Origin of the sequence: Dyella flagellata, from assembly GCF_030160275.1 — a bacterium.
Classification (GTDB): Bacteria; Pseudomonadota; Gammaproteobacteria; order Xanthomonadales; family Rhodanobacteraceae; genus Dyella_B; species Dyella_B flagellata.
Map to the genome: position 1 here is coordinate 1 of NZ_BSOA01000043.1, position 57,671 is coordinate 57,671.

48 protein-coding genes (1 of these 48 running past the window's edge) are annotated in these 57,671 nt (G+C 59.2%); 26 read left to right on the plus strand and 22 right to left on the minus strand.

The genetic code is table 11. The features are described 5' to 3' along the window. The first annotated feature begins 190 nt into the window (after nt 1–190). The 6 genes from QQJ96_RS16840 to QQJ96_RS16865 all read left to right on the plus strand — a co-directional run bounded on the left by QQJ96_RS16840 (nt 191) and on the right by QQJ96_RS16865 (nt 13,424). Nucleotides 191–373, plus strand: coding sequence for a hypothetical protein (locus QQJ96_RS16840; protein WP_284333181.1), 183 nt, complete (start codon nt 191–193; stop codon nt 371–373). A gap of 553 nt (nt 374–926) precedes the next feature. Next, nucleotides 927–4,019 carry a TonB-dependent receptor gene (locus QQJ96_RS16845; RefSeq protein ID WP_284333182.1) on the plus strand — a complete coding sequence of 1,031 codons (3,093 nt, stop codon included), beginning with the start codon at nt 927–929 and terminating at the stop codon, nt 4,017–4,019. Between the two features lie 132 nt (nt 4,020–4,151). After that, nucleotides 4,152–5,690 (plus strand): tetratricopeptide repeat-containing sulfotransferase family protein, encoded by a 1,539-nt coding sequence (locus QQJ96_RS16850; protein ID WP_284333183.1) that lies wholly within the window; start codon nt 4,152–4,154, stop codon nt 5,688–5,690. A gap of 160 nt (nt 5,691–5,850) precedes the next feature. After that, nucleotides 5,851–7,833 (plus strand): hypothetical protein, encoded by a 1,983-nt coding sequence (locus QQJ96_RS16855; RefSeq protein WP_284333184.1) that lies wholly within the window; start codon nt 5,851–5,853, stop codon nt 7,831–7,833. 447 nt (nt 7,834–8,280) lie between these two features. Then, entirely contained in the window at nt 8,281–10,518 is a 2,238-nt protein-coding gene (locus QQJ96_RS16860) for a S53 family peptidase (protein ID WP_284333185.1), read from the plus strand. Between the two features lie 641 nt (nt 10,519–11,159). Continuing rightward, a complete protein-coding gene (locus QQJ96_RS16865) occupies nt 11,160–13,424 on the plus strand; it encodes a hybrid sensor histidine kinase/response regulator (RefSeq protein WP_284333186.1) in 2,265 nt (754 codons plus the stop codon). Here QQJ96_RS16865 and QQJ96_RS16870 read toward each other — a convergent pair. The 4 genes from QQJ96_RS16870 to QQJ96_RS16885 form a co-directional block, all read right to left on the minus strand. After that, nucleotides 13,408–13,641, minus strand: coding sequence for a hypothetical protein (locus QQJ96_RS16870; RefSeq protein ID WP_284333187.1), 234 nt, complete (start codon nt 13,639–13,641; stop codon nt 13,408–13,410). The genes QQJ96_RS16865 and QQJ96_RS16870 overlap by 17 nt on opposite strands. A 91-nt stretch (nt 13,642–13,732) precedes the next feature. Beyond that, nucleotides 13,733–13,993 carry a hypothetical protein gene (locus QQJ96_RS16875; RefSeq protein ID WP_284333188.1) on the minus strand — a complete coding sequence of 87 codons (261 nt, stop codon included), beginning with the start codon at nt 13,991–13,993 and terminating at the stop codon, nt 13,733–13,735. After that, entirely contained in the window at nt 13,990–14,193 is a 204-nt protein-coding gene (locus QQJ96_RS16880; RefSeq protein ID WP_284333189.1) for a hypothetical protein, read from the minus strand. The genes QQJ96_RS16875 and QQJ96_RS16880 overlap by 4 nt, the downstream gene beginning before the upstream one ends. Next, on the minus strand, nt 14,190–14,453 hold the full coding sequence (locus tag QQJ96_RS16885; protein ID WP_284333190.1) for a hypothetical protein: 264 nt from the start codon (nt 14,451–14,453) through the stop codon (nt 14,190–14,192). The genes QQJ96_RS16880 and QQJ96_RS16885 overlap by 4 nt, the downstream gene beginning before the upstream one ends. Nucleotides 14,454–14,547: 94 nt before the next feature. Between QQJ96_RS16885 and QQJ96_RS16890 the strand changes: the two genes are divergently transcribed. Then, on the plus strand, nt 14,548–15,495 hold the full coding sequence (locus QQJ96_RS16890) for a response regulator (protein WP_284333191.1): 948 nt from the start codon (nt 14,548–14,550) through the stop codon (nt 15,493–15,495). Here the strand turns inward: QQJ96_RS16890 and QQJ96_RS23625 are convergent. Continuing rightward, complete coding sequence (locus QQJ96_RS23625; RefSeq protein WP_404649049.1) at nt 15,483–16,031, minus strand: winged helix-turn-helix domain-containing protein; 549 nt, start codon at nt 16,029–16,031, stop codon at nt 15,483–15,485. The genes QQJ96_RS16890 and QQJ96_RS23625 overlap by 13 nt on opposite strands. Nucleotides 16,032–16,173: 142 nt before the next feature. On the opposite strand from QQJ96_RS23625, the gene QQJ96_RS16895 reads away from it, so the two are divergent. From QQJ96_RS16895 to QQJ96_RS16915, 5 genes are all read left to right on the plus strand, one after another. Beyond that, the gene (locus QQJ96_RS16895; RefSeq protein ID WP_284333192.1) at nt 16,174–17,436 is read left to right on the plus strand and encodes an HlyD family secretion protein; all 1,263 of its coding nucleotides are present in this window, start codon (nt 16,174–16,176) and stop codon (nt 17,434–17,436) included. Between the two features lie 65 nt (nt 17,437–17,501). Further along, nucleotides 17,502–19,652, plus strand: coding sequence for a peptidase domain-containing ABC transporter (locus tag QQJ96_RS16900; RefSeq protein ID WP_284333193.1), 2,151 nt, complete (start codon nt 17,502–17,504; stop codon nt 19,650–19,652). Nucleotides 19,653–20,104: 452 nt separating this feature from the next. Further along, complete coding sequence (locus QQJ96_RS16905) at nt 20,105–20,446, plus strand: hypothetical protein (RefSeq protein WP_284333194.1); 342 nt, start codon at nt 20,105–20,107, stop codon at nt 20,444–20,446. Nucleotides 20,447–20,606: 160 nt separating this feature from the next. Then, the gene (locus QQJ96_RS16910; protein WP_284333195.1) at nt 20,607–21,074 is read left to right on the plus strand and encodes a hypothetical protein; all 468 of its coding nucleotides are present in this window, start codon (nt 20,607–20,609) and stop codon (nt 21,072–21,074) included. Between the two features lie 765 nt (nt 21,075–21,839). Beyond that, nucleotides 21,840–26,276 (plus strand): autotransporter domain-containing protein, encoded by a 4,437-nt coding sequence (locus QQJ96_RS16915; RefSeq protein WP_284333196.1) that lies wholly within the window; start codon nt 21,840–21,842, stop codon nt 26,274–26,276. A gap of 154 nt (nt 26,277–26,430) precedes the next feature. Here QQJ96_RS16915 and QQJ96_RS16920 read toward each other — a convergent pair whose 3' ends face one another. Continuing rightward, nucleotides 26,431–27,522 (minus strand): hypothetical protein, encoded by a 1,092-nt coding sequence (locus QQJ96_RS16920; protein ID WP_284333197.1) that lies wholly within the window; start codon nt 27,520–27,522, stop codon nt 26,431–26,433. Between the two features lie 24 nt (nt 27,523–27,546). On the opposite strand from QQJ96_RS16920, the gene QQJ96_RS16925 reads away from it, so the two are divergent. Then, nucleotides 27,547–27,786: a hypothetical protein gene (locus QQJ96_RS16925; RefSeq protein WP_284333198.1), complete on the plus strand. Its 240-nt coding sequence runs from the start codon at nt 27,547–27,549 to the stop codon at nt 27,784–27,786. 192 nt (nt 27,787–27,978) lie between these two features. Here QQJ96_RS16925 and QQJ96_RS16930 read toward each other — a convergent pair whose 3' ends face one another. Both QQJ96_RS16930 and QQJ96_RS16935 read right to left on the minus strand, forming a co-directional pair. Further along, the gene (locus tag QQJ96_RS16930) at nt 27,979–28,806 is read right to left on the minus strand and encodes an SDR family oxidoreductase (protein ID WP_284333199.1); all 828 of its coding nucleotides are present in this window, start codon (nt 28,804–28,806) and stop codon (nt 27,979–27,981) included. A 48-nt stretch (nt 28,807–28,854) separates the two neighbouring features. Then, nucleotides 28,855–29,436 (minus strand): TetR/AcrR family transcriptional regulator, encoded by a 582-nt coding sequence (locus QQJ96_RS16935; RefSeq protein WP_284333200.1) that lies wholly within the window; start codon nt 29,434–29,436, stop codon nt 28,855–28,857. Nucleotides 29,437–29,537: 101 nt separating this feature from the next. Between QQJ96_RS16935 and QQJ96_RS16940 the strand changes: the two genes are divergently transcribed. The 4 genes from QQJ96_RS16940 (at nt 29,538) to QQJ96_RS16955 (ending at nt 34,901) form a co-directional block, all read left to right on the plus strand. Then, nucleotides 29,538–30,161, plus strand: a complete 624-nt coding sequence (locus QQJ96_RS16940) for a TetR/AcrR family transcriptional regulator (protein WP_284333201.1) — start codon at nt 29,538–29,540, stop codon at nt 30,159–30,161. A gap of 25 nt (nt 30,162–30,186) precedes the next feature. Next, nucleotides 30,187–30,864, plus strand: a complete 678-nt coding sequence (locus QQJ96_RS16945) for a type 1 glutamine amidotransferase domain-containing protein (protein WP_284333202.1) — start codon at nt 30,187–30,189, stop codon at nt 30,862–30,864. A gap of 77 nt (nt 30,865–30,941) precedes the next feature. Further along, on the plus strand, nt 30,942–31,919 hold the full coding sequence (locus QQJ96_RS16950) for a zinc-binding dehydrogenase (RefSeq protein ID WP_284333203.1): 978 nt from the start codon (nt 30,942–30,944) through the stop codon (nt 31,917–31,919). A gap of 690 nt (nt 31,920–32,609) precedes the next feature. Further along, nucleotides 32,610–34,901 carry a S53 family peptidase gene (locus QQJ96_RS16955; protein ID WP_284333204.1) on the plus strand — a complete coding sequence of 764 codons (2,292 nt, stop codon included), beginning with the start codon at nt 32,610–32,612 and terminating at the stop codon, nt 34,899–34,901. A gap of 77 nt (nt 34,902–34,978) precedes the next feature. Here the strand turns inward: QQJ96_RS16955 and QQJ96_RS16960 are convergent, their stop codons facing one another. Together QQJ96_RS16960 and QQJ96_RS16965 are read right to left on the minus strand one after the other, a co-directional pair. Continuing rightward, the gene (locus tag QQJ96_RS16960; RefSeq protein WP_284333205.1) at nt 34,979–36,094 is read right to left on the minus strand and encodes a hypothetical protein; all 1,116 of its coding nucleotides are present in this window, start codon (nt 36,092–36,094) and stop codon (nt 34,979–34,981) included. Nucleotides 36,095–36,262: 168 nt separating this feature from the next. Beyond that, nucleotides 36,263–37,081, minus strand: a complete 819-nt coding sequence (locus QQJ96_RS16965) for an AraC family transcriptional regulator (RefSeq protein ID WP_284333206.1) — start codon at nt 37,079–37,081, stop codon at nt 36,263–36,265. 780 nt (nt 37,082–37,861) lie between these two features. On the opposite strand from QQJ96_RS16965, the gene QQJ96_RS16970 reads away from it, so the two are divergent. The 3 genes from QQJ96_RS16970 (at nt 37,862) to QQJ96_RS16980 (ending at nt 41,562) form a co-directional block, all read left to right on the plus strand. After that, nucleotides 37,862–38,737 carry a hypothetical protein gene (locus QQJ96_RS16970; protein ID WP_284333207.1) on the plus strand — a complete coding sequence of 292 codons (876 nt, stop codon included), beginning with the start codon at nt 37,862–37,864 and terminating at the stop codon, nt 38,735–38,737. A gap of 348 nt (nt 38,738–39,085) precedes the next feature. Then, nucleotides 39,086–40,063: a zinc-binding dehydrogenase gene (locus QQJ96_RS16975; protein WP_284333208.1), complete on the plus strand. Its 978-nt coding sequence runs from the start codon at nt 39,086–39,088 to the stop codon at nt 40,061–40,063. 101 nt (nt 40,064–40,164) lie between these two features. Further along, on the plus strand, nt 40,165–41,562 hold the full coding sequence (locus QQJ96_RS16980) for a serine hydrolase domain-containing protein (RefSeq protein ID WP_284333209.1): 1,398 nt from the start codon (nt 40,165–40,167) through the stop codon (nt 41,560–41,562). Here the strand turns inward: QQJ96_RS16980 and QQJ96_RS16985 are convergent. Continuing rightward, the gene (locus QQJ96_RS16985) at nt 41,555–42,688 is read right to left on the minus strand and encodes a helix-turn-helix domain-containing protein (protein WP_284333210.1); all 1,134 of its coding nucleotides are present in this window, start codon (nt 42,686–42,688) and stop codon (nt 41,555–41,557) included. The genes QQJ96_RS16980 and QQJ96_RS16985 overlap by 8 nt on opposite strands. Nucleotides 42,689–42,793: 105 nt before the next feature. On the opposite strand from QQJ96_RS16985, the gene QQJ96_RS16990 reads away from it, so the two are divergent. Next, entirely contained in the window at nt 42,794–43,360 is a 567-nt protein-coding gene (locus QQJ96_RS16990) for a hypothetical protein (protein ID WP_284333211.1), read from the plus strand. A gap of 71 nt (nt 43,361–43,431) precedes the next feature. Here the strand turns inward: QQJ96_RS16990 and QQJ96_RS16995 are convergent, their stop codons facing one another. The 3 genes from QQJ96_RS16995 to galA form a co-directional block, all read right to left on the minus strand. Next, nucleotides 43,432–44,211: an alpha/beta hydrolase gene (locus QQJ96_RS16995; RefSeq protein ID WP_284333212.1), complete on the minus strand. Its 780-nt coding sequence runs from the start codon at nt 44,209–44,211 to the stop codon at nt 43,432–43,434. A 111-nt stretch (nt 44,212–44,322) separates the two neighbouring features. Further along, complete coding sequence (locus tag QQJ96_RS17000; RefSeq protein WP_284333213.1) at nt 44,323–45,327, minus strand: hypothetical protein; 1,005 nt, start codon at nt 45,325–45,327, stop codon at nt 44,323–44,325. 90 nt (nt 45,328–45,417) lie between these two features. Further along, entirely contained in the window at nt 45,418–47,931 is a 2,514-nt protein-coding gene (galA, locus tag QQJ96_RS17005; protein ID WP_284333214.1) for a beta-galactosidase GalA, read from the minus strand. A gap of 266 nt (nt 47,932–48,197) precedes the next feature. On the opposite strand from galA, the gene QQJ96_RS17010 reads away from it, so the two are divergent. Beyond that, a complete protein-coding gene (locus QQJ96_RS17010) occupies nt 48,198–48,413 on the plus strand; it encodes a hypervirulence associated TUDOR domain-containing protein (protein WP_284333215.1) in 216 nt (71 codons plus the stop codon). Nucleotides 48,414–48,439: 26 nt separating this feature from the next. On the opposite strand, the gene QQJ96_RS17015 is transcribed toward QQJ96_RS17010, so the two are convergent. From QQJ96_RS17015 to QQJ96_RS17030, 4 genes are read right to left on the minus strand one after another with little or no spacing between them, the layout of a single operon-like run. Then, a complete protein-coding gene (locus QQJ96_RS17015; protein WP_284333216.1) occupies nt 48,440–49,222 on the minus strand; it encodes an alpha/beta fold hydrolase in 783 nt (260 codons plus the stop codon). A gap of 43 nt (nt 49,223–49,265) precedes the next feature. Further along, entirely contained in the window at nt 49,266–49,670 is a 405-nt protein-coding gene (locus QQJ96_RS17020; protein ID WP_284333217.1) for a cupin domain-containing protein, read from the minus strand. Nucleotides 49,671–49,684: 14 nt separating this feature from the next. After that, nucleotides 49,685–50,692 (minus strand): alpha/beta fold hydrolase, encoded by a 1,008-nt coding sequence (locus tag QQJ96_RS17025; RefSeq protein ID WP_284333218.1) that lies wholly within the window; start codon nt 50,690–50,692, stop codon nt 49,685–49,687. Between the two features lie 48 nt (nt 50,693–50,740). Then, on the minus strand, nt 50,741–51,148 hold the full coding sequence (locus QQJ96_RS17030; RefSeq protein ID WP_284333219.1) for an organic hydroperoxide resistance protein: 408 nt from the start codon (nt 51,146–51,148) through the stop codon (nt 50,741–50,743). A 315-nt stretch (nt 51,149–51,463) separates the two neighbouring features. On the opposite strand from QQJ96_RS17030, the gene QQJ96_RS17035 reads away from it, so the two are divergent. From QQJ96_RS17035 to QQJ96_RS17045, 3 genes are read left to right on the plus strand one after another with little or no spacing between them, the layout of a single operon-like run. Continuing rightward, nucleotides 51,464–52,015, plus strand: a complete 552-nt coding sequence (locus tag QQJ96_RS17035; RefSeq protein WP_284333220.1) for a redoxin domain-containing protein — start codon at nt 51,464–51,466, stop codon at nt 52,013–52,015. A 29-nt stretch (nt 52,016–52,044) separates the two neighbouring features. Next, nucleotides 52,045–52,785 (plus strand): response regulator, encoded by a 741-nt coding sequence (locus QQJ96_RS17040; protein WP_284333221.1) that lies wholly within the window; start codon nt 52,045–52,047, stop codon nt 52,783–52,785. 5 nt (nt 52,786–52,790) lie between these two features. Beyond that, nucleotides 52,791–54,104: a sensor histidine kinase gene (locus QQJ96_RS17045; protein WP_284333222.1), complete on the plus strand. Its 1,314-nt coding sequence runs from the start codon at nt 52,791–52,793 to the stop codon at nt 54,102–54,104. A gap of 116 nt (nt 54,105–54,220) precedes the next feature. On the opposite strand, the gene QQJ96_RS17050 is transcribed toward QQJ96_RS17045, so the two are convergent. After that, nucleotides 54,221–54,769, minus strand: a complete 549-nt coding sequence (locus QQJ96_RS17050; RefSeq protein WP_284333223.1) for a hypothetical protein — start codon at nt 54,767–54,769, stop codon at nt 54,221–54,223. A 92-nt stretch (nt 54,770–54,861) separates the two neighbouring features. Then, nucleotides 54,862–55,695: a helix-turn-helix transcriptional regulator gene (locus QQJ96_RS17055; protein ID WP_284333224.1), complete on the minus strand. Its 834-nt coding sequence runs from the start codon at nt 55,693–55,695 to the stop codon at nt 54,862–54,864. A 93-nt stretch (nt 55,696–55,788) separates the two neighbouring features. Here QQJ96_RS17055 and QQJ96_RS17060 point away from each other — a divergent pair, with 93 nt between their 5' ends. Further along, the gene (locus QQJ96_RS17060; RefSeq protein ID WP_284333225.1) at nt 55,789–56,685 is read left to right on the plus strand and encodes an SDR family oxidoreductase; all 897 of its coding nucleotides are present in this window, start codon (nt 55,789–55,791) and stop codon (nt 56,683–56,685) included. Nucleotides 56,686–56,704: 19 nt separating this feature from the next. On the opposite strand, the gene QQJ96_RS17065 is transcribed toward QQJ96_RS17060, so the two are convergent. Together QQJ96_RS17065 and QQJ96_RS17070 are read right to left on the minus strand one after the other, a co-directional pair. Next, a complete protein-coding gene (locus QQJ96_RS17065) occupies nt 56,705–57,253 on the minus strand; it encodes a hypothetical protein (protein ID WP_284333226.1) in 549 nt (182 codons plus the stop codon). A gap of 48 nt (nt 57,254–57,301) precedes the next feature. After that, nucleotides 57,302–57,671 carry the final stretch of a hybrid sensor histidine kinase/response regulator gene (locus tag QQJ96_RS17070; protein ID WP_284333227.1) on the minus strand. The gene runs 3,167 nt beyond the window's last position, so 370 of the gene's 3,537 nt are visible here — the last part of the coding sequence; the start codon falls outside the window, past its right edge — the gene reads right to left on this strand; it ends in the stop codon at nt 57,302–57,304.

Here is a 57,671-nt window from a genome sequence, read left to right on the forward strand (position 1 = left end):
AGCGACCCAGCGTCTAGACAGACGGCCAGTCTGCCTTCGCCACTGGGTCGCTGCCAGGCGCGCATACAGTGCGGTGACGGGTACGCGGAATAGATCAGAGCATCCCTAGGGTAGGCATTTCCATTTCGCAGCCGTCAAACGTATAGGCAATAGAGAAACGCAAGCGGCTCTGGCGATCGGAAACCACCGCGTGACCAAGAAGAAAACCAGAATGCTATGGCTGGTCCTGGCTTGCCTGTTGGCGCTGTACAAGTACGTGCACGCCTCCTATACGCCACTGAATATCCTTCACGGGCCACAAGCAGGTGGCGCCTTGATCCATCCATGGGATGGTGGGCTTGATGTCAGTGGTATCGCCCCTGTGAGTGGCTAGCTTGATCAGAGCCCCTGGCAGCAAGGCTCGCGAATCTACATATAAACGAACAATTTATCGGTGAATGAATTTGCATGCCCGATTCGACTGTCGGATGGCGTGTCATCGACGATGCCTTGTCGACGGAGTCTAAAAACACCTTTGCGGTGCAGCACCGCGTAATTCACGGAAAACTTGGATCGATCCAAGCATGTTTGTTGTCATGCAATATCTTCCTTGCCGATGAATCACTTAATCGTATTTGAATCGATACAAATTCCTATTGACATCGGCTTTTTGCTGACCTAATGATTGGCCCGCCGTGACATCCGGTACAACGTTGTCACGGGAGCTTGGATCGATTGAAAGTTAGCAGTCGGGAGGACCCCGGGGGCCGCGTGGCCAGGCAATGATTCTGCCGTCGACGCTCACCGGTGATTGGGTCGTTTGTGCATTGACAGCAGTGACCGAGGGCCATGGCAAGCGCCATGGCTCAGAGGTGGGTTTGTGCCCTCAAAAACATCACGCATGCGGGCACTGAAACAGACAAGCCGAAAGAGTAGGGGAGGAAGGAATGAGCAAGGCGCAATTTCGTTTGAGCAACAGCTTGCGTGCCAGCATACGCATGGGTCTATGGGCTGCCGCCCTGACCAGCGGTTCACTGTATGCACAGGCTATTACCGGCGGCGTCTACGGCAATTTGCCTGCGGGCAAAGACGTCGCTGCGGAAGTCTCCAACCCGGCGACGGGTTATGACAACACCGTGAAAGCCGATTCCAACGGCCATTTCACCGTTACCGGACTGATGCCTGGCAATTACGTCGTCAAATTGTTGCGCGGCGGCCAGGTTGTCGATCAACGCAGCGTGGTCGTACAGGCCGGTTCCAACAGTGCCGCGATCTTCAGCGCAGCGGCGGCAGCCGCTAATGTGAAAGAGCTGAACTCGGTCACCGTTACCGCCACGCAGCCGACGGTCAACGCGATCGACGTTACGACGAGCCAGCAGATCCAGACCTGGAGTTCGAAAGACATCAACCGTCTGCCGTTGATCAATCCGGATCTGCTCACGGTCGCATCGATGCAGTCGAACGTGGTGGCCATCACCAGCTCGCATGGCAATGCGCCGCAGTTCAACGGCGCGTCGGGTACTGAGAACCGCTACTTCCTCAACGAATTCAACGTCACCGATATGCAGCAGGGCGCGGTGCCGGACAAGATCCCGAACGAAGCCCTTGCCACCGTCTCCACCGTCGACGGCGGCATGGATGCCAAGTATGGCAGCGCCATGGGCGGTGTCGTTGCCGGCACCATCAAGCAAGGCTCGAATGACTTCAAGGCCGGTGTGGATTTGGCGTTTACGCCTGCCACGGGCGTGCTCAACGAAAACCCCAGGAACACCTACAACTACAATGGTCAGCTGACGAATGCCAATCAGTTGAACCATTGGTCACCGAGCCTGCTGCAGGACTACTGGGCATCCGGCTCGATCATCAAGGACAAACTGTTCTACTACGTGCTCGCCGAAATCGAGCCGAACAACTATGGCCAGGGCGTGCAAGGCGTCAACCCGACCACAACCTACAATGCCAGCACCAAGACCCTGAACGAAAACCGCAACAAGCAGTTCCTCGGCAACTTCACCTGGAACATCGCTCCCGGCCACACGCTGAACGTCTTCATCGACCGTCAGAGCAATCTCCAGACGCAATCGCAATATGCGCTGTCGACGCCATATGACACTTCCAGCGCGGCCCCCGCACTGAACAACTGGAGTGGCAACGCTTGGCACGACACCATGGTGGTGGCCAACTACCACGGCCAGATTACCGATACGCTGTCCGTCTCGGCGATGGCGGGCACCTCGCAGCAGTACTTCAGCTCATACAACCAGTTCGGCATCGACGTGCCGTACCTCCAGTACTACAACCCGGATACGAAGCAGACGTCGCAGGCGCCAGGCAACGGTACCAGCAGCTTGTACTACATGAAGTACCGCATGATGGGTTCGCGCGTCGATTTCACCTGGGACCCGACCGAAAACCACGAAGTGACCTTCGGCGGTGAGCGTTACAGCCCGACCATGGCGCAGGCCAATATCCCGAACCCGAACTCGTGGACCTTCAGCTATTGCAGCACGGCCCTGGGGCCGGCCGAGCCTTGCACCATCAATGGCCAGGCCGTCGCGCCGGGAACGAAGTACGTCACCTTGGCCTATGCGCCGCGCATTTACTACAACAGCTCGCCCACCTACGGTTTCTATCTGGGCGACAGCTGGCATTTCGCGCAGAACTGGACGGCATATGTTGGCGGGCGTTACGACAATTACGCCATGACCGACAACATCAACGCCAAGATGTACAGCAAGGGCAACTTCCTGCCACGCGTTGGTGTGGCTTGGGACGTGCATGGCGATTCGACGCTGAAGATCGGCGCTACGGCGGGTGAGTACTCCGAAGGCATTCCGCTTTACTTCAATGCCTATGGCGGCACGCCTGGTCAGGGCTACATTCACACCAATACCACCTACACCTATACCGGCGTGGGAGCCAATGGCGTTCCGGCCGGCCTGACGCAAGTGGGTCCCGTGCAAGGCAGTGCCGGCAGCGGCCTGCACTACCTGACGGCCGGACAGTTCATTTCGAGCACGACACAAAACGCCAAGCTGAAGCAGTTCTCGATCTACGCGCAGCAAAAGCTCGGTGATAGCTGGACCGCCGGTGCCACGTTCTTTACCAGCGAGCTGACGGGGCTGCCGAACATCTACAACAACATTGACCAGCTGAGGGCGTACCTGACCAACAAGGGTTACCCGAACGCGGTGTTTCTTGGCCAATACCTGATTACGCCGGGCAAAGACATCAACATTCCGGTGCAATTGAACGGCGCTAACAGTCCGCTCACGATGGTGAATTTCCCGAACAGCTACATCGGTTTTTCGTCACTGCGGCGCAAGATCTACCAGCTCAGCCTGACCATGGATCACGCCTACTCCGACGAAGAGCCGTACTACCTTAGCGCGTCCTATACGTGGCGCCATGAGTTCGGCAACACCGACGGCACCACCAGCTATGCCGGTGGCCGCGACAATACCGGCGCGACCGGCTATGACAGCGGATTGAATGCCCCGGGCTTCCTGCAGGGCGCCTCGGGCAATCTGGCCGACGATATCCCGTCCACGGTGAAGGTGTTCGGTTACTACAAATTTGCCCATCAGGACAACTTGTTGAAGGGGCTGCGTGTGGGTGGTGCGCTCACGTTCTACGAGGGTGGTCCGGTTGATTGCCAATCCCAATACCCGAACAACGGAAACCTGGCGATCGGCAGCAATCAACTTGGCAACAACAACGCGTACTACTGCAACACGTTGTCAAACGTCCTGGCCGGCCAATCTCCGATATCCAACAGCATCATCTACACACGGGGAAGCTACGGCCGCCTTCCGTCGTACAAGCAGGTGGACCTGGATGTTGGCTACGACTGGGCCTACGGCAAGAACGCCTTCTCGCTGGATTTGAAGGTGCTCAATCTGTTCAACAGCAACACCGTTACCTCATACATCACCAACATGAGCAACGGCAACGGGCAGTTCAATCCCAACTTCATGCAGCCCAATACTTTCCAGCAGCCGCGTACCGGCGAGCTGCTATTCCGCTGGCAGTACAACTGATAACCGGTAGTCGTACTTGCATTGACATCGGTGCCTCCCTGTCCATCCAGGCATGGAGGCATCCTTGTCCACCTTTCGGAGGCGAATTTGAATCCGCTATTGCAAGGCCTGGATCCTGTCGCGGCGAATCGAGTGATCGCCGCGGAGCAGGCACTGGCGATGAATCGACCTGATCATGCTGCCGGCCGCTTGGGGCCGGTGCTGGCTAGTCATCCGGATCATCCAGAGGTCTTGCGCCTGCATGCGAGTTTGCTGAGCCTTCGAGGAGACCACCGATCGGCATTGCGCGAAATGCAGCGCGCACTGGAGCAACGTCCGCAGGAGGCATTTTACCACAATGCTTTTGCGCTCCTTCTCGCGGAGGTCGGGGAACTAGATCGGGCGATCGAATTTCTTCTCCGGGCCTGCGAGCTGCAACCCCATTTTGTCCTGGCCTGGTATAACCTAGGCCTGTTTCTGACCCGTAGTGCGCGCTTTGACGAAGCGCGGGACGCGCTGCGGCATGCGGTCGCGCTAGCACCCGACTACACCGCGGCGCGAGCGCAACTGGCGGATCTGTTGCGGATGGACAATTTCCGCGAAGAAGCCACGGCCGAATATCGAAGGCTACTTGCCGAACAGCCCTGGGCTGGGATGGCCTGGTGGGGCTTGGCGGAAATCAAGACTTTGCGACTGGGCACGGCCGATAGTGATGCCATCCGTCGCGCGCTTACGCATCCGCGTGCCACCGATGGCGACCGCATCGCCATGGGCTTCGCCCTGGCCAAAGCGCTGGACGATCAGGGCCGTTACGCCGAGTCCATGCAGGCCTTGGCTGCGGCGAACGACATCGCCCGCAGGCACCGGACATGGAGTGCAGCGGCGTTTGCCGCGACGGTCGAGTCGATCAACGCCGCGACATGTACAGCCGGCGCAGGGCAGGATCTCGGCTCGGAAGTGATTTTCATCGTAGGTATGCCGCGCTCGGGATCGACCCTGATTGAACAAATCCTCGCGTCGCATTCCAACGTCGAAGGTACGGCCGAACTGACCGATCTGCCCGTGCTTATCGGTGAAGAGTCGGCCAGACGAAGAAAGCCTTATCCAAAATGGCTGCCGGAAATGGGCGCGGAGGATTGGCTAAGGTTGGGGCGGCGCTATTTGGAACGAACCGCACGTTGGCGAAGCCGTCGTCCGATATTTACCGACAAGCTGCCCAATAACTGGATGCACATTGGCATGATCCGCGCGATGCTGCCGGGAGCGCGCATTGTGATCAGTCGCCGTGATGCGCTCGAAACCTGTTTCTCGTGCTACCGGCAGTATTTTCCGGGCAACGACTATACACGCAACTTTTCCGACTTGGCCGGGTACTGGCGCAGCTTCGACGCCACAGCCAATCACTGGGCACAGCAAGAGCCTACACGCGTTTACCAGCACGCGTACGAAGAATTGGTTGCAGACGCCGAAACGAATATTCGGGCACTGCTGGTATTCTGCGGCTTGCCCTTCGAGGCGGCGTGCCTGCGTTTTAATGAAACGCGACGCTCCATCAGTACGCCCAGCGCCATGCAAGTGAGAGAGCCGCTGCGCGCTGATACATCGCGCGCGCCACGCTACGGTGAACTGCTGAATCCGTTGCGCCAAGCATTATTTCTTCCTTTGATCGGCGAGCAACATAGGCTGGGATGACGATCCCAGCTTGCTATGCGGCATCCCGATGCTGGGATTGCCATCCCAGCCTACGCGCTTATCGCTCACCAGCGCCGAGTGCCTGTGGTCATGCGGTCTGAACTATGGGGCAAACAGGGCAGTCAGCGCCTTTTCGTCCACTACCCTTGGGAGGGTGTCCATGAAGCATACGAAGGTCCAGCATTCAAGGTTGCATCGCAAGCCGGCACTACTTCTTTTTGTTTCGGCTCTCGCTTTTGCATGTGGAAGCGCATATGCCCAGACGACGGGTTATACCGGCATCTATGGCGGTGGTCCGTTGTACAAGCATGTGGCAAGCAACATTTCCGAGATCGAGAACTCAGGTTTCACTGAGGTGATCGTGTGGAGTGTCGAGGTGAACTCGGCCGGCGATCTTAACCTCAATGGCGAGTTTCCGTTGACCTCTGGCGGCAGCTACGTGGGTAACAACACCTGGCCGTCGTTCGCGGCCGACCTGGTGACCATGAAGCAGGGAACGCCCAAACGCATCACGCTCAGTATCGGCTCGTCGAACGTAGGTGATTTTCAGGACATCAAGGCCTTGGTCAATTCGCAAGGCACAGGGTCGGGCAGTATCCTCTACAAGGACTTCCAGGCGCTGAAGGCCGCTTTGCCGTCGGTGGATGCCATCGACTTCGATGATGAAAACAGCTACGACTCGGCCTCCACGGTGGCCTTTGCCGTGATGCTCGGCAACCTTGGCTACCACGTCACGATTTCCCCGTACACCAATGCTTCCTATTGGACGTCCGTGGTTTCTCAGATCAACAGTCAAAAGCCGGGCACGGTCGATGGCGTCCATCTGCAAGCCTACTCCGGCGGCGCGGGCAATAGTCCATGCTCGGGCTGGAATTTCGGCAGTGTGCCGGTCTATCCCGGCGTATGGGATAGCGACGACACGCCGCCGCAGGCGCAAAGTGCGATGAGCGGCTGGCATTCCCAATGCGGCATCACCGGCGGCTTCCTGTGGTTGTACGACGACATCGTCGGCAAGACTTACAACGGTGGCAATGAAACGGCCGCCTATGCCAGCGCCATCAATGCCGGTGTCGGGGGAGGCACGACGACAACCGGAGTGTATGGCATCTACAGCGATGGAACGGCGTTCACCACCGGAGGGCTGGACGGCAACGGTTATGCCTACTCGGCTAATTTGTTGGGAACCTCGCAGACCTGGAACGGTGACACTTTCAGCTTCGGCGCGGCCAACACCGCCAATGCCTGGAGCGGTGGCACCATCAATCTTTCGCAGGGCCAGTACAGCGAACTCAGCATGCTTGCGACCGGCCTCAACGGCAGCCAGGCGGCGCAGACCTTCATGGTCAATTACACCGACGGCACCAGCACCGTCATCAATCAAAGCATGAGCGACTGGTTCAGCCCCCAAAGTTATCCCGGAGAGGCAAGCGCCATCACAATGTCCTATCGCGACACCAGCAGCGGCGGCACGGATAACCGCACGTTCTACCTGTATGGCTATGCGTTCCCGATCGATAGCACAAAGTCGGTTAAAAGCGTCGTGTTGCCGAACAATCGCAATGTGGCGGTGCTGTCTTATGCGCTAAGCAACCCGACCATCAATGCCGTTCCGGTCAGTCTTGCGTCGAGCTTCAACCGTATCGCCATCTACAACGACGGCGCCACCTTCTCGTCGAGCGGTGGCGTGGATAACGTGGGTGACGCGTATTCGTCGCAGTTGCTGGGATCGTCGCTGGAGTTCAACGATGTGCTTTACCATTTTGGCAGCGCCAACTCCGCCAATGACGTAAGCGCCTCGGGACAAACGCTTGCCTTGCCGGCAGGTCAGTTCTCCGGTGTGCAATTGCTGGCGGCTGCCGTGAACGGCAGCCAGGCCTCGCAAAACTTTGTGGTGACCTACACCGACGGCACGCAATCGAGCTTCACTCAGAGTATCAGCGACTGGTTCAACCCGCAGAGCTATGCCGGTGAATTGCAAGCCGCCAAGCTGGCTTATCGGGATACCTATAGCGGCGGTCGCGATAGCCGCACATTCTATCTTTATAACTATGCCTTCCATCTGAACAACGCCAAGACGGTTCAGAGTATCCAACTGCCGAACAATTCCAATGTGCAGATCATGGCCATGACGCTGGTGCAGTAAAACGAGCACCGCGCGGCCATTGGAATGGCTGAAAGTTCCCCGGTGTCACCTGATGGTGAACCAGCGAAGCTCGCTTCGCTGGTTTTTTTTCACCTCAACTGCACTTGCCTGAATGCCATGACGGGTTTTTGCATTTACCCATCGCAAACGTAGGGATCATTCGCTCTATCACGTCTTTCACTAAGACGGCATCGAGCGCGTCCTTAACGAGTTGTTCGGGTTTCTTCCCGTAGCGTGACGCGACTTTGCATTGTTTCGCGTAAGCGATGTGAAAAAAACAGGGGGTCCGCTCGCAATCGCCGACGTTGTGTGCGGTTGCGTTCTTTCCGGTGGCAACAGACCCGGAGTGTCGAGCGTCGAAGATCGATCCCACACCCCCAAGGGAGCATCGCAATGCCCACGCAAAACCCTCGCGGACTTGTTTATGCGGCGATTGTCGCCGGAGTTATGAGTCTCCCCGCCGTAACGCCAGCGCAACAGTCTCAGGCACTACTGGGCGTGCAAACCGCTGAATCGCCACGGGTCAGCCGCACAGTCAATGATGCGGATCGCGCCGTCTTGCAGAGCAGCCATGTGCGAGTGCTTGATACGCTGGCGCCACGTGGTGCTGTGGCTGACAACACGCGGATGAATCATCTGCAGCTGGTGCTTAAGCGCAGTCCGCTGCGCCAGGCGGCTCTGGACACCCTCATTGCCGAGCAGCACGATCCGCATTCGGGCAAGTTTCACCAATGGCTGACACCACAGCAGTTCGGCGAGGCATTTGGTGTGCTCGACGCGGATATTGCGGCTGCCAGTGCCTGGTTGACGTCCCAGGGCTTCACCGTCAACGGCGTCTATCCGAATAAAATGCAGATCGACTTCAGCGGCACGGCGGGCCAGATCGGGCACGCGTTCCATACCCGGGAGAAGTACTATACCGTGGCGCAGGCTGGGCATTTTGCCAATGAAACGGACATCAGTGTGCCGGCCGCGCTGCAAGATGTGGTCGTAGGTGTGCACGGCCTGAATGATTTCCGGCCGGTGGCTTTGCATCTGACACCTCGAACCGTGAAATTCGACGCCAAGACCCAGGCTTTCCATCCGATCGAAGCCGGCAAGGGTGCCACGTCCCAGGCAATCAACTCGCCATTCACCAACAATGTGCGTGCCTTGGTGCCTTACGACATGGCCAAGATCTACGGTGTCGACACACTGCATGCCAAGGGCATCACCGGCAAGAACGTCACCATCGCCGTGCTTGAGGAAGCGTCCATGCAGCCCAGCGATTGGACCAGCTTCGTCAATCTGTTCGGCTTGCGCCGCTACGGCGGCAGCTTCCACCAGATCCAGCCGCAAGCGGCAGGTTTTACCAATTGCAGCAATCCGGCCGTTGGGAATCCTGCCCAGGATGACGGCGAGACGTTGATGGATGCCGAATGGGCCACTGCCATGGCTCCCAGCGCGCATGTCGTGGTCGCCAGCTGCGGCAATTTCGACTTCGATGGCCTCGGCGGCATCGTTGCCGCCGCCACCAACCTGATCAATGGCACGCAACGCCCCGATGTGATCAGCGCCAGCTATGGCCTGGGTGAGGATATCGTGGATAAAGCCAGCAAGTCGGAATTTGACCTGCTGTGGGCGCAGGCGGATGCGGAAGGCATTTCAGTGTTCGTTTCCAGCGGCGATTCCGGCTCCAGTCCCGATTTCAACGGCAGCGTGATTGAACGCCTGGGCGTCAGTGCGAATGCCTTGGCCACCTCACCCAATGACACGGCTGTAGGTGGCACGGATATCGCTGACGAACTGGATCACACCACAGCGAAGTATTTTGCCGCGCGCTTCAACGCCCAGTACGGTTCGGCTTTGTCCTATGTACCGGAGATTCCGTGGAACTGGTCGTGCGGCAACGAGGTCGCCGCCAAATCGATGGGCTTCTCCAGTGCCGTGGCGTTTTGCAAACAGCAATTGGCCGAGGGCGTCTACCCGACCTCGGAAGCCGGCAGTGGCGGTCCTTCCTCGGTGGACATCAAGCCCGCTTGGCAGCGCCTGGTCTACCATGCCGCCAAAGACCAGTCGCGTGATTTGCCGGACGTAGCGCTGTATGCCGGGTCATTCAATAACGCTACTGCCGCGATTGTGTGTGATGCCAAGAACCCTTGTACCAGCGGCTTTCTTGCGCCGGTCGACACGGACGGCGGCACTTCATTGTCCTCGCCGTTGTTTGCCGGCATCCAGGCGTTGATGGATCAGGCATTGGCCGACAAGCATTTGCCCAAGGATCAGGGTAACGCTGCGCCGACCTTGTATGCGCTCGCCGCTGAGGAATACGGTGGCGCCGCCGGCAATGCGCCGGCCAGCCTGGCGGCATGCAACGCCAACAACGGCACGCATGGTACGAGCGGCTGCGCCTTCCACAATATCACTCGCGGCAGCAACTCAACCCAGTGCGTCGAGGCTGCAGGCGAGACGACACCAGATTGCTATTTCTACGGCACGATGCCCGACTTCATAACTTTGGGCTCCAACGACCAGCTGCAGTACGTCACCGTCCGCATCGGGCTGACTTCAACCAGCAGCACCCAATATACCGCCGCAACGCAGGCTTACGCGGCACGGCCAGGCTGGAGCTTTGCCACCGGCCTGGGTTCGGTGAATGCCGGCAACTTGCTGACTGCCTGGGAGAAATTCGTTAACGCACCTTGATGACGCGCCGACGGCGTCCCGACCAAGGCCACCGGCAAGCAGCCGTGGCCTTGGTCCGATCAGCGATTGAGTAGGCTGGGACGACAATTCCAACTGCTTTACGTAAAACTGTAATGCCAATTTATATCGGTATAAATTCCGTTAAAGCCGGGGGCTTCCCTTGCGTAATGCCACTGCATATCGGAGGGCCTAGCGCGTACCTCTTGCTTCGGCGGTCAAATGGCCTAGGGGATTGGCTCTCCAATACGTTGTTATTCAAGAGGGGGTCTTAAGGATGCTCTGATCTATTCCACGTACCCGTCACCGCACTGTATGCACGCCTCGGAGCGACCCAGTGGCGAAGGCAGACTGGCCGTCTGTCTAGACGCTGGGTCGCTCCGAGGCGTGCATACAGTGCGGCCCCAACCTTTTGAATTTCAATGACGGGGTGACGTCCAGAAGGCTCGCAGGGCGTGCCGCGCGGTGGCCGTCTGTTCAAGCTGCGGGGCACGCCCTGCGGGCCTTCTGGACGTCATGCCGGGCACGTGGAATAGATCAGAGCATCCTTAAGGTCACGGCGACAGCATCTCGATAGCAGTGCCGCCCCTCGTACGTCGTCAACGGACACGATGGTTGCGCAGCCCTGTGCAGTGGAAATTAAGATGAAATTGCCGAATAGACCGTTCACTACGCCCATCGCGCGTCCCCGCTCAGTCGCAGCAGTAAACAGCCTTGGATCGCGGAAATCCTTGTCAGAGCAGTTACGGCCGCTTGCATGGTGGTTAGTGGCGTTGCTTCTGGCACTCATTGCCATAAGTTATGTGACATACCGCGGCGGTGTTGGGCTGGCTGGATTTTTAAACGGCGAATCGGTTTGGACGAAGGCCCAAAAGCAAGCGGTTTTTGACTTGATGGAATACGTCGATACAGGTTCTCCGGAAATGCTGGAGTCATTTGATCGTGAATATGCGCTACTGGAGAATGATGCGCGTGCTCGAGAGGGCATCTACAGCGGCACCATTCCATCCGATGAAGTAAAAGCTGTGCTCCGGCGGGGTACGGACATTCCCGAGGCAGCTCCTGGGGTGACTTTTTTTCTTAAATACGGGGACGGAATTCCCTATGTACGTGATGCATTGCATGAGTGGCGAAACTCGGATGATGACTTAAGCGATTTAAAATCCATTGCCGAGCGCTTGCGCCTGAAAGGGGCTGTTTCCAAGTTGAATGCGCAAGAAAAAAAGCTGCTGCACGATCATCTGTTGTCACTCAATCAACGCATCGAACCAAGGACAAAGCGCTTTTCGCTTTCCATCGCGCAAGGCGCATCGCATCTGCATCTACTCATTTTCCTTGCGTTCGTGTTCGTCGCAACGATTGCTGCCGGTATCTGGTTCCGGGCTGCTGGGCGCATTCTTGGTGGCATCCGGCACACGGAGGATCGTTTGCGGTTGCTGTTCGACACGGCCGCTGATGCCATCGTGGTGGTTGATCACGCCAACGGTAATATTTTGGATGCCAATCAAGCTGCGGCGTCCTGGTGCGGGATAAGTGTCGCCACGCTGCGGGGGAGGCCATTTTCGCGGTTGTTTGATGAGGCGATGGATCTTGGAGAAACCGAGTCCGGGCACACACGCTATTTGGTGACCGCGCACGACGGCCGCTTGCCTGTGGAGATCCAATCGAGCATGACCCAGGTAGGCGGCGAGTCGGTTCGGCTCGAGCTTATGCGCGATGTCACCGAGCGCATGAACATGAAGCGGGAGCGGCGCGTATCGGCTGTGATGGGTCATGAGATGCGCACACCTTTGAATGCCATCTATTTGGCGACGAAATCGCTAATGGAGCCTGGCTTATCGCCGGAGCGAATCGAACTTCTCAACGCCGTTAACGCGAGTGCCCAGCTTCTCCTGCGTCGAATCACCGATACGATCGATCTTGTGAGCATCAATGAAGGCTCATTCTCCTACACCATCGAACCATTTCAGCTGTCGACGCTATTGGATCGAGTGAGGGGGGTTGTCGTCCCACAGGCCAATATACGGCTGCAAAATGTGAGGTTTCACATTGAGTCCGATGAGGGTGCCGAATTCCTTGGCGACATTGATCGCCTGGGGCAGGCGATCTTCAATCTTGCAACAAACGCATGCAAGTTCAGCCCCGAAGGTTCGGAGATCGTCGTGGAAGTCCGTGAAGAAGAGAGCCTTGGCGACAGGTCGAAACTTCAATTCAGAGTGATTGACAACGGCATCGGTATTCCAGGTGAAGCCAAGAAATACCTGTTTCGCGTGGACCATCAGACGGCCAAAAAACGGTCGGCCCATTATGAAGGCCTGGGTCTGGGCCTTTTCATCGTCAAGACAATTTCCGAGCAAGCCGGCGGAGAGCTGTCCGTAGCGGACAATCCGGACCCTCGCGGCGGAACGATCTTCACCTGGGTAGTGCCGTTGCAGCGCGCTCGTAAGGGCCAGTCAGGTGACCGGGGCGCAAGGGTATTCCAAGATGAGGTACTGCAGCGGTCGGCGGCCTCGTTAAGGTGTCTAGTGGCAGATGACACGCGTACGAACCGCCGTTTGTTATGTCTTGCCTTGGAGCAGCTGGGGCATCAGGTATCGGAGGCATCCAATGGCGCCGAAGCGCTGCATGCCATGCTGACTGCTCCGCTGGATGTGGTGCTGATGGACATGAACATGCCTGTCATGACGGGTGAGGCAGTGATGGCAGCGTTGCGCGGCTTGGAAGACTTCGTGTCGTTGCCGGTAGTTATTGCCGTTAGTGCGGATACTACCGCGTATCGGGAAGCTGCAGCACTGGAAAGTGGGGTCATGGCCTATCTATCCAAGCCTGTCGACCTGGAGCGATTGGTGCGCATTTTCACCTCGATTGTCGAGCAGCGCGGCATGATCGCTACTACGGCTCGCCCGTAATTGCCTTCAATAGCCTTACCGCAACATTCACTTCGCGGCGCAGGGAAGCCTGGCGTACTGACACGGGAAGCGTCATGTCCTCACCGCGAACCTGATCGCACCAGACCATGCCGGCCACGTGTCCGATGTCGCCAAAGATGCCTTTGAGGGCGTGCACACACTCGCGTGCCTCCTCGATGCGTCCGTCGGTCCAATGGGTGGTAATCTGGCATGCCATCCTGGTCATGTCCTCTTGCACAAGATGGCAAACGGCGCAGAACGCGTCGTTTGCCATGTGCCGCCTGAGGAATTCAAGTTGGCGCAATGAGTTACCGGGATTCGTTCTCGGGCAACAAAGGAGTGGCTGATTTGAAGATGTCTTCAATGCTTTCGCCGGTACTTTTTTCCCACGAGCGTATCTTCTTTTGCGCCAGCTCATTGAGCAGCGCGACAAAGGTCTTGTGTTCGGTGAGCGCGATGTAGCGAAGATAGTCACGAAGCTGCTGGTCCAACAGGACTTGCACGTGCCCATGTCGCTTGCGGCTCTGGAAGGAGGCATGCTCGCGTTTGTTGGTTTTCTTCGCGGTCACGCTTCGTCACTCCTTGCAGAGTGGCGATGCCGATGCAGCATTTCGTGGGTCTTGAGGTATTTGAGCAGAATTTGCGCGGTCAACTCATGCAGGGGGATTTTTGAGCGCAGCGCAATTTTTCTAAGTTCATCGCGAATGTAGGGATCGACCTTCAGGTTGCAGAGTTCACCGGAGGCGGTGTGTGAACGTAGAGGCTTCATGACGGTTGATCATCCTTCTTGGCAGGGAAGGGTACAACGGTTGCACCATCCCCTTTGGCACCAGGCCGAGTTGCGTTAAGTTCTTGCTGCAGCAGCGAAAGTTCTTGGCGAAGCGTGCGTCGGCGCTGTTCGACTATGTCGGCAACCACGCTGAAATCGTACCCTCCATCGACAATGGCGCTATAGAAGAGCCGGGGATCAGGCATCTCATTCAGTATCAGCACCAGCGCTAGCATTTTTTCGTCCAAGTGCTTCTGCATGGGTGAAATATATACTATTGTGTTGGATATTTAACGTACTCACTCCACTCTTGAGGCGCGGCTGTTTTAGGACGTTGGCCGCGACACGTCGGCGATGCCATCCAACGAATCCACTACCCAACAGCTGCGCGACAATCTGAAGATGTTCTCCGCGCTGGCTGGCGAGGCGAAGCCGGACAGGCCGGAAGAGGTTTTGCGTGCCTTGCGGTGCGAGGTCAATGCCCTGGCTCAGGATATCGATCGTTGCCTGGGGGCGTTGGCCGATACCGCTGCCCGTGAGAAAGTGTGCTTGCCTGCACCATCGGTTCTGGTGGTAGACGATTTGTCGAGTGCGCGGCTTGTCATGGCAACGACCTTGGCTCGGATCGGCTTCAATGTTGAACAGGCAGCAAGCGGCGCCGAAGCTCTGAATAAGCTCGCACACAAGCAATTCGACGCCTGTCTGGTGGACATGCACTTGGGGGTGCAAGCCGAACTCGACGGCATTCAACTGCTCGAAGCGATGACCGAGACGCTGAGAGGAGCCGAAGCTTCGACCGTGTTGTTGGCGATGTCTATCGATAACGCACCTGCATTGATGGAACAGGCCCGTATCAAAGGGGCAACGGACTGGATCCATAAGCCCATCGAGACAACGAAGCTCATACAGCAGGTCTGCAGTGCGTTGTGGAAAGAACCCCAAGCCTCCGGCAACGGTGCATCAGGCGTGGTTGACCCGTTGGCGTACTCGGCACTGCGCGCTTTAGGTACTCCTGAGCGGCGTAGGGACATCATCGTGCATGCCATGGCCGATGCGATGGCGTCACTGCAGGAGATCAGGCGTTCCATCGGCGAACTGGATGCTACAGGCTGGAACGAAAGCATGACCGCACTGCACGGCGTAGCAGCGCAAATAGGTGCGCGCTCGCTAACACAAGATATTGAATCGGCCCTGCGGGAAGGGCTTGGCCATGATGTCGAGCATGCGCTGGCTATTGCCGAGCGCCTGGAATCCGGGCTGGCGCGCGTGCAGGTGGAACTACAGTCCGCTCAAGCATTGTGATCGGGCGCATTGCCTGGGGAGGCCCCAGGTATTGTGCGACATCGCCAGGCATTCGGGCGAGATCGCGTAACTGGGGGCGTGAGCTTACGGGGCGAGAACCCCAGGCTGCGCAAGAGTTCCCAGCAACCGGAGTTGGTGTACTCAATAGCAAACCGGCGGGCTATCAGCATGCGTACGCGCTTGACGTTCCATTGCTGAGTAGGGAATCCCGCCTGTAAGGCCCCGGCGATCAACGCACATGACAGCCATTCCCGCTGTGTGACATCCAGCCGCGCGGGTCGACCCGGCGCTTTGGCTTTGAGCTTCCCAATAGCCCCGTCGACCAGGGCTAGCTGCCTTGCCCATTGGCTGACCGCTTGGCGGGATACACCCAGCGCGCGCGCTACGTCAGCCTGCGGCACCTGCCGCTTGAGCATGCGCGCGCCGGCGAGCCGGCGTGCTTCGATCGCCGCCAGGTTTCGCTTGGTCTCTCGTCTTGATCGGGGCGGAGACGATGTCGACCCGGGCCGAGTACTTACCTTACCGCTGTCAAGCATTTTTCGGATTCTCCGTCGATAGATTTGCCCTTGCTAACCTGTAGGGTGCCTGCTAGCGTTATCCGCGTTAGATATTTATACGTTAAATATCCTTTCGGGATGAAGAGGTCAAGGGGATGGCAGACAAGGATGACCCGCGCCGATGAATTCCATATTTCGAAAGGAGGTCATCGAAGCAAAGCGGGGCCAGTGGCTCGGCACCATTCGGGTGGCTTCACCGTTATCCCATCAGGTGCTGACCTTATGTGCCTTGGCTGTCGGCGTTGCCCTCGTAGTCTTTTTGGTAACGGGCCAGTACACGCGACGCGAGCGAACATCAGGCACCCTCGTGCCGACAGCGGGGCTGATCGAAATCACCGCGACGTTGCCCGGCACTATCACTCGAGCCCTTGTCACCCAAGGAGCGACCGTGCATGCGGGCGAGCCGATCGCGTTGATTTCTTCGGACCGATCGAGCGTTACGCTGGGTGCAACTGCAGCCGCAGTCAGCCAGCAGCTCAAGCTGCAGCGCCTTCGTCTTGAGGAAGACCTGGCAGCTCAGGACAAATTGCAGGCTGAGCAGAGCACTGCCATCCATGACCGCCTGGGCATGTTGCGTGGGCAACTTGATCAACTCGATGGGCAAGTCGCCATCCTGAATAGGCAGGCCGCGAGTGCCCGTGAGATGTTGGAGAAGATGCAGTCTTTGCGGGAAAAGGGTTATATCTCTGCTCTTCAAACCCAACAGCAAGAATCCTCTGCACTGGATTGGGAGGCCCAAGTCAAGGCTTTGCGTCGGCAGCGGCTGGACACTCAGCAGCAAATCGCCGCGGCCGAAGATCAGTTGCGCCAACTTCCGCTGACCGTGGACACGCAGAAGCACGACTTGGAGCGCAAGCGTGCGGAAGTCGATCAATCCATTGCCGAAAACGAACTGCAGCGTGAGGCGGTATTGCGCGCGCCGACCGATGGAACGGTGTCCTCATTGCTTGTCAGGGCGGGTCAGGCCGTTGCCAGTGGGCAGGTAGTACTTGCCGTCGTGCCGAAAGGCTCGCTGCTGGAGGCGCAGTTGCTGGTGCCAAGTCGATCGATTGGTTTTGTGCGACCGGGCGACGCTGTCGTACTTCGCTATCAAGCCTATCCTTATCAGAAATTTGGGCTGCATATCGGACACGTCAAAGCGATTTCCCATAGCGCCATGACGCCTCAGCAGATTACCAGTCTGTCGGGGCAGCAGGCGGCCGAAGCGATGTATAGCGTCGAAGTGGATCTGGATCGACAAACCCTTCTGGCTTATGGCCAAGAGGAAGCACTCATGCCAGGTATGGCGCTTGATGCGGACATCTTGCTGGATCGTCGCAGACTGGTCGAATGGATCTTCGAACCCTTGTATGGCATGGGCAGGCAATGGGGGCTCAAGGGATGAAGGAGGGGATCGCGGGCGCCGGGCCTCACCCGATTTCCAGGCTGCGCTTCGGCTGGGGGCGGCACATGCCGATCATCTTGCAGACTGAAGCGACCGAATGTGGTTTGGCATCGCTTGCTATGGTCGCAAGCTACTACGGTTATGAGACGGATCTCGCTCATCTACGGTCACGCTTCTCCATCTCGCTTAAAGGAGCGAAGCTTGCACGCCTGATCGAGATCGCAAGTTCGCTGGGGCTGCAGGCAAGACCGGTGAGGCTGGAGCTTGAAGAGCTTGATCGGCTGCAGGTGCCCTGCATCCTGCATTGGAATCTCAATCACTTCGTCGTACTGAAGCGAGTCACGGCGAAGAAGGTGGTACTGGTCGATCCGGTGATAGGGGAGCGCACGCTATCGATAGGCGAAGTATCAGAGCATTTTACCGGCGTAGCCTTGGAGTTGACGCCAAGTGCGACCTTCAAGCGCGTCAGTGCCGCACCACCATTCTCGTTCAAGGACCTTACAGGACGCATCGTTGGCCTCAAGGGTGCGCTATCTCAGATTTTCGGTTTAGCACTGGTCCTGGAGCTGTTTGCCCTTCTGTCGCCGCAGTTTACGCAGTTCATTCTTGACCAGGTGCTGGCCGACGGCGACCACGATCTTCTGACGCTTCTCGGGGTCGGATTTGGGTTATTGATCCTGGTGCAAGTAGCTGTCACGGCGCTGCGATCCTGGTCAGTGACCTGTTTAGGGACCAAGCTCAATCTGGCTTGGACCACCAATGTCTTCGGTCATCTGATGAAGCTTCCCGAGGACTATTTTCAGAAGCGCCATTTGGGCGATGTCGTCTCGCGATTTGGATCGGTCGGTGCGATTCAGCAGACACTGACGACGCGCTTTGTCGAAGTAATCCTGGATGGCCTGATGGCTATCGCCACTCTGGCAATGATCCTGATCTACAGCCCGCCCTTGGCCGTGCTTACGCTGGGAGCGTTTGCGCTCTATGGCGTACTGCGCTTTTGGTCCTATCGAACCTTTCGCGAGGCGAACATGGGGTCCATTGTTGCTGCGGCCAAACAACAGTCCCAGCTACTCGAATCCATTCGCGGCGTTCAGACCATCCGATTGTATAACCGTGGCGTTGACCAAACGGCGCGTTATGCCAATAAGACAACGGAAACCCTCAACCGAAGTGTGGCGATTCAACGTCTGAATCTTCTCTTCAGTAGCTTGAATGCCTTGCTCTTTGGCATGCAGCGTATCGCCATCCTGTGGTGGGGGGCTTATATGGCGCTGCAGGGCAGGTTGAGCGCAGGCATGCTTATGGCATTTGTGGCCTACAGTGATCAATTCACGTCGCGTGCTGCCGGACTGATCGATTACGGCGTCGAATTGCGCATGCTGCGTCTGCAGGGTGAGCGATTGGCCGATATCGTGTTAACGGCGCCGGAGAAGCATGTCGACTCCAGTTACCGCGGTCCTGCACCAGAACCTTCGATCGAGCTGAGGAGGGTGAGCTTTCGGTACGCCGAAGGCGAGGCCTGGGTGGTCAAGGACTATGACCTTGTTATCGCCGCCGGCGAATCCATCGCGATCACCGGCCCGTCCGGTTGCGGCAAGACCACCTTGGCGAAGCTCGTTCTCGGTTTGCTGGAGCCGGAAGAGGGGGCGATCTTCATCGGCGGCGTAGACATGAAACGCCTCGGAAAGAAGGCATTTCGTGAGATGGCCGGCGCGGTCATGCAGGAAGGTCAACTATTTGCCGGCTCCATTGCCGACAACATCAGCTTCTTCGATACCGAAGCGTCCCAGGATCGCATCGAAAGGGCGGCCCGTCTGGCCGCCATCCATACCGACGTCGTGGGAATGCCGATGGGGTATGACAGTTTGGTGGGCGATATGGGGTCTTCGCTCTCAGGTGGCCAGAAGCAGCGTTTGCTATTGGCGCGTGCGCTGTATCGCGAACCGAAGATCTTGGTGCTCGATGAAGCTACGAGTCATCTCGACGTGGGCTTGGAGCATCTTGTCAATGACGCAGTCAAGCAAATGGCCATGACGCGCATCGTGATCGCGCATCGACCGGAAACGATCGCGAGCGCGGATCGCGTTATCGACTTTACTGCGAATGGCACACGCGAACGCTCGCGTGTAGCCATGGCATGGGATGGTGCGACTTCGTCTCGGGACGGTGTCAGAACCCTTGGTCATGGAAAGGCCGAAACCGGGACGGCCTGCTAATCCCGGGTGCGTATGCAGAGGAATTTGAATGCGTAACTTGACATTGAATGAAACCGACTTGGTGAGTGGCGCCGACCTGACAGCTTCGCCTTTGGCTCCCAGCCCTGAGCTTCCCAAAGGACCAGTCGGCGTTTTGCCGCCCTATCACGTAGAGCCGCCCTATACCCCCGTGCCGCCCTCCGGCCCGGTAGGTGCAACCCCGCCGCCAAAAGACACGCAGCCAATCATCGGGCCGACGCCGGTCGGGTCCTGATTTTTATCGCACCACGCAGCAGCGCGGTGTGTTCAAGCAACCGAAACCGGGATGGTTTCCTCAAGTGGATGCCAACATTCAGGCGCAGTTGCTCTACCAATAGTGAGTCGAACTCTCCCGAATGTCCTGCAAGGCTTGTGGAAAGACGACCGATGCCGGAACGGTCCCCTTTTTTCCGGAATTTCAAAGGAAAGCGAAAATGCGTAATTTGAACGGTCAGGAATTACTTTTGGTGGCTGGAGGTGAAGACGATCTTGGCGTGGATGATATCAAGATGGACGCTCCGACCATGAGAGGTATTTCGATTGAAAGCGGCGGTGGAACCGCTGAACAAGGTCAAGCCTGTGCCAATGACATCAATGGTTCGGCTGGCATTGGTTTCGCGGGCGGTGGTGCAATTGGCGGTGTCGTAGCAGCCGGTGCGGTCGCCGTAGGTGCCACGCCAATCGGAGCGGCAGTCATCGTTGGGGTCGTGGCGCTTACTGGTGGATTGGCTGCCGGGGGCGCAACGGCGAAGACTTCCCCGAATTGCAATCCGTAATTGATTTTGTTTTTCGCCGCCCCACCGATTTCGGCGGGGCGGTTCACAAGTACGGCTCAACGACCTTGTGGCAGCACCTGTGTGTTTAGGGAGATATATAAGGTGGCATCGATTGACTGATCTTCTTGGATCGGTCTGAATTACATCAAAGGAGGAAAATATGAAGTATCTCGTGATCTTTCTGTTTCTTCTTCTACCCATGCATACCGCTTTTGCAGCCTGTGCGACCAACCATGCAGTAGCTCATTGCGGCTCCAGTTGTGGAGGAAGGTCTCCGACGCCCAATCCCACCGGAAGCCTGGGGGATGACACCTATATACCGGTAACAGCACCGTATGGTGCGGCAAACGCAGTGATTGCGACCTTCCAAGTTTGCCCCGGCGGATCGATTGAGTTGATTCAGGACCTTGGCGGTCCGCCGCAGTACACGGTGTATTACTGGGAGTTTCACGTAGACGCCAATGGACAAGCTGCAATGGATACGCTCCTCGTGGACTATGTACAGATCTTGGCTAGAACTGGCCCTGGCCAGGACTGCCCACCCTACGCGACTGGATGCATAGGCGCCTATGCCTATTACGACGATGTGTCCTATGCAGGGAGCGGGTGGTGGTCAAAATCACCCTAGTAAGCGGACAGAGGGCAGACATTGGACGTGCAATAGCCGGAATTTCCGGTGGTATGGGAGCAGTCGTCGCCGGGATTTGTAGGCGGCGCCAATGCTTGTGGAGGTCTTGGGGACGAGAGGTCGGCCCATAGGCAAAGGTCTGCGCAGCGATTTCCGTCCCACGAGCCACCGATTCGAATAGAGGCCGGCCAGTCACCTGGTCGGCTTCTGCTTGTCAGCTCCCGCTTTTTCTGACGCTACGTCAGGCAATAGCGAAACGCTCCGTGTATCGCAGCAAGGCACCCGAAAGCTTGCCTTGTTGCATGCTATGAGGCATGTGCAAAATTCCGTGTCGCAATCGCTCAAATTAAACTAGACACGGGTTCTGTTGATTTGAGATTAATAGTTGCAACAAACATGTCATGACTAATCCATTTAGCCATCAAGGCGAATGCATGTTTGTTATGGATTGCGCCAGAAGAAGTCATCACGGAGCTGGAGTCTGTGCCGTGATGGAAGAGTCTGGGGGAATGCTTTAAGAACACTCAGGTTCCGCTGCTCGGCGTGAATCGGCGGCAAGCGGTGCTTGTGGCGGGGACATCTTGATCATTTTTTCCGGACGCCGGTAAGCGTGCGGCGTGCTCGGCTGCATAAGCTGAGGTGCCCGCGCGACTGGTTCCATGGCCGGCTAGGGCTTTGCGCGTGTTGACAGGGGGCATGCGCGAAATAACAACAACTTCAAGGGTGGCACCGTCCTGTTAAAAGGACGGGCAGTGGGAGAGAAACTTGAAACACCGTATTTCGAGTGCGCCAAAATTGTTGGCGGCGATGATCGTTGCTGCGCTGTGTCTGCCCATGCCTGGGCACACACAAACCTTTACGCCAGCCGGACCGGCCGGTGAAACAGGCCCCTGGTGGGCCATGAATGGCGCTGATTTACCGGGAGCGGGGCAGCCGACCACGTCGGTGCCTTATTACGGCACTCAGTCCGGGGCGATTCAGGCGCTGGCGGTCGATCCTTTCAACACCAATCTGATGCTTGCCGGCTCGCCTAACGGCGGTATTTTCCGCAGCGGCGACGGCGGCAAGAGTTGGTCGCCGATGATCGACAAGATGGGCTCCTTGTCGATCGGTGGTTTCAATTTCGATCTTACCGACCCGACTGGCATGACCGTGGTGGCCGGTATCGCCAATGTCAGTTCCGGTGCAACCGATGCGTACATCACCGAGTTCGGCGGCGTGACCAATCAGGGTTTGCTGTATTCCAGCAATGGCGGCCAGAGCTGGTCGCATATCGGTCAGGGTGTCTTGCCCAATCTAAGCATGTTGAACGTGGCCGCGCGTGGCCAGGTGATCATGGCTGCCGGATTTGAGGAGGAGAAGGCCAACACCAGCGCCAGCGGCCTTTATCGCAGTACGGATGGTGGCAAGACCTTTGCACGTGTCGATCAGGTCACCGGCTCCGGCCTGCCGCCTGGCCCGACTTCGGCCCTGGTTGCCGACCCCAAGGACCCCAATCGCTTTTATGTCGGTGTAACGGGGACCAGCAATACCGCGGTGTATACCAGCGATGACGCGGGCAAGACCTGGAGCTTGATTTTCAGCGCCGCCAATGCGAATGGCGCGATCAACGCGACGACGAAGACCATGTTGCGCCTGGCAGCGGGTCCGAACGGCTCGGTGGCCGTGGGCATCGTGAATACGGATGCTGGCCAGCTCGCCAGCGCGTTTCTGTCGCAGAACAACGGTAAGAGCTGGAGCGACCTCTCCGTCGCGCTGGCTGCCAATACCATTTCCAACAACGGCGCCCCATCGCCACCAGGCTCCAATCCGCGTGACGGCGGCGATGACCTTTCCAATCAGGACGCGCTGCGACAGCAGCTGGCGCAGATCGGCGAAATCAGCCCGGGGCTGACCGTCAATCCGGGCGGCCAGGCCTATATCCATTCGGTACTGGCTATCGACCCGAACCATCCCAACGTGGTTTATCTGGCGGGCGATCGCGTGGGCAGTTATGGCCCTGCAGGCTGGTCGGCGGCGGCCATGCGTGTGGCGCTGAACGTGGACGGTTCGATCACTTACGCGCCCTTGACCGACGCGTTCACCGCCGACAATTCCAGTGTGCATCCGGACTGCCGCGCGATGACGTTTGACGCCAACGGTGATCTGTTGATGGGCACCGATGGTGGCGTCTACTACCGCAGCAATCCAACCAGCGTCAACGGCGTGTGGCGTGGTTTGAACTACGGCCGGCAAGCGCTGGAAATCTACAATCTTGGGCTGGACCCGAATACTGGTTTGATCGCGGCTGCAGCCCAGGACAACGGAGCTGCGATGCAGAGCAATATCAACCGCGCTGTCTACACCACCCTGGTCACTGGTGACGGCACCGTGGCAACCGTGAATGGCCTAAGCACTCCGGGCTACAGCTATACCTATCTGTCCGGCCAGTATCTCGGCCAGTTGACCCGTTTCACCACCGATGCGAAAGGCAATTTCGTCCACACCGCACCCTGGACGGACAGCAACAACAAGCTTATAGCGAACTTGCCGGTAAGCACCGACATCTATTTCGCGCCGGACCAGGGCAATGTGTTCAAGACGACACAGTTGTCGTGGATGCCGGCCAATACCCCGACCGTGCAGGTGGACAGTACTACGACCCTGTTCATCAATCCCTTCAAGCTCAACAATATCGACAAGAGCTTGATCGCCACACCGGTACAGCCCGGCGTCCTGGTCGCGCAAGACAACTTCAAGGTGGCGCCCACACCGTATACGGCGGGCGATACGCAGTGCGCGAATGGCTGCTTTCAGGTACTTCCGTCGCACTACGCTGGTGCCTCGGGCTGGACCAATGCGCTCGACTTTGGCACCCACGACAACACGTATGCGTTGTTGGCGGGCAGCTTCGGGAAATGGGTCTGGAACAGCAATCAGTGGTCCTGGGTGATGTTGTTTGCCAGCACCGGGACCAGCTTGAACACCATCAACTTGCAGCCGGTGTTTTCCTACCCGCAGGCGAAAGGCGCGCCGGAGGCGGTGTTGTTCGATCCGCGCAGCCAGAATCGTTTTTTTGCCGCGGCACCCGGCTATTACTACCTGTACAGCACTACCGATGGTGGCAAGACCGCGCAAGACCTCAGTGTCCATTTTCCGGTCAATTTCACGCGCCCCGCCGCGCTGGGTTTCATCAGCAGCAATGGCGTCAATGCATTGCTGGTCGGTGGCCTGAACAACTTTGACAACGCGGGCAACCCGCTGGTGGTTGCCGATAGCGACGCCTCCGGCAACCTCAGCAACTGGCGGCGGTTCGGCAATGGCCTGCCGAATGCGCAGGTCAAGGCGATCGACTACGAGGCCAGGATCGATGCGATGGCCATCGGTACCTTCGGTCGCGGAGCCTGGATGCTGTATGACGTCACCAGCAACTTTGCCGATGCCACGGTGCTGCAATTTGGTTTGGCCAATAACGACTCCAATCCGGATGCTGCGCTGCTGTTTGGTAACCGCCCCTTGATCAAGTACGGTACTGGCACTTTGACCATCAATGGCGCGGCCAGCTACACCGGCGGTAGTACGATCAACAGCGGCGTGATGCTCTTGAACGGCTCCGTACTCAATGACGTCAATGTCGCATCGGCAGGCGTTTTGACCGGCAACGGCTCGTTGAGCGGGCGCTTGAATGTGCAAGGTGGCCTGGTAGTGCCGGGTAGCATCAGTGGTACGACGCTGTCAGCGGGAAGCTTGAGTAACCAGGGCGGCACCTTGCTGTTCGGCTACGACCCGGCTACGGGACAGAGCACCAAGCTGATGGTGAGCGGTGCGGCCAATGTAGGCGGCATGACGTTGTCGTTGCTGCCGCTATCGGTCGCACCTCTGAACTTCTACCGCGACTACAACCTGATCAGCGCGACAAGTGTCAGCGGACAATTCGTCAATGCCAGCAGCCAGTCGGGCACCTCGGCCTGGGTCGATGTCAATGCGCTCAAACCTACTGCCGGGGGCGCTACCCCGACCGCAATGAGCACCCAACCCGCCGAGCTGGCTCGTGTGGACTATTCCAGCAACCTGATGCTGGAAATGCTGCGCCCGCTGGATTGGACCGTTGGCAGTGGCAACCGCAACCAGCTTGCGGTAGGTCAGGCTTTGAACAGCTTGCAATACAGCGCGCCATCGGATTTCCTCAGCACGCTCAATGGCGTTGCCAGCGGTAACGTGCCTGCCAATCTTGAAGCCATGTCCGGCGAGAGCAGCGTGGCGGCGGTACGTGGTATCAATCTGCTTGGCGACCGCTTTATCGGCACAGTCAGCACGCAGATGAATGCTCCGGGCTGCCGGGAAGACGATCGCGATGAAGCGATCTGTCAGCCGCTGGGCAAGGAGCTTGGCGACCATCGCCTGTGGGCCGAGGCCTTCGGCCTGGCCTCCAGCCTGCACGGCGAATTTCAGTCCAACGATTTCAGCGGCGGCGGCGTCGCGCTCGGCACCGAAGTCGCGCTCGGCCAGGACGCCAAGATCGGCGGCGCGCTTGGTTATGGACATGTGTCCACCAGCACGCCCGTACTATCTTCTGAGGTGCGCGCACACTACGGCATGCTGGCGGTCTACGCGAATTACCGGCATGCAGCATGGTTTATCGGCGGCGTGCTGAGTCATGACGATGGCTGGAGCTACGCCGACCGCAGCATCCATCTGGGCGCAGGCGGTGTGCAAGGCGTCACCGGCAAGCCCGACTCATCGTCAACGGCATTGCAGGTCAACACGGGTTTCGACTTCCGCTTCACTCATGATTGGTTCGTGCAACCGTATGCCAATCTGCTCGCAGCCCGCTCTTCGCAGCAAGCGTATAGCGAATACGGTGCGGGCGATCTATCGCTGGCTTACAGCGGCATCAGGCAGAGCCGTGAGCAGGGTGAACTGGGATTCAAGCTAGGCAGAACGTTGCGCTTCGGCGAATCGATGGCCACACCCTACATCGGTCTCTCCGAAACGACGACGTGGGGTAATCGCCAGCCTGACGCGCAGGTCAGCTTCATCGACGCGCCAGCGACCAGCTTTGTCATTCGCGGCAACCGCATGCCCCGCGCCTGGTTGAGCGGGCAAGCGGGGGTGCGCATGACGCTAAGCAAGTCGGTAGTATTGGCGGTGAGTTATCAGGGCGTGCTCCACAGCCAGCTTCGTGATGACGGTTTCAATGCAGACTTGTCCTGGCAGTTCTGACCGGCTGCCGGAGCGCGTAGGCTGGGATGCTAATCGCAGCTTCCATACGGTATGGGAGATGCTGGGATTGTCATCCCAGCCTACACGCAAGCTGCGCCCCACAAAGCCGGAGTACCTCCGGCTTTGTCCCATTATTGGCGGGAATTTTCTGCAGTCAGTTCGATTCCGTGAACTGGATCGACGGTAAAGCACCGCCGGATGAACCTTGCGATGCCGTGCAAGCACCGAGATTCAAGTTATTGGTTTCCCCCGTAGTGCCTGCGTTTGCAAGGCATGTTGGTGCATTCGTAGTCCCATCGTTGACGGCAAGATTCACCGTGATGGACGTGCCACTATTGAAAGTCGCGGCCGATCCGCCGCCGTTGCCGACCACATTGAACTCCGACTGGCTCCACCACGACGAAAGGCTGACGGTGGTGTCAGGTTCGCTGGCGGAATAGGCGTCCGTTCCATAGGTGAAGGTTGCCGTGTCGTTTCCGTTCGATGACGCCACCCCTGATAGTGTCAAACTGGCTAGCTGCGTTGCATCAGCTGAAGGTACGTTGGTAGCTTGGCTATTGACGTAACACGATCCCTGATAATCGTTCCAGCCGGCGGGGCAGCCGCTGGTGCTGTAGTCCTGCGCCGAGGGAAATACCCAGTTTTGGATGAATACCTGCGCTTGCCCAGCTGCGCCGCCGTAGTTGGTGGCGTACACGAATTGCTCCCACACCTGGCACTGCGCATAACCAAAGCTAGAACAAGCTGTCGAAGACGAGTTGATGTCGGTATTGAGTTGCAATGTGTAGTCGTTTGCTCCACGCGCTCCGCTCTCTGAAGTAACGCCCGCCACTTGAGGAAAGCTTCCCACTGCCGACATCGTGGTATTCGTGGTTTGTGCTGCATAATCTGCGCCGTTACCGGCCGTATCGGCAGGCTCGCTCATCAAGCTCCGGATACCGTCGATTCGCTTGGCGGCGGATCCAAACTTCCGCGCCGTGGCGGATCGATAAACTGGCGCTTCCCCACAGACAACCCTATGCCAAATAAGGCTGGGATAAGAGGCATGGAAGCATCCGTCGGTGGGCGGTGGCAGATGTTTGATCGACTTGTGCCAGCCTTCCAGTGCTTCCTTGTTTGCTTGTGCGCGCATGTCATGAATCGACGAGGCTGCGACGGCGAGGGGAAGAGCTGCTGCGGTGAGAAGGCCGGTAAGAGTCGCGGCCAATGCCAGGTGACGAACGCGGAACGGAGTTTTTGCTCGCATGGATGGCTCCTTGGATGGTAAACGTTGGGTTTTTCTATCGAAGACCTTGAACGTAAAACCTACGAAATCAGGGCAATGCTGCCGAGAGACAGAGCTTTTTCTGTCAACGCCGAGGCTCCTGGCAATATCCCCAAGCGGCTTGGCCGATCACGAGATGCCGAAGCGGAGCAGGGTGCAGGCAATCCGCTCGATGCATGGGCGTGTCATGTGCGCATGGCTAACCGCTTTTATGACAACGCGGCAATTGTGGCTGTCCCTACCTAGGAGATCGCCTAGGTGGGTGTTTTTGCTCCGCGTGCGTTTGAGGTGGAAGCGACGGCTAGACTTTCGGGAATGCTTCCGATGGCGGCACTTGCCTGGGTGGCGGCCAACTGACTGCAATCCCGGCTCAGACCTTCTATCCTTAAGCGCGACCATCAAGCGTGCGTGAGTGCCTCAGGCACGCTTTCAAGAGGATCATAGGCCGGAATGTTGTCGTACCGCGGCCAATCGTTCTGCCTCCGACAGGCTCTGGCGCAGTGCGAAGGAGCGTTCGGCGTCCGCGCCGGCGAGATACATAACCTGGTTGGTGCCGTCGGTCGCCGCCGTGAAAATGACCTCGGCGATCGACGCGGCAGTGGAATAGTTGTCGCGCCGTATGGTCATCGCGGTCATGACCTTGGACAAGCTATCGCTATAGGCGTGCTCGTTGTCATGGAAGGTGCGCGCGAGCGACCTGCCGGCGAAATCGGTAGCCACTCCGCCCGGCGCCACGTATTTCGCACGGATGCCGAGCGGCGCAAGTTCGAAGGACAAGGATTCGGTAAAGCCCACCACAGCGAATTTGGTTGCGTTATAGAGAGAAAGAAAGGGCAGGGTGATCAGCCCGCCCAGCGAGGCGACATTGATGATGCTGCCGCAGCCCTGACGGCGCATCGTTGGTAGCACCGCACGAGTCACGGCAAAGATGCCATCGACATTGGTGGCGAACTGCCGGCGGATTTGTTCGTCGGTCGCCGTTTCGAAAGGACCGAACAGGCCATAGCCGGCATTGTTGACCAGCACATCGATGCGGCCGAAACGGTCTAGCGTTGCCGCGACTGCGGTGTCGACGGAAGCGGGGTCGGTTACATCAAGCGGTAGCACGGTAACTTTAGGAAGTGCAGCTAACGGCGTGCCATCGGAAGGCTTGCGCATAGTGGCGGCGACGCGCCAGCCACGCTCGGCGAACAAAGTCGCCGCGGCTTGGCCGATGCCGCTGGAAGCACCAGTGACCAGGACTACAGGGGAGGTTACGGTCGACATGACTCGATTCCTTTTGGGGGAAAAAATATTCGGTTAAAAGGCAAAAAATTATGCTCGGATGCCATCCCAGCAGAGCTGGAAAGCCGTCGTGCGGCTTTCTTCGGTATCGAGGATGGACTGCGCGCGAATGAGCCGTGCGGTCTCGCGAACCGAACCGACCACCAGCGAGGCCAAAAAGGGGACGGGTACCGCTTTTAGGATCTCCGCCTCCTGCCCCTCGATGAAGATCTGCGTCAGCCCGCCGCTGATCCGTGCGCTATAGCTGCGGCTTTCCTCATTCATGAAGGACGAGCCGACAAATTGCTCCATGAAGCTGACCTGGTCGTAACGCTGGAGCCGGTGATCGATCATCTTGTTCCACACCTGGCGAGCCTGCGCTTTCAGTGGTGCTGTGGGATCGACGTCGCTGCCATAGAAATCCACCGCTTCGTGCTTGGCGCGTCGAAACACTTCGTTGAACAGCGCCTCCTTGTCGGCGAAATACACATAGAGCGTACTGGTGCCGATGCCGGCCGCTTTGGCGATTTCTGTCAGGGTCAGCCCGAACAGCCCGCGTTCGGCCGCTAAGCGGCAAGTGGCAGCCACCACAGCGTCCAGTTTCTTTTCGTCTTTCGGCTTCATGATTTCCATGATAACCGAAAATATTTTCCCTTAAAAGAGGCTGGGCGGCCTTCCTGCTTATTCCAAATCAATACTAGACGACCGGTCTATTCTTGCGTAGCCTAGTCAGCATGCTACTGACTGAAAAAGCAAAGGCCACCCGCCAGCAGATCCTCGATGCGGGGATGTTGCTGGTACTGCGTAAGGGCTTCGTCGGCACCGGCCTGCAGGAAATTCTGCAGACCTCCGGTGTGCCAAAGGGCTCGTTCTATCACTACTTCCCATCCAAGGAAGATTTCGGCTGCGCGTTATTACAGCAGTACGCAGACGACTACCGAGAGCGCCTCAATGCCATCCTGGCGCCGGGAACGGGCAGTGGCCGTGATCGCCTCATGTGTTACTGGCAAGCCTGGCTCGAAGCATCGGGCCAAGACCCCTGGGGTGAGAACTGCCTGGTGGTGAAACTGGCGGCCGAAGTATCGGATTTGTCCGAGAGCATGCGCTGCGTGTTGAACGCCGGGGTGGAAGAACTGCAGGCGCGAATTGCCGCGGTGATCAGCGAAGGACGGGAAGATGGCTCGTTGCCGTCCGGCGCGTCATCGCTGGCTGTTGCGCGGGTGCTCTATCAGATGTGGTTGGGGGCGGCGCTGCTAGCCAAGCTGGGCCAGAACAAGGCCCCGCTGCAGCACGCGATGCTCGCGACCGAACACTTGCTGGCGTGCGATGGCACGGTAACCAGCTCTACTCAAGATTAATTTGAATTAGCACAAAGGGAATATCGTGAAAATCCTGATCGTACTGACTTCGCATGACCGCCTCGGCGATACCGGCCACAAGACGGGCTTCTGGCTGGAGGAGTTCGCCGCTCCGTATTACGTGTTCAAGGATGCCGGCGCGCAGATCACGCTGGCATCGCCGGCCGGTGGTCAGCCGCCGCTGGACCCCAAAAGTGATGAGCCCGGCGCGCAGACGCCAGCTACCGGCCGTTTTCGCTCCGACCTGGACGCGCAGAAGCAGTTGGCGACAACGGTAAAGCTGGCTTCGATCAACGTTGCCGAGTTCGACGCCGTGTTCTACCCGGGTGGCCACGGTCCGCTTTGGGATCTGTCAGAAGATGCTGCCTCGATCGCACTCATCGAATCCGTCGAGCGCGCTGGCAAGCCGTTAGGACTGGTCTGTCATGCGCCAGGTGCCTTGCTCAAGACGCGTGCAGAAGACGGTCGGCCGCTGATTGCCGGCCGCAAGGTGACGGGCTTTTCCAACAGCGAAGAGGCTGCTGTCGGACTGACCAGCGTCGTGCCGTTCCTGATCGAAGACGAATTTCAGCGCCTTGGCGGCCGCTACGAGAAGGGCGCGGATTGGCAATCCCACGTGGTGACTGACGGGAACCTTGTCACCGGCCAGAATCCGGCCAGTTCCGAAGCTGCAGCTAAGGCCTTGCTCGCGCTGCTGGCGTGATTCGCCACACAGCGTGATTCAAACGCCAAGCTTGCTTGCGGGCGACGTTCATTCAATCTTTTATAAGGAGTGCACTCATGCGCAGTGCAAGCTATGCCGCGTTTGGCGAACCCAGCGAAGTTCTCGCCTTGAACGATAGTCCCGTGCCGCAACCCGGTGCGGGACAGGTTCGGATACGAACCGTCCTGTCGCCTATTCACAATCATGATCTATGGACCATTCGTGGTCAGTATGGCTACAAGCCGCAACTACCCGCCATCGGCGGTACCGAAGCGACGGGCATTGTTGACGCATTGGGCGAGGGCGTGCAGGGCGTTGCGCTCGGGCAACGTGTTGCAGTGGCATCCGTGCAAGGCACCTGGGCAGACTATTTCCTGGCCCCTGCGCAAGGACTGGTGCCGGTTCCGGAGGTCGTTACGGACGAGGTGGCGGCGCAACTGATCGCCATGCCGTTCAGCGCGGTCTCCTTGCTGGAATACCTGGAGGTCAAACGCGGCGACTGGATCATCCAGAACACCGCCAACGGTGCGGTCGGCAAAACGCTGGCAACGCTTGCGAAGTCGCGCGGTATCCACGTCATCAACCTGGTGCGGCGCGACGCGGGCGTGGATGAACTCGCTGCGTTGGGTATAGATCATGTCGTGTCGACCGCTCAGGAAGGCTGGAAGAAGACGGTGCGCTCGATCGCTGCAGGCGCGCCAATCCGTGCGGCAGTCGATTCCATCGGTGGCAGCGCCAGCGACGATCTGCTGGCACTGCTAGGCGAAAACGGCGTGTTGGTGTCTTTTGGCAGCATGACGGGCGAACCGATGCAAATTTCGCCGGGCAACCTGATCTTCAAGCACACCACCGTCAAGGGCTTCTGGGCTACCAAGGTCAATGCCGCCATGTCTGCGGAGACCAGGCAGCGGTTGTTCGCAGAGCTGCTGGGCCTTGCCGCCGGAGGTGAGCTGAAACTGCCCGTCGATAGCGTTTACGACCTTGCAGATGCCGCTAAAGCAGCGGCCGCAAGCATGCATCCTGGGCGCAAGGGCAAGGTGCTGCTGCGCCCGTGATGCGATGCCTGGCTTTGTAATCGTAGGCTGAGATGCCAATCCCAGCTTGCTCTGCGGTGCCCGGGTGCTGGGAGTGTCATCCCAGCCTTGTTCTTTCAGTTCGATTCGGTAAATTGAATCGATGGCAAGGCGCCACTGGGCGAACCTCGGGATGCCGTGCAAGCGCCGAGATTCAAATTATTGGTTTCCCCAGTGATGCCTGCGTTGGAAAGGCACGTCGGCGCATTCGTCATCCCGTCATTGACGGCGAGGGTCAGCACTGAATGACGAAGGTTGAACAGGGGTTTTACTTGCATATATCGCATATCGCATAGAAAAGGGCGTCGCCAGGCAAAGCGGTGGCGTGCTCTGGCTTTGTCATAAGGGTGGTTTTTCAATGATGTCGCCAGCCTAGGGTTTTCCCTAGGTGGGTGATTCCTTTTTTTATTCGTTCATTATCAGCGTGGGGATCGCATTTGGACGTCTAAATAATTCTAAATTTAGACGTCTAGATTATTGCGTGTGGTTTGTCGAGATGGTTAAGGCAAGTCAGGTTTGCCGCGTCATGTAGTCACGTCGGACCTTGATGGCGGCGCGACGACTTATCCATTCCTTATGACAGAGAGGTAACTAAGACGCCTGTATGGACAGGCTGGCAATTCCATCACAGGGGGACTCGCTTTCTCATTTAAATCTCAAGGGAGAAAAGACGTGAAAACCGAGCATGTGATGATCGGCGTATCCATGGCGGCAGCCCTCGCCACGCTGCCTTTGACCGCCCTGGCTTCTGCTTCAAACGCTGCGCTGGCGGGTCTCACCATCACCGAAGCGCCGCGAGTTACTCAAACCATAGACAATAGAGTCGTTTCTGCTCTGGGCAATACGCATTTATCGATGCTTGACAGCCTGGCGCCCGCGCGCGCGGTGACTGATTCCACCCCGATGAACCATATGCAACTGGTCCTGCGACGCAGCGCCCTGCGCACGACCGCACTGAGTCAGTTGATCGCCGCGCAGCACGATCGTTCCTCGCCCAAGTTTCATCAATGGCTGACGCCGGCCGAGTATGGTCGGGCTTTCGGCGTAGCCGACACGGATATAAGCGCTGTAACGTCCTGGCTGATTTCGCAGGGCTTCAAGGTCAACGGTGTGTTGGCGAACAAGATGCAGATCGATTTCAGCGGCACCGCAGGACAGGTGCGGCAAGCCTTCCACACTCAGGAAAACCACTATATCGTTAACAAGGTCAGCCATATCGCCAATGCTAGCGATATCAGCATGCCGGCGGCACTACACAGCGTGGTGGTAGGTGTGGCGGGCCTGAATGATTTTAGGCCGCAAGCTTTGCACCAGCAGCCGAAGATCGCGCAGTTCAATACATCCAGTCAGCGCTTCAAGATTCAGCTGGCGCCCGGCGCCAACACCCGTATCGGTGGCGCTCCCGCTCCGATGGTGAATTTCAATGGAGGTGTACGTGGCTTTGCGCCTTACGACATGCAGACGATGTACAACACCTCCCCCTTGTACGGCAGCGGAGTGACCGGCAAGGGCATCACCATTGCGGTGGTGGAAGACCAGGACATGGACGTATCGGACTGGCCGAACTTCGTCAGCCAGTTTGGTTTGGGCGGCTACGGCGGAACTTTCAAGCAGTTCCAGCCGCTGTTGTCGCCTGATACGGGCAACTGTACCGATCCAGGCGGCAACAGCCCTACGGGGGAGAGCATCGAGACCGTGCTCGATTCGGAATATGCCACCGCCATCGCACCGGGGGCGTCGATCTGGGTGGCTACGTGCAATGACGCCGGCAGCAGCAATTTCTTTGGCGGCGTGTTCACAGCTGCGAGCAATTTGATCAATGGAGCATCGCGCCCCAATGTGATCAGTGCCAGCTACGGTTTCGGCGAGGGCTTTACCGATACTCCCAGTAAGACGGCAATTGACATGATGTGGGCGCAGGCAGACGCGGAAGGTATCTCCGTTTTTGTGTCGACCGGCGATTCCGGTTCCAATCCCAGCTTCAACGGTTCGATCATCAACGGCCGGCCTGCCATCGACGCCAATTCCTTTGCCTCCTCACCCAACGATACCAGCGTCGGCGGCTCGGATACTGCGGACGTACTCGATGGCACGAGTAGCAAGTACTTCAACACGACGTTGAATCCGGTGTATGGATCGGCGAAGTCGTACGTGCCGGAAATTACCTGGAACCAGTCCTGTGGCAATACCCGTGCCGCTAAGGACCTGATCCATGGCAGCGCCTTGCAGTTTTGCAAGAACGCGTTGATCTACGACCCCCAGGGCGATTACGTCACATCGGAAAGCGGTAGCGGTGGAGCGTCTTCGGTCGACAGGAAGCCCGCATGGCAGCGGATTGTGCACGGCGCGGCCAAGGACCAATCGCGTGACCTGCCGGACATCTCGCTGTTCGCTGGCTCCTATGGCGGCTATTCCTCGGTGATCCTTTGTACAGGTGCCTATCCGTGTAAGCCAAACTTCAGTTCGCCGGTAGTCCTGGAAGGCGGCACGTCACTGTCGTCGCCGATGTTTGCCGGCATCCAGGCGCTGATCGATCAGGGGATGGTCAGCGCGGGCGGGTCGGTAAATCAGGGCAATGCCGCTCCCACTTTGTACGAGTTGGCTCGGAACGAATTCGGTGGCCCAGCCGGTTCGGTGCCGTCGACGCTTGCTGCGTGCAATGCCGACAACGGCTCCGGGGGCACCAGCCAGTGCGTGTTCCATAACATCACCGATGGCGGTAATGCCACGCAGTGCGTTCAGCTGCAAGGTCAAACCACAACTGATTGTTACTTCTACGGTACGATCCAAAACCTCCAGGGTGCGGGGCAGGCCAAGATCGGGCTGACCTCGTCCAGCGCCACGAAGTACGACAAGACTACGGCAGCCTTCGCAGCAAAAGCCGGCTGGAGTTTCGCCAATGGCTTGGGTTCGGTGAATACCGCCAACCTGCTGTCGGCGTGGAAGTCGTTCAACGGTCTGTAATCGCCCTCATGAGGCATCGAGCTTTGTACCCCTGGCGGGCCATTGCCGCCAGGGGATTGTTTTAGCAATGCTCAGGCCTATGGCGTGGGTGCGATAGGCGCAGCAGTGCCACCGCCGTTACCTTCGGTAAATGAAATGGAGGGCAGGGTGCCGCCGTTTGTGCTGCAAGGGCTTGTCAAATTGAGTGCACTTGTCTCGCCGGTATAGCTGGTGCTTGAGCAGGACGGGGCGTTGGTGGTCCCATTGGCGATGCTTGTAAGGACGGAAAACGAAACTCCGTCATTGAAGCCCACCGCTGCGTAGGATCCCACTCCAAAAATATTGTACTCGGCGCTTTGCCAGGCTGAAGAAAAATCCCCGAGCACACTTGGCTGATTGACTGTGTAGAGCGTACTGCCGACGGCAACCGTCATCGAATCCGTACCGTTTGCAGTTTGACCGTAAACGCGGATATTGCTCAAGCCGGCAATCGGCTGCATGGGAACACTGACGTAGTAGGAAAGAAAGCAGTTGCCATAATAAAGCTCCCAAGCAGACGACGGGCACGAAGTCTGATTGAGAAGGATGTACCACAGGGAGCCGTAGGCCACGCCCGAATTGGGCATGTTCTGGTAGACGAACTGCACCCATCCCGTGCAGTCGTTGCAAACCGAGGAATCAGTAACCGTAAAGAAATTCGAGTTGAGCTGAAGAGAATACGTATTGCTTCCGTTTACGGGATCATTTATCTCGATCAGGTTGGTAATAGCGGGGAACGATCCTTCGGCCAAGGAAATGGGGCCACCTGTGGCGTTAGCAACAAAGTCACCGACGCCGTTTCCTATGGTTTGCAGCGCACTTTGTGAGCGGCTCACAATACCCTTGCTGTTCATCGGCCCGGTGCGTGGCAAGTAGGACGGAATGTGTGGAGGCATGAAAAAGACCGGTTGCGAACAGGGTACTTGCATCCACGCATGGGCGGGGTAGGAAACCGTAAAGCAACCTTCACGTGATGGAAGCGAACGTCTAGCGGCATCATGCCAGGTGCGCTGTAGATCGTCTGGCAAAGCTTGGTTCATGGGCGTGCCGACCATCACCACTTGTAACGACCGGGCGTGCGCGACGGGAATCGCGGCCAATTGAAGACACATGATAATGGCGACGATCATTGCGCACAGAAAACGACGCATGCCAATCAATGTTGAACTTGACATAGTTATGCTCCCGTTGAAGAGTAGGTTGGGACATGCCGAAGTCAGTTACGGCATGGCTTTATCACCATCTTGCAGCAGCCAGCTGTCATCAGTTCGATTTCACCAACAGGATCGCGAATGCGGTTCCTTCAAGAAGTCCGGTGTTCCGTGGATGCCAAGCTATCTGGCTTATTCTGATCGTCGGTTTTGATCTTGCCGGGTAGAAGCTGTTGAGGCAGTCGCGGTGCTATCGGTCGCTTCCGCGCTGAATTTTGCTCGATATTCGCTCGGTGACATCCCTACCAGTTCCCTGAATCGTCGTGCAAACGCGGACTGGTCCGAGAAGCCGCAGCTTTGTCCTATATCGGCGACACTTTTGTTTCCCCGCAACTCATGCATGGCCGCTTGGATCCGCAGCTGTGCAACCAGCTGCAAGGGGGTGAGCTGGAAAACGCTGCGAAAGGACCGTTCCAACTTTGATACGGAAAAACCGATCTGCTTCGCCAGGTCGGTCACATAAATGGTTTCCGAAAAATGTTCGTTGAGATAAGTCAGGGTCGCGCGTAGCTTTTCGTAGTGGTCACCACGCGCCTCGACGCGATCAAGATCGCGAGAAATTCCCATGAGTCCTTGCACTTTGTTGTCCATATAAATGGGGCGTTTACAGGTAAGACACCATCCTGGCGTGCTATTGGGGTACAGGTGCAGTTCCAGCAAATCGTGGATGATGGCCCCTTCCAATACATCCCTGTCTTGTTTGGCGTAACTGGCGCTTAGTCCGATCGGATAAAGCTCATCCACCCGTTTGCCAATGAGCTGAGTGCGCGATTTCAGGCCGAGACGGCGCACCATCGTGGCATTCGCGTACAGATAGCGGCCGGCTAGATCCTTCACGAAAAACAACACATCCGGCACGGAGTCGAATAGAACCTGCAGCTCTCCCGCTTCGAGCGGAAAGGGTGGGTGATTTAGCTCCGAGAGTGCGCTATAGACCGATTCCCATTTCATGCGAAGCAACCCTCACTTGAAGGTTTGAGCGAGCGGTCTGCATGCCGCAGTTCCATTTTTTCCCCTACGGGAACCTTTGCCGGAATCAGCCTTGCAGTCAACGATATCGTGCAAGGCAAAGTCACCCGAATTCCCATAGTATGAAGTCGCTCACATTGGTATTTGAACGTTTAAACATATTTTTTTGCTTTCGTCACCTAGATGGATTGTTAATGAATAAAAATCATTAGGTGTTTTCCCATTCAAGACGTCTTAGAAGTAAAGGCGAAAATTATTCAATATATATGGACTCGTTTTGGTTCGTATTTGAGCTTGTGTCAAGGTAGTTTTTGGATCATCGATGGGGTAATGGGGCAAACGATTTTGTCAAGGACATGGGCCGAAGATTTCGGCTTTTGCGTAAGCATTCCGAGCGTATGCCCGTAGGGAGAGAGGGGCGCGCAGCGCTGAGGAAAACGACGAAGCTTCATTTTTTGACCAGGAGCGAAACCAGCCCCGCTAAAGCGGAATGCTGTGGCTTGGCAGCCGCAGTGCGGGTTCTTTTGTTCTCTGCATAAATGAGGAGTCAACATGTTCGAACATACGAAATGCAAACTGCTTAAAGTGGCGTCCATATCTGGCTTGCTTGCGTTCGCGGCGGGTAGTGCTTTTGCAGCCCAAAATGCCAGGCCGATCACTAACAATCCCTATTCGCCTGCTTATGGACATCCCTATCGACATGGGGTGATGCCCACACCTGAGGCCCACGCGAGAATGAGAGCCTATGCGGCGCAATTGGGCATGAGGGCCGCCGACACCGGCCCGAAGACGTTGGCTTTCGGCGGCGGCGTGGATGGCGTTGGTGTCACCAGTGGTACGCCCCAGGTTTACCTGGTGTTCTATGGCAGTACTTGGGGCAACGTAAGCACCGACACCAACGGCGACCTTAACTTTGACAATGATCCCAACGGCGCCGCGCCCTATCTGCAGGAGCTTTTAAAGGGCCTGGGCACCGGTGGCGAACTGTGGTCGGGCACGATGACCCAGTATTGCGATGGCCCCTTGGTGGCAAAGGGTGCGACGTCCTGTCCATCCGGTGCCCCGTTGATCGGGTATCCCACAGGTGGAGTGCTTGCCGGGGTGTGGTACGACAACTCGCAACCCACGCCTAATGCGACCCAAGCGCAACTTGCGCAGGAAGCCGAGAACGCTGCGGCGCATTTCGGCAACACCACTTCCGATTCCAATCGTTATGTGCAGTACGTGATCGTGTCGCCCACGGGGGCCGATCCTGATGGCTTCCAGGAAGGCGATTTCTGTGCGTGGCACGATTACGACAGCTCGCCCTACGGTGACATTGCATACACCAACCTGCCTTATGTGTCCGACCAAGGCTGTGGCGCGGGCTATGTCAATCCGGGCAACAATCTGGACGCTTTCTCTATGGCGGAAGGCCATGAATACGCCGAAACGATCACCGACCAGTTCCCATTGGGCGGCTGGGCCAATCCGAACAATCCACCGGGTGGTCCTGAAAACGGCGATGAGTGTGCATATATCACCTCCGGTCAGGGAGCACTGGCCAATGTCAGCATGGGCACGGGTTCCTTTGCGATGCAAAGCACTTGGTCCAACGACACCAACCAATGCGAGATCGCCCATCCCATCGTTCAGTGATGGCATTCCGTTGAGGATGTGACAAGCATCCGATGCAACTCACCCCAACGCCGCGCCGGTGGCACGGCTTGGGGCTGAGGCATGCGGGCTTTTTTCTTTCGAATCACGGAAAAATCAGATGGCTGCGTTATGGCCATGTCATTTAGGCGAAGGCCCACCTTATGGTATGGAACGGATGATCTAGTAGGCTGGGATGCCAATCCCAGCATCGCGATGGCGCATGCATGGCAATGCTGGGATTGTCATCCCAGCCTACGGGCCTCGTTGGCGCCAACTACCAAAAGGGAGCAAACTGAAGTCGATTGCAGGTGCCCCAGATGAATCGGCCACTCATCAAGGAGCAGAGCCATGCGTAGTGCCATCCATGCCTCGTTTGGTGTTCCCGGCGAAGTGCTCGCCCTGGGTAACAGCCCCGTACCAGAGCCTGGGGCAGGGCAGGTTCGGATTCGAACCTTGCTCTCGCCGATCCATAACCACGATCTGTGGACCGTCCGTGGCCAGTACGGCTACAAACCGACACTGCCGGCGATTGGCGGCTCCGAAGCGGCAGGCATCGTCGACGCCTTGGGCGTTGGAGTCGAGGGCATTGCAGTCGGGCAGCGTGTGGCCGTGGCGTCCGTGCACGGTACTTGGGCGGAATATTTCCTCGCTCCGGCCCAAGCGGTTGTGCCGGTGCCCGAGCTGATCTCCGACGAAGTGGCGGCGCAGCTGATCGCCATGCCGTTCAGCGCCATTTCCCTGCTGGACTTCCTGCACGTAGAGCATGGCGACTGGATCATCCAGAACGCCGCCAGCGGCGCGGTCGGCAAGACTTTGGCGATCGTGGCCAAGGCGCGCGGCATCCACGTCATCAACCTGGTGCGTCGTGACGCGAGCGTGGGAGAACTCGCTGCGCTAGGCATCGGGCACGCCGTGTCCACCACGCAGGACGAGTGGCAGCAGCACGTGCTTTCGATCACGGCAGGCGCGCCGATCCGCGCGGCGGTCGACTCCCTCGGCGGCAAGGCCAGCGGCGATCTGCTGGCGCTGTTGGGCGAGAACGGCCTGCTGGTGTCCTTCGGCGCCACCGGCGAAGGGTCGATGCAGCTGTCTTCGGCCGAACTCATATTCAAGCAGGTCACGGTGAAGGGTTTTTGGGGTAGCAAGGTGAGCGCCGCCATGCATGCCGAAACCCGGCGCCGCTTGATCGCGGAGTTGCTGCGCCTGGCGGCGAGCGGCGAGTTGAAGTTGCCGGTGGAGGCGATCTTCGATCTGGCCGAAGTTGGCCAGGCCGCCGTCGGCAGCGCGCAATCGGGACGCAAGGGCAAGGTGCTGCTGCGCCCCTGACGCGTGCGAATTCGCGGTGCAGCCGTACGAATCCGCCGAACAGGACGATGGGACGGCCTCGCAGGCCCATCCTGCAGGCCTCTCGTCCCGGAGTCCTAGCCATGAGATTTGCCCGTTACGCCCTGTCTAGCCTGCTTGTGCTGGTGCTGATCGGCAGCGCCTTCGTAGCGTCCAAGCGGGAGGCACTACACATCGCTGCCGCCTCGGTCAGCCAATCCTTGTGCGCGGCGGCCTTCGTGTCGCAGGTCGATCCCGATCGGGTCTTTGCGCAGGAGCAGCGGCCATTGCTGGGTAGTATCGCCTGGGCGGCAAGCTACACGGTGGATCGTGCGCGCCAAAACGTGCGCAGCCGGGTGCTGGGCTTGTTCCAGGCCCGCTCGGAATACCGTGCCGGTCTGGGCTGCACGCTTGTATTCGGTGATGATCCGGCGCCCAAGGCAGTTGCCGTCGACGTACACTCCGTGCCCGATACCTTCGGTCCGCAAGTCGTCACGCCGGTCGACCCTGCGCTGCGCGCGGCGCTTGAGCTTGCCTTCGCCGAACCCGATCCGGCGCATCCACGCCTGACCAAAGCCGTCGTGGTGCTGCATGACGGCCACCTGATCGCCGAGCGCTACGCTCCCGGTTACGGTCCTCAAACGCCGATCTGGGGACATTCGATCACCAAGTCGGTGATGCAGGCGCTGATCGGCATCCTGGTGCGCCAGGGGCAGCTGCACCCGGACCAGGCCGCGCCGATCGCTGCCTGGGCATCGCCTACGGACCCGCGCCACGCCATTACGGTTGATCAACTACTGCGCATGGACAGCGGGCTGCCCTTCGATGAAACCGAAGGCCCGGTCAACCCGGCCACCCACATGTGGTTTCGCGAGGCCGATACGGCCGCTTATGCCGCACGCATGCCGCTTGCTCATGCGCCCGGCACCGCTTGGGGCTATAGCAACCTCAGCTACGCATTGCTTTCCAAGCTGGTTGGCGAAGCCAGTGGCGGCACGGCCGCCGACGCCGAGAAGTTCGTGCGCGATGAATTGTTCGCGCCGCTGGGCATGAACCATTCGGTGATCGAAACCGACGTCAGCGGCAGTTTGCTCGGTTCCGGCTTCATGTATGGTTCCGCGCGCGACTTTGCCCGCTTCGGCCAGCTTTATCTGGATGACGGTGTGGTGGACGGCAAGCGCATCCTGCCGGAAGGATGGGCGACTTATGCTCATTCGCAGACGCTGGATACTGGTTATGGCGCCGGCTTCTGGACCAACCTGGTGAACCAGGGCAGCGTGCCGGTATGGGACGCCCCGTGGGGCATGCCGCAGTTGCCCAAAGACATGTTCTACGCGCGCGGCGCCTTCGGGCAGTACGTCATCATCGTGCCTTCCGAGCACCTGGTGGTGGTGCGGATGGGGCTGAGCGTGCAAGGCGGCAGCACCGGCATCGGCGATGCGACCGCCAGGATCATCGCCGCATTGCATCGCACGGGATCGGCCGCGCTTGCGATCAGGTGATAGCTGCCGCGGCGTGCTGCCGGCGGTAATTGCTGGGCGTATCGCCGACCTGCCGCTTGAATGCCGCGTTGAAGGTGGATTTGGAGGTGAAGCCGCAGGCGTAGGCGAGGTCGAGGATGGTTCGTGACTCGTCAGCATCCACCAGGTACGCACGCACGGCCTCTACCCGCAGACGGTTGACGTAATCACAGAAGCTGCCGCCCAGGCGCCGGTTGATCACCGCCGAGACCAGGTATTCCGGATAGCCGCTGCGCTTGGCGACCTGCCCGATGGTGAGCGCCGGCTCAAGATAGAGCGGCGCCTCGCCGCTCATCAGTTGCGCCAGGCGTCCTTCGACTTCGGCAAAACGTGCCGTGTCCGTCGCCGCAGCAGCGTCACGCTCATCCGGTACGGAGGCTGCTTCGGGTTTGCTCACCACCGGCGGCTGCCCCAGGCTGAACCAGCCCACCATGCATACCCACGCCGCGACCAGGCCAAACAACAGGCCGTAATTGAGGATCGGCAGATACACCACGGATTGCACGATGGCTACGCTCCAGATCGCGACCTGGAAGCCGGCCATCGCATCGATCCAGCGCAGCGACAGGCGATCGGCATCCGAGCGGTACTCGCGCAGCTGGCGGCGATAGCTGCGTACCCGGACCAGCGCAGCCACGACGTAGGACAAGCTGTAGAGAAACAGCGGCCCGTCAAACCAGGCGCCGATGGCGCGCTCGCCGGCGATCCAGCGTGCCGACATCGATTGCAGCCGCGCATGACTGCCGAGCAGGACATAGGCATTGAACACCAGCATGACGGCGAAGCCGGCCAGGTGCACCAAGTCGCGCGGCTGGAACTTGCGTTCCTCGACCAGTGCGCGCACGTACAAATAGAACAGGCTGCCGTACAGAAACGGAAACAGCGCGACGAAGCGGTAGGCACGGAACCATTCTGGCGACAGCAGGTGCCAATACAGCGCCTTTACCGCCAGGTCAACGCCACTCAGTGCCACCCACACGGCCAACAGATGATTGGCGGCACGGTTGGCAGGCCGGCGCCACAGGGTCATGGCCAACAAGGCGGCCTGCACGGCCCCGGCGGTATAGACAAAAGTCCAGAACGTGTAATCCACTAGCGCTCGCGTCATCGATGGGAATGGACAGCTCCGCTTATCTTACGTGTGGCAGTACACCGAGTGCAGCCGCCGGCTGGCCGCACTATGCTGGATACGGGCGAAGGGGGCCTCAAGTTCATGGCCATGAAGTTCAACCCGGTTTCCATGGAAGAGCTGAGCAACGCCTGCCTGCCTGAGAAGGCACAGCCCGGTCTCTACTACCGGCAAGGCAAGGAAATCGTGCTGGTCGCCTTGAACATGGCCGAGCAACACGAAGGGCTCGGGCCCACTTATCTGTGTTTTTCGGGCGAACGCGTCGAGCATCGAAGAAGCATCCCGAATGCGCTGTTGATTCCCCTGCACGAACTGGAACCGCGCTTTCATATCGAAGGCGCGGCCGAACAAGTCAAGTTCACCGCCGGCATCGCCATCGACTACTACCAGGAGCCGGCCCTGGTGCTGGTGGATGACCACCCTCACATCTTGCTGAAGGATTTTCCGGATGAACCGCGTGGCGATCCGAGGTTCCACCGGTATCGCCTGATGCTGAACCTGGCGACCCGGCAGGTGGTGCGCTTATCGCCCGGAAAAACGCTGATCGTCTTCGACCATGTGGTGATGTCTGGCCATCTGCCGCGCCAGGGCCAGGATGTGTCGGAAAAGATGGCGGTGTTGAAATTGCGCGCCGATGACAGGGGCCGATGAAACGTAGGCTGGGATGACAATCCCAGCATTGCTTATACCCGTGCATGGCATGCTGGGATTGTCATCCCAGCCTACAACGGCAACTGGCCAAGGAATCCCAGGATCGCCTTCCAATTGTCTTCGGCACCCTGCGGATCGCGGCTGGCGATCAGCGTAGAAGAGCCATGCACGCCGCCGGTGGTGGGAACGTATTGAACCTTGAGCTTGGCGGGTGACGCTGCCAGGATGGCCTTGGCCGCTGCGATCTCGCCGGCATCCTTGGCGGAAGTGACATAGAACGGAACCGTGACCTTCGACGCGGCAGAGCGGATCATCGAAGGCGACGCGTCGAAATATTCACCCGGCGAAAAGACCGCGATGGCGCTGATTTGGTTGACATGCTCCGCCGCCACCACCACGGTCAGCGACGCCGAATAACTGCTACCCCAAAGGATAATCGGCAGTTTCTGCTTTTTGGCAAAAGACAGCGCCGCTTCGAGGTCGGGCTTGGCATCGAGGTAGTCGGCGGAATGGCCTAGTGCTTGCACGGTTTGATTCGGGCCAAACAGTTCGCCGCCCGAACGCTGATCGATGGCCAGTGCACTGTATCCGGCTGCAGCGAGTCTGGGCGCAATGGTCTTGTATTCATCCTTGCTGGAGCCGGCCTGGTGAAACAGCACGATCAGGGCGTGTGGCGATGCAGCACGATAATACTTGCCATAGATCGTCACGCCATCGCTGGCCTTGAAGCTGACATCGGAAGTGGTTGTGGCCGGTGATGGCTGCACGGTAACGGCCGTGGCAGGTACGGATGCTGCCAAGCCACTCAGCGTGATCAGCGTCGACAGGGCGAGAGAGAGTGCTGCGTGCATGGGAGTTCCTGCTGGGGCCGTGACTCTGGGAGGAAGCCATTCAAATGTAATGCTCGTGCTTGTTCAAGTGCAGGAAGGCGGGGGCATCCTGGGCGCGCATCCGTGCAAGCGTCATTCGGTGATGAAGCATGCTTTGGTTGAAGATCCATCCGGCTTTCTCAAGGATGTAATCGACCGGCGCAGCTCCGCTAGCGGCGCGTGATCATCAAAGCGAATCGCGCCGGCCTGCTCGGATATGCCCAGCTGCCGGAGCACGCCATCCAGGTCGATGGCGACCGCCCGGTCTTTGAGTTGGCCGTAAAGGGAAGCGAGTGCATCGCTTTTAACCGCCGCGTCCCCCACTTGGACGGCCTGGGCTACGCTCCAATAGGCTTTATTGCCTCCGCTTGCACGGTTGATGGCACGCAACGCGTCCTGCAGGGAATACTTGCCATGGCTGTTCTTGTAGATGGCGATTTCGGCGAGCAGCCAGTACATGGCGCCGCCCCAATAAGTCCTGCCCCAGGTGTGCGTATGATCGAGTCCCTCATCGTCAGGCTGGGGCTGGCCTTTAGGCATGTCCTCAACGACCCAGCGCCACACTTCCTGCGGGGAGATTTGCCCTAGTTGCGCACGGGCAATCGGTTCAACGTAGGTGGCATTGCCTTCCATGAACCATTCGTTTTGCTGCGGGAAGCGCGGCAGCGCCAAATGGGTCATTTCGTGCACCATCACCCAATTTTCCCGCAAGGCGTCGTCGCTTACATCACGGCCTACGCTGAGGCGCGTTACCGAGCCGGGATAGCCCCATGTCGTTGCCGGGCCAATGCGGTCACCTTCCACCGGCGTAACGAGCAAACCCCATTGGTCGACGGGGAAGCGGCCAAAGTAGGCGGAGACGGCTGCTGCGCTGCGCCGCACCCAGGCTTCCATCCGGCGCTTGTCCAAACCTCCGGCATCACCGTCCATGCCAACGGAGATGTTCCCGCCACACATCGAAAGCCGCAGGTCGGGTGAGTTTTTCAAGCGGGCATAGATGTCTTCGGGATTGTCGTACGTGCGTGCGAATATCGGTTGGGGCGATTGCGCTGCCACGGTCAGGCATCCAATCATCTGCAGAAAGCAACGACGATTCATGCGTGTACTCCCGCGAGCCCGATGCGTAGGCTGGGATGATAATCCCAGCATCGGGATGCCATGAAAGAAAGCTGGGATTAGCATCCCAGCCTACGCGAGCCTGTTTGTCCTGATCACGAGCGACGCGGCACGCAATGTTCGTCCGTTGATCTGTTCTTCGACCGCTTCAATCAGCACCTGGCCGGCATCCTGCGTCGATTGAACGATGATCTGGGCCAAGCCATGAAACAGCGAGCGCCTGGGTTCCTTGTCGCTCTGAAGACAATTGGGGTTGCCATTGCCGACGCCGATCAGCGAGCCTCTTCCAGCGATGCGGAACGCGAGCTGGTGATTTGCCGTGGGAACCAGCCGGCCGTGTTCGTCGAGTGCTTCGACGGTGATGATGGCAATGTCCCGCCCATCCGCAGCAATTTCCGCACGATCGGCGCTCAAGCGTAGCTTTTGCGCGACGCCGGTGGTTTCGCGTCGCTCGATCAGCACAGTCTGGCCGTTACGGCGGCCACGTGCCTCGATCACCCCGGGTGTGTAAGCGACTTTCCACTCCACATGTCCCAGGCGCGGCACCGGCTTGCTGCCAAGACTCTTGCCGTTGAGCAGCAGTTCGACCTCATCGAGGTTGGTGTAGACCCACACCGCAATATCCTGGCCTTCTTTGCCTTGCCAATTCCAATGCGGAAACACATGCAGGCTAGGCTCGTTTCGCCACCAGGCTTTGTAGTAATAGTAATAATCCTTGGGAAAGCCACATAGATCCACGATCCCGAATTGCGAACTGGTCGAAGGCCAGCCATAAGGCGTCGGTTCGCCGCGATAGTCGAAGCCGGTCCAGGCGAAACCGCCCGCCAGCCAATCACGGGTGCCGTAGAACGTCCACCATTGCTCCGGCGTTTGTCCCCAGTCCACAACCCCGTTGTAGCTGTTGACCGTGTTCTTTGCCTTGTCCGAGACGTATTCCCCGCGGGTGGAAATGGCGCTGGAAGTTTCCGAGCCGAACACCGGCCGCTTGGGATGGTTCTTGTGGAAAGCGTCGGGAAACTCGGTGTGGTAATTGAAGCCGATGATATCGAGCGCATCGGAGACCCCTTGCTCGTTATCGCCGTTGACGGCCGCCGATACGACGCGGGTAGGGTCCAATTCGTGGCAACGCTCGACCATTGCCGCCGCGATGCGAGCACCTTGTGGCGCCATGTCACCCTTTTGTAGCTTCCACTCCTCGTTGCCAATCGACCAGATGATGATCGAAGGCGAGTTGCGATACCGCTTCAGCATGGTTTCCAGCTGCTGCAAGCCACTCGCGCTGGAACTCATCTGGCGCGTCTCGCACATCATCAGCATACCCATGCGGTCGCAGGCCTCGACCCATTCGGGCGTCGGCATGTTGTGCGAAGTACGCACCGCGTTGCAGCCCATTCCCTGCAGCACGGATACCCGGTACGTCTGCAGTCGGTCGGGCAGGGCGGCGCCCACCCCGGCGTGATCTTGGTGATTGCAGGTGCCTTGGATCTTGAGCGGCTTGCCGTTCAAGAAGAAGCCGCGGTCGGGATCGAATACGGCCGTGCGGATGCCGAACGGAATCCTTTCGGCGTCACGCAAACTGCCGTCTACGAGGACTTTGACCTGGGCCGTGTACAGGTGAGGCTCGTCGGGCGACCAAAAAGCAGGATCAGTGACGGTTGCAGTGGCCCGATACGCCATCGTTGAATCCGGCGCGATGGCCTGTGCCGCCGATGTAGCTTGCGCAACCGTGTTGCCGGCCGCATCGGCAATGCTCCATTCGAGCGAGACATTGACCGGATGCTCATGCTCGTTCTGGACCAGGGTTGCCAGTTCGAGCGTCGCTGCATTGCCCTTGACGGTCGGCCGCACCACGCTTTCCCATCGTCCCAGGTGCACCGGATCGAACTTGGTCAGCCAGACATGCCGATAGATGCCGGCGCCTTCGTAAAACCAGCCATCGCCGAAACTGGCGTCGACACGAATGGCGAGATGATTCTTGCCGCCGTAGTTGAGGAAGTCGGTGAGGTCGAAGCGGAACGGGGTATAGCCGTCATCGTGGCGGCCGATGAAGCAGCCGTTGACGAACAGCATCACGTCGCGCATCGCGCCGTCGAACTCGATCCAGATACGGCGCCCGCGATCGCTTTGGGGAAGGTCGAACTCGCGCCGGTACCAACCCACGCTGGTGGCCGGATAGCGTCGCCCCAGCGGCTTGTAGCCGTGCGAGAGCATCCGGTTGTCTTCATCTCCTTGATCGTCGTGTACGAAGGGAAGTTCAACCGCCCAATCATGCGGCAGGTTCAGCTGGCGCCAGCCGGCGGCATCGAAGTCGGCGGTGGCGATCTTGAACGTGCCGGTCTTGGAGAAGTCGCTTTGGCCGAAGCCGAAGCCGAAGTCCTTGCCCGGATCATCGCCATGGCCGAACGCGAACTGCCAGCCAAAATCCAGTAGCTGCTGCTCCCGTGGCGCCATTGCCGTCCCACTTTGCGGCAGTGTCGAGGGCGGCATTCCGGTCGTCGCCTTGCCATTACCGGCCCACGCGAAACTTGGCACGAAGGGGCCGAGCAATCCCATGATCATGAAGCTGCGACGTGTGATGTCAGGCATGAGTATCACAATCTCCGGAGGACCGAACTTGCACCTTACCAAAGAAAGTGCCGTGCGCATCACGCCGAATGGCACATATTGATGCGCTCCCTCCACTACGTGTGGCGCGTAGGCTGGGATGCTAATCCCAGCTTTCCACACGGCATCCCGATGCTGGGATTGTCATCCCAGCCTACGCGCCAGGTACTTATGGGTACAAGTCGTTTACAAGATCATCCGGACCCGATCATTAAAATGTGCCCGGAATGGGCTGTAGAAGCTGCGTGATGACCAATACATTCAAGATCGGCGACCATGTCCGCTGGAACTCCGAGGCCGGCTGGGTGACGGGAACGATCATCGCCATCCATACCAAGGACTTCGACTACAAGGGGCACACGCACCGCGCTACTTCTGAAGATCCGCAGTACGAAATCAAAAGTGACAAGACCGACCATGTCGCCGCGCACAAGGGGCGTGCTCTACAGCATGCAAAGAAGTGATGCAGGCCCGCCCCGGTTCGAACTGTTCATTTGGCCGATGCTGCTTTTTCGATCAGTCTGGCCACGGCGTCGGGATGGGACACCATCACCACGTGCGAGGCACCCTTGACCACTACGACATCCTTGGCGCTCGCTCGCTCGGCCATGAACGCCATGACCTGCGGCGGAATGTTCTTGTCCGCATCGCCATAGATGAACCAGGACGGGATGGTCTTCCAGGCCGCATCACCGGATTTCTCGTTGAGGGCACTCTGCGCTAGCGGACGCTGGGTAGCGGCCATCAGCGCGGCCTGGGCAAGCGGGACGTCCGCCGCGAATTGCGCGGGGAATTTGTCCTGCAGGATATACAGATCCTTACCGCCGTCGGCGAGTTCGGCGGGCGGGGCCAGTGCCTGTCCCAGCGTACTGCCAGGGAACTTGCCTGCGAGTTCGGCGACCGTCTCGCCGGAGTCCGGAGCGAACGCGCTGACATAGACCAAGGCTTTGACGTTCGATTGGCCATTCGCCGCCTCGGTGATAACGTCGCCACCATAGGAATGCCCGACCAGCACGACCGGCTGCTTGAGGTCGGCGACAAGGCTAGCGATGTAGGTGCCGTCGCTCTTCACACCGCGCAGCGGGTTGGCGGCGGCAATCACGAAATAGCCGTCCTTGCGCAGGATCTTGACGACTCCGTTCCAACTCGAAGCGTCGGCGAATGCGCCGTGCACGAGCACGATGGTGGGCTTGTGCATGGGCTCCTGTGCGGACGCGTTTGCGCCAACGAGCATGGCTGCTGCAAGTACCAGTCCGGTGAACATCTTCTTCATTTCTTGTCTCCTTAAATTTGATAGGTGATCTGCCCAGTACGCGTCACTTCACCCATTCGACCAATGGCTTGCCGATCGGAACAATGTAGGTACCAAGCTCTGCTGCGTTGGTCTGCCCGACGTTCGTCGCGCTATGGACGACACCCGTCGGCACAAACAGCACATCACCTGCCTTGAGCGTCACTGGTGCATGGCCTTCGAGGCGATACTCCAAGCTGCCCTCGATGACGTAGATGATTTCTTCGCCAGGGTGCTTGTGCTTGGGGGCGGTCTTGCCAGGATCGATGTCGACCCGCAGTTGCACTTCCTCGTAGCCGGGAATGCTGAGCTTGTGGCGAGACAATTCTTTGCGCTGCGTTCCTTGTAACGACTGGGCCTGTAACGCTTGAGGTCCCAGCATGCTTGCAATGGAGAGAAGGGTGGCAACTCCGATGATGGTTGTTTTCATGGGCTGGTCCTCGCTTAGAGGTGATCGGCATCGATCACGGCCCGGGTGAACGCCTGCGGTGCTTCTTCCGGCAAGTTGTGGCCGATGCCACCGCTGATCAGCCGGAACTGGTACTTGCCGGTGAACTTCTTGGCGTACGCCTCCGGCAGCGGGTGCGGTGCGCCATTGGCATCGCCTTCCAGCGTGATGGTGGGCACCGTGATCGCCGGGAAATGGGCCAACCGCTGTTCCAGCGCCGCGTATTTCGTTTCGCCCTTGGCCAGGTCCAGGCGCCAGCGATAGTTATGTACCGTAATGGCAACCTGGTCCGGGTTGTCCAGCGCTTGCGCACTGGTTTCGAAGGTGGCGTCGTCGAACTTCCAGCTAGGCGAGGCCAGCTGCCAGATCTGCTTGGCGAAATCGTGCCGGTATTTGTCGTAGCCTGCGCGGCCACGCTCGGTGGCGAAGTAGTACTGATACCACCACTGCAGCTCGGCCTTGGGCGGTAGCGGCGTCTTACCCGATTCCTGGCTACCGATCAGGTAGCCGCTTACGCTAACCAGCGCTTTCACGCGTTCCGGCCACAGCGCCGCGACGATGTCCGCCGAGCGCGCACCCCAGTCGAAGCCAGCCAGCTCCGCCTGCTTGATATGCAGCGCATCCATGAAGTCGATCACATCCTCGGCCAGCGCAGCGGGTTCCGCGTTGCACACGGTGCTGTCGGACAGGAAGCGGGTCTGGCCGTAGCCACGCGCATAGGGCACCAGCACCCGATAGCCTTTCGCCGCCAGCGCAGGTGCGACCTGCGTATAGCTGTGGATGTCGTACGGCCATCCATGCAGAAGTATCACTACGGGACCATTCGCCGGCCCCATCTCGGCATAAGCGACATCCAGCACGCCTGCGTGAACATGCTTCAGCGCTCCCCAAGGGGCCTGTGACGCAGCCTGTGTCACGGGCGCTTGGGCGGGCTGGTCTTCGGCCTGTGCGACGGAGGCAAAAGCAGCGAAGCTCAGGGCGAGTGCGGCATAAGTACGCTTCATGATGGTGATCTCCTTGTTTGCGCGTCGTGTCGAGGAAGAGGAAGGGGCTTACTGCGCCGAAACAACGGCCTGGATGTTTCCGCGGGTCGCCTTCGAATACGGGCAGATCTGGTGGGCGCGATCGACCAGGGCCTGGGCGACGGCGTGCTCCAGTCCCGGCAGGCTTACGTTGAGACGCGCCTGCAGGAAAAAGCCTTGCTCGGGATCGGAGCCCAGGTCGACTTCGGCGGCGACCGACAGATCGGCCGGCAGCGTGACGCCTTGCTCCTGGGCGGCGCGTCCGATCGCGCCAATGAAACAGGCGGACCAGCCCGCGGCGAACAGCTGTTCCGGATTGGTGCCGGCGCCGTTGGAACCCGGGACCGACAGCTTGACGTCGAGGCGGTTGTCGTCGCTGCGCGACTGGCCGTTGCGGCCGCCGGTGGTGGTGGTCTTGGCGGTATAGAGAATGGACATGATCGGTTTCCTGATGGATTGAGGGGCTGCCTCGGCTCGGTAGCGAGGCCTTGGCCGGTGTGCATAGGAGACCGCGGTGGCGTATCCCGCTTGTGTCGGGAGACGTACCCAAAGGCATCGCAATGTGTAGGAAGCGGGTCCTGATACGTTTGGATACAAAACCCGTCCCCCCGGGCCGGCTTGCCCGGACCGGTTGCTACAAACGGATACAAAAAGCCACCGAAGCGGACATGTTCGGGATAAACCGGGAGCGCCCAATAGGTGTCATGGCGGCGCGCTGGCGCGGCCACTTGTCCACTACAAGGCAAACCGTCCATGACATCCCTGAGAATGACCGCCGCCCTGGCCGCCCTTGGCGCGACCCTGCTGGCCTTCTGGCCCACCACCTGGACTGCCGCCAGCACCGAGCAGCCGGCTGCCGACACGCAGGCCCCCGACTTCACCGGCGCCGACCGCTGGTTCAACTCCGCCCCACTGAACATCGACAGCCTGCGTGGCAAGGTGGTGCTGGTGGAGTTCTGGACCCGCGAATGCATCAATTGCATCCATGTGCTGCCGCACACCAAGGCGCTCTACCACAAGTACCATGACAAGGGGCTTCAGATCGTCGGCGTGCATACGCCCGAATACGACGAAGAGCGTGACCCGGTGCTGCTGCGAAAAGCCATCGGCGAGTATGGGATTACCTGGCCGGTGGCGATGGACAACAACTCCCGCATCTGGAATGCCTACGCCAATCACTACTGGCCGGCCCTCTATCTCATCGACCAGCACGGCCATATTATTTACAGCCACGTCGGCGAGGGAGGCTACGACGTAACCGAGCAACGCATCCGGCAGTTGCTGGGCTATCCACAGGGCACTTGACGGCAACGCAGCTTCGGAGACTTATGCTCATGGACCACATCGACAACATCCTCGTCGTCGATGACGATCGCGACATCCGCACCGGTGTCGTGGACTACCTTCGCAAGAACGGCTTGCGCGCGAGCGCGGCCGTTGACGGCCGCGACATGTTCGCGCAACTGGACGCCTCCGCGTTCGATCTCGTGGTGCTGGACATCATGATGCCTGGCGATGACGGCCTGGTGCTGTGCCGCACTTTGCGTAGCGGCAAGCATCGCGCGCTGCCGATCCTCTTGCTGACCGCGCGCGACGACGAAACCGATCGCATCATCGGCCTGGAGATGGGCGCAGACGACTACGTGGTAAAGCCGTTCTCGCCACGTGAACTGCTTGCGCGCATCAAGGCGGTCATACGCCGCACACGCATGCTGCCGCCGAATCTTCGCATTACCGAAACCGCCGAGCTGCTGTCGTTCGGGCGTTGGCGCCTGGACACGACGTCGCGCCATCTGTTGGACGAGCACGGCACCATCGTGCCGCTGAGCGGCGCGGAGTTTCGCTTGCTGCGCGTCTTCCTGGACCATCCGCAGCGCGTGCTTTCGCGCGACCAATTGCTCAACCTCACCCAGGGCCGGGATGCCGAGCTGTTCGATCGCTCGATCGATCTGTTGGTAAGCCGCCTGCGCACCCGCCTGGAAGACAACGCCAAGGAGCAGTCGTACATCAAGACCGTGCGCAGCGAAGGTTATGTGTTCAGCATGCCGATCAGCGTGCCAGGGGATGACGCGTGAGCCGCATGGCATCCGCCTTCCCGATGCGCTGGCTGCCGCGCGGCATGGCTTCGCGCCTGTACTTGATCATCTTCGTCGGCCTGATGCTGGCGCAGGGACTTTCTTTCGGGCTGATGTTCTATGAGCGCTACGAAAGCGCCACCACGGTCATGCTCAACACCGTCGAGCACGAGGTAGCTACCTCGGTGGCCATGCTGGATCGCTTGCCCGCTGCCGAACGCGCCGACTGGCTGGGCCGCCTGCAGCGCGACAACTACCGTTTCGTGCTCGGGCACGGTCAGCCGGGTTCGCCGGTGATGAGCGCGCGCGCGCGCGGGCTCGCCAGCCGAATCGGGCAGGAAGTCGGCCCCGATTATCAGGCGCAAGCCGACACGATCTCGACCAAGCCCGAGCGCTACCAAGTGCATTTCCGCTTGCACGACGGCTCGACGCTCACCTTGGAAGTCACGCCACGAGGCGTGGCGCCGATCGCGCAATGGCTACCGGCTGTGCTGGTATTGCAGTTGTTCCTGTTGCTGGCATGCACCTGGCTGGCGGTGCGATTGGCGGCCCGTCCGCTGGCGCAACTTGCGCAAGCCGCGCAGGCCATGCTGCCGACGGCGGATGGCCCGCGCATGAGCGAGGAGGGGCCTATCGAAGTGGCGCGGGCAGCGATTGCCTTCAACACGATGCAGGAGCGCATAGCCCGCCACCTCAAGGAGCGCTTGCACATCCTTGCCTCGATCTCGCACGACTTGCAGACCCCTATCACACGCATGCGTTTGCGCGCGGAATGCCTGGACGAGGGTGAAGAGCGCCGCAAGCTGCTCGGCGACCTGCATGAGATGGAGCATCTGGTGCGTGAAGGCGTCGCCTATGCGCGCAGCGCGCACGGTGGCGCGGAGGCACCCGTGCGCATGGATGTGAAGGCCTTCCTGGAAAGCCTCGTGTTCGATTACCAGGACATGGGCAAGCCCGTGACGCTGGCGCGAACCGTCGGTGGCGCCGCCATGGTTCGCCAACAGGCGTTGCGGCGTGTGCTGGGCAACTTGATCGACAACGCCATCAAATATGGCGGCACCGCCGAAGTCAGTGCCTGGCGTAGTGAGGAAGGCGAGCTATGCATCGCCGTGTGCGATCGCGGGCCGGGCATTCCCGAAGAGCAGTTGGAGCAGGTCCTGCAACCGTTCTACCGCCTGGAGGGTTCGCGCAACCGCGATACCGGCGGCGCCGGTCTGGGCCTCGCCATCGCGATGCAATTGACGCGCGCCATCGGCGGTAACCTCAAGCTTTCCAATCGGCAAGGGGGCGGCCTTGCCGCCAATCTCAGCTTGCCTTGATCGGCGCGGGCAATGCGCATCGCAGTAGGCTGGGATGGCAATCCCAGCATCGGGATGCTGCGTAGAAAGCTGGGATTATCAACCCAGCCTACACGCTGTATCGGACGTGGCGCTTCTTAAAGAAATTTCGCGAACTGGTCGATCGGGCGAAAGCGTAAGGTATCCAGTTCCCAGGCAAGCAGATCCGCGATCGCCAAGGTGTCGTTGCGGATCTGCCGGCGACGGGCCGAAAACTGCAGCAGCAGCTTGTTCCACCCATGCGACTGGGCGTCCAGTTCAAACGCGATCACGGCCGCCGCCAGGCGCGTCAGGTCGGCAGTCAAGCCTTGGCAGATCGCCGCTCGCGCGACCGCCAGCAATCGCTCGCGCGAGATCAGCTGGCTTACCCGCTTTTCGATGGATACCGTGCGGGCGGCGCGAAGATCATCCGGCTCGAGCACCGCGTGATAGAGCAGGGCGGCCAGGACTCGTTCCACACGTCGTGCCAGGCGGCACTCTAGCGGCTCCAGCTCCACCGCATTCACCCCGGAGCGGCGCGTTTGGGCACCCCACGACCGAAACGGACGAGCATCCAGATCAGGCGGGTTGTGTCCGGCAGGTCGAAACGGCACCACGTTGCTGACGGTGCTGTTGTTGGATTCGGCCAGGGACTTCGTGCTCGTCATAGCGCTTTCCAGTCGATCGGGCGTGTCGGTCTACGCCCCCTGAAAAGCTATCGGCCACGGCTCGCCTGCCTTGAATGAGCGCTCCGGCTACGTCACCGGCGCTCCATCAAGGACCTGATTTTGCCGGCGTCTTCCGCTGTCGCCGGGTTATAGACCACCATCGTGAGATCCGTTCGGCCGTCGACCGAAAAAGCCGAGTATTCGAACGAGAGCGAGCCGAGGATCGGGTGTCTTATGTGCTTGACGTTCTCATGCTGGCTGCCGCGGACATCGTTTTCGGCCCACATCGCCCTGAACTCGGGGCTGAGCCGGCACAGCTCGTCGACGAGTGGCTCCACCGCTGCCGCGGCGCCCGCTCTTGCGGCGTCGATCCTGAAGGAGCCGAGGATGAAGCGGGCCACGCTGTTCCAGTCATATTGCGCGGCGCGGGCGCGCGGATCGAGAAAGGTGAAGCGAAGAATATTGCGCTGTTCTGGCAGCAGTGATTCGTAGTCAATCAGCATCACGTTCGCTGCGCGGTTCCAGGCGAGTACATCCCACGTAGCAGTGCGGATGATGGCGGGGCTGGGTTCCAGCGCATCTAGCACGCGCTGCAGCCTGGGCGTGATGCCTTCGTTCTTCCGGTAGCGCGCTTCCGGCGGGCGGCCCAGGCCGAGCAGGAACAGATGCTCGCGCTCGACCTCGGTCAGCATCAGGGCATGTCCAATCCGCTCCAGTACTTCAGCGGAAGGCGCACCGCCGCGGCCTTGTTCCAGCCACGTGTACCAAGTTGGGCTGATGTTCGCGCGCTGCGCGACTTCCTCGCGGCGCAGGCCCGGGGTTCGGCGGCGCCCGGAAGGAAAACCCAGCGCAATCGGGTCCAGCTTCATGCGCCGGTCGCGCAGATAGCTTCCGAGCAGGTTCTCGGTAGCGAGAGCTTCGGTCATCCAGTTAGCAATCTTAATAGGATAAAGTCACTACTTCACCAGGATACGCGGTAAGAGGATGCTTGTCTCCAGTCATCATTGGAGAGTTTGCTCATGCGTGTGTTCGTCACCGGCGCCACCGGCAACATCGGTTCGAAAGTCGTCAGGGAATTGATCGCGGCGGGTCACCAAGTGACCGGACTATGCCGTTCGGAAGAGAAAGCGTCAGCGCTCGCTGCGGCCGGCGCGGAGGTCCATCGTGGCTCGATCACGGACCCGGATAGCCTGAAGCAAGCGGCCGCGCGCTCGGACGGTATCATCCACCTGGCCTTCAATCACGACTTTTCGCGCTTCGTGCAGAACTGCGAAGACGATCGCCTGGTGATCCGAGCGCTGGGCTCGGTCCTTGCCGGCTCCAAGCGTCCGCTGATCGTCACCTCCGGTACCCCGATCGCCAATACCGTGCCGGGTGAACCGGCCAAGGAAGACAATGCGACCGTCGGTACCGACACGCATCCCCGCGCGGCTTCGGAGGAAGCGGCTGCGCTGCTGGCGGCCGAAGGCGTCAACGTCTCGGTGGTGCGCCTCCCGCAAGTCCACGACCCGATTACGCAAGGCCTGCTCACTCCAGCGATCGCGATGTATCGCGACAAGGGCGTGTGCACCTACGTAGGCGACGGCCTCAATCGCTGGCCCGCGGCGCATGTTCTGGACGTGGCGAGGCTGTACCGGCTGGCGATCGAAAGAGCCGAGCCGAACGCGAAATACCACGCGGTCGCCGAAGAAGGCGTGCCGATGCGTCACGTCGTGGAGGCTATCGGTCGCCGCTTGAACCTGCCGGTCAAATCGATCGCTGCGGACGAAGCGCCGAACTATTACGGCTGGCTTGCCCGATTCGCCGGCTACGACATGCCCGCCTCCAGCGCGCAGACGCGCAAGACGCTAGGGTGGAAACCTAATAGCCCCGGACTGCTCACCGATCTGGAGCAACTGCAGGTGTCGGCCCCGTAAAGGGCCGCACGCGGTGGTGTCAAAGATACCTGGCGAACTGGTCGATCGGGCGTAGCTTCAATTCGGCCAGGTCCCAGGCGAGCAGGCGCGCGACTGCCACAGTGTCGGCGTTGATTTGCCGGCGCTGGGCTGAAAACAACCGCCATAGCCGGTTGCGCCAGCGCGACTGAAATTGCACTTCGAAAGTGATCGCGGCGGCGGCCAGGCGGGTAAGGTCAGCGGTCAAGCCGTGGTTGAGTGCGGCGCGTGCAACCGCCATCAAGCGATCGCGCGACACCAGCCGCTCCCCGCGCGTTTCGATGCTAAGCGGCTTCGAGGCGCGGGCATGCGCCTGCTCCAGTTGCGTGTGATAAAGCAGGGCGCACAGAACGCGTTCCACGCGCCGGGCCAAACCTTGTGCCGCTGCTTCCGGCTCCAGCACGTCTGCGTCGATGACGTGTACTTGGGCCTTGCGTGCTTGACCTGGACGAGCGCGATGCTGCCGAGGGGTGCCCCCGACCGGCCAAAGCGGTATGACGTTGCTGGGAGCGTTGAGCTCGGCTTCGATGAGGAAATTAGTGGTCGCCATGCTGCTGCACATGCATGAGGCGTGCCAGCGGTGCAATGCGCCTTAAGTTCAATCGACCGTGGTCGGGACGCGCCTGAGAACCGCAGTCAATGTCTGGGCCAGCTGCTGACCATGCAGCGGTTTGCGTAGGAAGGCGTCCATGCCGGCGGCGTAGGCGCGGCTTTCTTCATCGCCGCCGGCACGGGCGGTAATGGCGATCATCGGCAGCGCGTCGCCGCCTTGGCGCGAGCGCACCAGGGCGGCCCATTGCAGCCCGTCCAGACCGGGCAGGTCCAGATCCACCAGCGCCGCATCGAAGCGCACTCGTTCCAGCGCCTCCAGTCCGCGCAGTGCGGTGGTGACATGTTCGACGGTATGGCCCTGCATCTCCAATAGACCTTCAACCACCGCCGCCACGACCGGATCGTCCTCCAACAGA

Coding starts and splice junctions, on each gene's coding strand:
- QQJ96_RS16845 (WP_284333182.1), top strand. CDS start 927: ATGAGCAAGGCGCAATTTCGTTTGAGCAACAGCTTGCGTGCCAGCATA.
- QQJ96_RS16855 (WP_284333184.1), top strand. CDS start 5,851: ATGAAGCATACGAAGGTCCAGCATTCAAGGTTGCATCGCAAGCCGGCA.
- QQJ96_RS16860 (WP_284333185.1), top strand. CDS start 8,281: ATGAGTCTCCCCGCCGTAACGCCAGCGCAACAGTCTCAGGCACTACTG.
- QQJ96_RS16865 (WP_284333186.1), top strand. CDS start 11,160: ATGAAATTGCCGAATAGACCGTTCACTACGCCCATCGCGCGTCCCCGC.
- QQJ96_RS16870 (WP_284333187.1), bottom strand. CDS start 13,641: ATGGCATGCCAGATTACCACCCATTGGACCGACGGACGCATCGAGGAG.
- QQJ96_RS16880 (WP_284333189.1), bottom strand. CDS start 14,193: ATGAAGCCTCTACGTTCACACACCGCCTCCGGTGAACTCTGCAACCTG.
- QQJ96_RS16885 (WP_284333190.1), bottom strand. CDS start 14,453: ATGCAGAAGCACTTGGACGAAAAAATGCTAGCGCTGGTGCTGATACTG.
- QQJ96_RS16890 (WP_284333191.1), top strand. CDS start 14,548: ATGCCATCCAACGAATCCACTACCCAACAGCTGCGCGACAATCTGAAG.
- QQJ96_RS23625 (WP_404649049.1), bottom strand. CDS start 16,031: ATGCTTGACAGCGGTAAGGTAAGTACTCGGCCCGGGTCGACATCGTCT.
- QQJ96_RS16895 (WP_284333192.1), top strand. CDS start 16,174: ATGAATTCCATATTTCGAAAGGAGGTCATCGAAGCAAAGCGGGGCCAG.
- QQJ96_RS16900 (WP_284333193.1), top strand. CDS start 17,502: ATGCCGATCATCTTGCAGACTGAAGCGACCGAATGTGGTTTGGCATCG.
- QQJ96_RS16905 (WP_284333194.1), top strand. CDS start 20,105: ATGCGTAATTTGAACGGTCAGGAATTACTTTTGGTGGCTGGAGGTGAA.
- QQJ96_RS16910 (WP_284333195.1), top strand. CDS start 20,607: ATGAAGTATCTCGTGATCTTTCTGTTTCTTCTTCTACCCATGCATACC.
- QQJ96_RS16920 (WP_284333197.1), bottom strand. CDS start 27,522: ATGCGAGCAAAAACTCCGTTCCGCGTTCGTCACCTGGCATTGGCCGCG.
- QQJ96_RS16930 (WP_284333199.1), bottom strand. CDS start 28,806: ATGTCGACCGTAACCTCCCCTGTAGTCCTGGTCACTGGTGCTTCCAGC.
- QQJ96_RS16935 (WP_284333200.1), bottom strand. CDS start 29,436: ATGGAAATCATGAAGCCGAAAGACGAAAAGAAACTGGACGCTGTGGTG.
- QQJ96_RS16940 (WP_284333201.1), top strand. CDS start 29,538: ATGCTACTGACTGAAAAAGCAAAGGCCACCCGCCAGCAGATCCTCGAT.
- QQJ96_RS16950 (WP_284333203.1), top strand. CDS start 30,942: ATGCGCAGTGCAAGCTATGCCGCGTTTGGCGAACCCAGCGAAGTTCTC.
- QQJ96_RS16960 (WP_284333205.1), bottom strand. CDS start 36,094: ATGTCAAGTTCAACATTGATTGGCATGCGTCGTTTTCTGTGCGCAATG.
- QQJ96_RS16965 (WP_284333206.1), bottom strand. CDS start 37,081: ATGAAATGGGAATCGGTCTATAGCGCACTCTCGGAGCTAAATCACCCA.
- QQJ96_RS16970 (WP_284333207.1), top strand. CDS start 37,862: ATGAGGGCCGCCGACACCGGCCCGAAGACGTTGGCTTTCGGCGGCGGC.
- QQJ96_RS16975 (WP_284333208.1), top strand. CDS start 39,086: ATGCGTAGTGCCATCCATGCCTCGTTTGGTGTTCCCGGCGAAGTGCTC.
- QQJ96_RS16980 (WP_284333209.1), top strand. CDS start 40,165: ATGAGATTTGCCCGTTACGCCCTGTCTAGCCTGCTTGTGCTGGTGCTG.
- QQJ96_RS16985 (WP_284333210.1), bottom strand. CDS start 42,688: ATGACGCGAGCGCTAGTGGATTACACGTTCTGGACTTTTGTCTATACC.
- QQJ96_RS16990 (WP_284333211.1), top strand. CDS start 42,794: ATGGCCATGAAGTTCAACCCGGTTTCCATGGAAGAGCTGAGCAACGCC.
- QQJ96_RS16995 (WP_284333212.1), bottom strand. CDS start 44,211: ATGCACGCAGCACTCTCTCTCGCCCTGTCGACGCTGATCACGCTGAGT.
- QQJ96_RS17000 (WP_284333213.1), bottom strand. CDS start 45,327: ATGAATCGTCGTTGCTTTCTGCAGATGATTGGATGCCTGACCGTGGCA.
- galA (WP_284333214.1), bottom strand. CDS start 47,931: ATGCCTGACATCACACGTCGCAGCTTCATGATCATGGGATTGCTCGGC.
- QQJ96_RS17010 (WP_284333215.1), top strand. CDS start 48,198: ATGACCAATACATTCAAGATCGGCGACCATGTCCGCTGGAACTCCGAG.
- QQJ96_RS17015 (WP_284333216.1), bottom strand. CDS start 49,222: ATGAAGAAGATGTTCACCGGACTGGTACTTGCAGCAGCCATGCTCGTT.
- QQJ96_RS17020 (WP_284333217.1), bottom strand. CDS start 49,670: ATGAAAACAACCATCATCGGAGTTGCCACCCTTCTCTCCATTGCAAGC.
- QQJ96_RS17025 (WP_284333218.1), bottom strand. CDS start 50,692: ATGAAGCGTACTTATGCCGCACTCGCCCTGAGCTTCGCTGCTTTTGCC.
- QQJ96_RS17030 (WP_284333219.1), bottom strand. CDS start 51,148: ATGTCCATTCTCTATACCGCCAAGACCACCACCACCGGCGGCCGCAAC.
- QQJ96_RS17035 (WP_284333220.1), top strand. CDS start 51,464: ATGACATCCCTGAGAATGACCGCCGCCCTGGCCGCCCTTGGCGCGACC.
- QQJ96_RS17040 (WP_284333221.1), top strand. CDS start 52,045: ATGGACCACATCGACAACATCCTCGTCGTCGATGACGATCGCGACATC.
- QQJ96_RS17045 (WP_284333222.1), top strand. CDS start 52,791: ATGGCATCCGCCTTCCCGATGCGCTGGCTGCCGCGCGGCATGGCTTCG.
- QQJ96_RS17050 (WP_284333223.1), bottom strand. CDS start 54,769: ATGACGAGCACGAAGTCCCTGGCCGAATCCAACAACAGCACCGTCAGC.
- QQJ96_RS17055 (WP_284333224.1), bottom strand. CDS start 55,695: ATGACCGAAGCTCTCGCTACCGAGAACCTGCTCGGAAGCTATCTGCGC.
- QQJ96_RS17060 (WP_284333225.1), top strand. CDS start 55,789: ATGCGTGTGTTCGTCACCGGCGCCACCGGCAACATCGGTTCGAAAGTC.
- QQJ96_RS17065 (WP_284333226.1), bottom strand. CDS start 57,253: ATGGCGACCACTAATTTCCTCATCGAAGCCGAGCTCAACGCTCCCAGC.